A 54,045-nucleotide genomic window follows, 5' to 3' on the forward strand; every position below is an offset into this window, starting at 1 on the left:
ACTACCGCCTCGCGGACGATGCCGTCATCACCGAGCTCGGCCGCAGCTCCGGCCCCGACACGGTTCCGGTCGTCTGGGCGCGCTAGCGGGCGGCGGCGGGCCAGCCGCCGGGCATGCCCGGCGGCTGGCCCGCCGCCGCCCGGTCGGGGACGGTCAGGAAGCGCCCTTGGGTGTGAAGCGGAGGGCGCCGTCCAGGCGGATCGTCTCGCCGTTGAGGAGACGTTCTCGGCGATCTGCTGGGCGAGTTGGGCGTACTCCTCCGCGCGTCCCATGCGCTTCGGGAAGGGCACGGCCGCGCCCCAGTAGGCGTCGAGCTGCTCCGGGTCGGCGTTGCGGAAGGCCGGGGTCAGGAAGGTGCCGGGCGCGATGGTGACGACCCGGATCCCGGCGGGGGCGAGGTCGCGCGCGAGCGGCAGCGTCATCGCGACGATGCCGCCCTTGGCCGCGCTGTACCCCGCCTGGCCGATGGTGCCGTCGAACGCCGCGATCGAGGCGGTGTTGATGATGACGCCCCGCTCGCCGTGCTCGAGCGGCTCCGAGCGGGCGATCGCCGCCGCCGCCAGCCGGTCGATGTTGTAGGTGGCCGCCAGGAAGATGTCGAGCACGCGGGTGAACGACCCCTGTGGCGCCGGGGCGTTCGACCGGTCGAGGGTGCGCTGGCCGCCCGGCCCGCCGTGGGCGACCACGGCGATGCGCAGCGGGCCGAGCCCGGTGGTCTGGTCGAGGGCCGCCTGCACGGAGGCCTCGTCGGTCACGTCGGTGCGCGCGAAGGCGGCGCCCTCACCGAGCTCCTCGACGACCGCCCGGCCCCTGTCCTCGTCGAGGTCGGCGACGAGGACCTTCGCGCCCGCCGCGTGCAGCCGCCGTGACGTGGCGGCCCCGAAACCGCCTCCGCCGCCGGCCACGAAAGCCACTGCGCCCTTGATCTCCATCGCCGTACCGCCCTCTTCCGTTGTCCGTCGAGCCCCGCGATCGAAGCTTACAGTTGAACAATTAAACTGAAATAGTTATATTGCGCCAGAGGGTAGAGGGGAGGGCGGCTCATGAGGCTCAGCTTCACCGCCGAGCACGAGCAGTTGCGGCGGGCCGTGCGCGATTTCCTGGCGGAGCGGTCGCCGGCAGCCGCGGTCCGGCGCCTGATGGACTCGACCGCCAACCGCGACGAAGACGTCTGGACCCGGCTGTCCGAGGAGCTCGGCCTGGTGGGCCTCGGCCTGCCCGAGCAGTACGGCGGCTCCGGCTTCGGCGAGATCGAGGTCGGCATCGTGCTGGAGGAGATGGGCCGGGCGCTGCTCGTGGCCCCCTACCTGAGCACCGCCGTGCTGGCGGGTCAGACCCTGGCGACGTCCGAGGACCAGGAGGCGCAGCAGCGGTGGCTGCCCGGGATCGCGGCCGGCTCGCTGACCGCGACGCTGGCGGTCGCCGACGAGTCGGGTTCGTGGGAGCTGGCCGACCCGGCGGCGAGCGCCGAGCCGCGCGGCGGGCAGTGGCTGGTCTCCGGCCCGAAGTACTACGTCCTCGACGGCCACAGCGCCGACCTGCTCCTGGTCGTGGCGCGGGCCGCGGACGGGACAGGGGTGTTCGCGGTCGAGGGGGCGGGCCCCGGGGTCGTGCGCGCCCGGCTCGACAGCCTCGACCCCACCCGGGACCTCGCCTCGGTCCTCCTGCGGGAGGCGCCCGCGGTCCGGGTCGGCGCGGGCCGGGACACGACGGCGTGGCTGGGCGAGGTCCACGACCGGGCACTCGCGGCCCTGGCGTCGGAACAGATCGGCGGCGCGGCGCGCTGCCTCGAGCTCGCCGTCGACTACGCGAAGGTACGGGAGCAGTTCGGCCGGCCGATCGGCTCGTTCCAGGCGATCAAGCACAAGTGCGCCGCCCTGCTCGTCGAGGTCGAGAGCGCCCGCTCGGCGGTCTACCACGCCAACGCCGCACTGGCCGCCGACGACCCGGAGGAGACGGTCGCCGCGGCGGTCGCGTCGGCGTACGCGTCGCGGGCGTTCACCCTCGCCGCCAAGGAGTGCATCCAGATCCACGGCGGCATCGGGTTCACCTGGGAGCACGACGCGCACCTCTTCCTGCGGCGGGCGAAGTCCTCCGAACTGTTCTTCGGGGCACCGCGCGCCCAGCGCAGCCGGCTCGCGGACCTGGTCGGGATCTGACGATGACCATGACGCCAGGAGGCTCCGACCGATCCGCCGCCGAGACCACCAGCGAAACGACCGGCGAGACGACCACCGACACCACCACCGAGACCAGCACCGAGACCGTCATCGGACCGGACAGCGACGAGGAGTTCCGCACCCGACTGCGGGACTTCCTGGTGACCCGGCATCCGGGGCGCCCGCCGAAGAAGCCGGACGAGCGGATCGCCTGGACGAAGGCCTGGCTCGCGACCCTGTTCGACCACGGCTACGCCGGCCCCGGCTGGCCGCGTGAGTTCGGCGGGATGGATCTGCCGTTCGGGCGGCAGGTGATCTACCAGGAGGAGCTGGCCCGCGCGCGGGTGCCCGGCCCGCTCGGCACCGGCCTCGGCATCGCCGCCCCGACGATCATCCGGTACGGCACGCGGGAGCAGAAGGAACGCTGGCTCGCGCCGATGCTGCGCGGTGACCGGATCTGGGTGCAGGGGTACTCCGAACCCGGCGCCGGCTCGGACCTCCCGAGCCTGCGCACCACCGCCCGCCGGCAGGGCGACGAGTACGTCGTCAACGGCCAGAAGGTCTGGACGTCGCACGCGACGAGCGCCGACATCATCTTCACGCTGGTCCGGACCGGCACGCAGCAGAGCCGCCAGCGCGGCATCAGCTATCTGATCGTGGACGCGCACGGGCCCGGCGTGGAGGTGCGGCCGCTGCGCGACCTGACCGGCGGGTACCTGTTCGCCGAGGTGTTCTTCGACGACGTCCGGGTGCCGGTCGCCGACCGGATCGGCGCCGAGAACGAGGGCTGGGCGCTCGCCCGGACGAGCCTCGGGCATGAACGGGCCGCCGGGGCGATGAACCAGGCCGCGCTCTACCGGCGGGTGCTCACCGAGCTCGAGCAGCTCGCGCGGGAGCGGGGCCTGCTGGGGGACGCGGTCGTCCGGGACCGGTTCGCGGACCTGGAGATCCGGGTGCGGGTCATGCGTTACAACGCCCAGCGGGTCATCTCCGACATCCTGGCCAAGGGCGAGCCGGGCCCGACGTCGTCGGTGTCCCGGCTGCTGATCACGGAGTTCGAGCAGGAGATCCACGAGCTCGCGGTCGACCTGCTCGGGCCCGCCGGCCTGTTGCTCAAGACCGAGGCCGGGTCGGTGCAGGGTGGGCGCTGGCTGCACGGATTCCTGCGGACCAGGGCGTCGACGATCGGTGCCGGCACCCGCGAGATCCAGCTCAACACGCTCGCCGAGCAGGTGCTCGGACTTCCGCACGACCCGGCGATGCCGCCGCGCTGACCGACGTTTGAGGAGACTCCATGCGTTTGGAGACCAGTCCGGACCTGGTGGAGTTCCGGGCCGAGGTTCGCGCGTTCATCGCCGAACACGGCCCGGGACCGCGCGGGCGCACGGGGGTCCGCGCACCCGAGCCGGAGGAGATGCCCGGCCTGCGGGCCTGGATCGGAAAGCTTTACGCCGCCGGCTACCTCGGCCAGGCCTGGCCCGTCGAGTACGGCGGCCGGCCGGGCGCCCGCCCGGAGCACGGGTTCATCGTCGCGGAGGAGCTCGCGCGGGCCCGCACCTGGGGCGAGGTCGGCGCCGCGGCGCTCGCGGCCGGAGCGCTGATCGGGTTCGGCAGCGAGGAGCAGAAGCGGCGCTTCCTGCCGCGGATCCGGACCGCCGAGGACCTGTGGTGCCAGCTGTTCAGCGAGCCGGGCGCGGGCAGTGACCTGGCCGCCCTGTCCACCCGGGCGCGCCTGGACGGCGACCACTACGTCGTCGACGGGCAGAAGGTGTGGACGACGAACGGCCACCACGCCGACCTGGGCTACCTGCTGGCGCGCACGAGCACGGACGGCCCCAGGCAGGCCGGCATCACGGCGTTCGCGATGGACATGCGCAGCCCGGGCGTCGACATCCGCCCGCTGCGCGAGATCACCGGCACCAACGACTTCAACGAGGTGTTCCTCGACGGCGTGCGGATCCCGGTCGAGCGGGTGATCGGCCGGGTCGACGACGGCTGGCGGGTCGCCAACCTGAGTCTCGGCCATGAACGCAGCGGTGTGGGCGCCCGGGGGGTCGAGCTGTTCGGCCAGCTCGACGACCTGTTCGCGCTCGCTGGGCAGGCCACCGTCGGCGGCGGGCCCGCCCTGGCGGACGGCGCTACCCGCCAGCGGCTCGGCCGGCTCGCGACCCGCGTCCACGTGGCCGACAAGATGAGCAAGGCGGTGCAGTCGCGCATGGTCAACCGCACCGAGGACCCCGCGGACGCGCCGCTGGCCAAGGTGTTCTACAGCGAGGTCAACCTGGAGGCGGCCGAGACCGGCGTCGCCCTGCAGGGCATCGGCGGCATCGGCGTGGACGAGGACGCCCCCTGGGCGGACGGCTGGTGGCAGGACGCCTTCCTCTACGCCCGCGCCTACACGATCGCGGGCGGCGCGAACGAGGTGCTGAAGACGATCGTCGCCGAGCGGGCGCTGGGACTGCCGAGGGACAAGCGTTGACCACGAGCGAGATCGGTGCCGCGGTCGAACCGGCGGGCCGGCGCTACGGCATGCCGTGGCGCGGGGCGGACGCCGCGCGGGCGGCCGAGCAGGCCGGCATGACGGCGTTCTGCAGCGGCGAGTTCGTGGACCACGAGGCCTACGCGACGCTGACCGAGATGGTGCTCGGCACCGAGCAGGCGCTGGTCGGCCCGGCCATCGCGTACGCGTTCGCGCGCACGCCGTACGCCCACGCGGCGGGGATCCGCAGCGCGTGGGCGCATGCCGCCGGGCGGGTGTTCCTCGGCCTCGGCTCGGGGGCCTACCGCATCAACCGGGACTGGTTCGGCGTGGAGGCCGACCGCCCGGTGGCGCGGATGGCGGACCTGGTCGGGGCGATCCGGGCGTGGCTGCACGCCGAGAACGGCCAGCCGGTGACCTACGACGGCGAGTTCTACCGGGTCAACGCGTCGGTCGGCGCCCCCGTCCTCGGCCGGATCGACGCCCCGATCCTGCTCGCCGGGTTCAACCGGCTGATGGCGGCGACCGCCGCGCGGGTGGCCGACGGGGTCGTCGGGCACGGGCTGTTCACCCGTACCTGGTGGGACGACGTGGTGCGGCCGGCGATGGCGCGGGGCGCGGCCGACGCCGCGCGGGACACTCCGGCGCTCGAGCACGGCTGGGTGATCACCGCGATCGACGACGACGACCCCGGGCGCGCGGTCACCGACGCCCGGCGGATGATCGCGTTCTATCTCACCGTCAAGACCTACGACCCGTACGTCGCCCATCACGGCTGGACCCGGCAGGTCGAGGCGATCCGCGAGGCCTTCGCGCGCCGTGACAGCGACGCCATGGGTGCGGCGGTCACGGACGACATGGTCGAGCAGATCGCGATCTGCGGGACGACGTCCGACGGTCGCGCGGCACTCGCCCGTCGCGGTGACTCGCTGCCGCGCGACGTCGCCTACCTCGCGCCACCGTCGTACCTGGTCAGCGGCCGTCGCGGCCGGCGCTACGCGCTCGCGAGCCTCGGCCTGCTCGACGGTTCCTCCCCGGCACAGCGGTGAGTGCGCACCCGCGGGTGTCGGTCAGCGGCCTGTGCTTCCCGGAGTTGTCCGCACTCGACACCCTGGAGGTCGTCGCGGCGCTCGGGGTCACGAACGCCTCGCTGACCGGGGCGAAGGTGCGCGCCGCCGGCGCCGAGGCCGTCGCCGCGGCGAGCCGTCGGCACGGCGTGCGCGTGGTGACCACGACGGCGGCGCTGGGCCTTGATCTGCGGCCCGGCGCCGGCGCCGTCGCGGCGCAGCTGCGCGAGGCGCGGGTGGACGTCGACAACGCCGCCGCCGTCGGGGCGGGCACGGTGTACGGGCTCACCGGCCCCCGTCCGGGCGCGGACTGGGACGCGGGGGCCGCGGCCTACGCGGACGCCGTCACCGAGCTCGTCGACCACGCCGCCGGGCGCGGGGTGACCCTCGCGGTCGAGCCGGCGAACTGGCTCTACGCCGACCTCACCTTCGTCCACTCGTTCCACGACGCGCTGCGGCTCGCCCGCCGGGCCGGGCTGGGCGTGTGCCTCGACCTGTTCCACGTCTGGACCGAAGGCGGACTGCGGGCGGAGATCGCTGCCAACGCCGACGCTGTCGTGCACGTGCAGCTCAGCGACATGGTCCTCGGCGACCGGACGCTGCCGTGCCGGGCCGTGCCCGGCGACGGCGACGTACCCCTGGCGAGCATCGTGGGCTGGCTGCTCGAGGCCGGCTACCAGGGCGTCTTCGACTGCGAGCTGAGCGGGCCGCGGATCGACGCGCTCGGGACCCGGACGGCGGCGGCCCGCTCGGCAGCCTGGCTGACGGGCCTGCTCGCAGACCTCGGCGCCTGACAGGCCCAGCGTCCGAATCAGATCGTCAGAGGATCAGAGGATCAGAGGAGAGGTACAGCCATGGCCCAGGCCGTGATCGTCAGTGCGGTGCGCACGCCCATCGCGACGTCGTTCAAGGGGACGCTGCGGGACACCTCGGCCGAGGAGCTGGCCACGGCGGTCGTCCGGGCCGCGGTGGACCGTTCGGGGCTGGCGCCCGAGGACGTCGACGACGTCATTCTCGCCGAGGAGCTGGCCGGCGGCGGCGACATCGCCAGGTACGCCGCCTTCGCGGCCGGGCTGACGGCGGCGCCGGGCCAGGCCGTCAACCGCCACTGCGCGGCGAGCCTCGCGGCGGTGGGCAACGCGGCGGCGACGATCCGGGCCGGGATGGACCGCGCGGTCGTCGCCGGCGGCACCCACTCCTCGTCGATGAACCCGAAACTGTCGTGGCGGGTGCCCGGATCGGACGAGCCGCGCGCCGGGTTCAACCCCACGTTCCCCTACTACGAGGGCGCCACCGACGACGTGACCCTCGCCGTCGGCTGGAACACCGCGCTGGAGGTGGGCATCACCCGCGCGGAGATGGACGCCTGGGCCAAGCGGTCCCACGACCGGGCGATCGCCGCGATCGACGCCGGCGTCTTCGATGACGAGATCGTCCCGATCGACGTCGTCGCGGCGGGGGAGAAGATCCGCTTTGCTGTCGACGAGCACCCGCGGCGGGGCTCGACGCTGGAGAAGCTGGCCACGCTGAAGCCGCTGCACCCCGAGATCGAGGGCTTCGGCATCACCGCGGGGAACGCGAGCGGTGTGAACGACGCCGCCGCGGCCCTGATGCTGGTCACCGACGACCTCGCCCGGGAGCGGGGCCTCACCCCGCTGGCCCGGGTGCGGGCCTGGGCGGCACTCGGCGTAGCCCCGCACCGCACCGGGATGGGCGGGGTGGAGGTCATCCCGCGGGTGCTGGAGCGGGCCGGGATCGGGGTGGCCGACGTCGACGCCTGGGAGATCAACGAGGCCTTCGCGCCGGTCCCGATCGCCGCCTGCCGCCTCCTGGGGATCCCGGACGACCTGGTCAACCAGTACGGCAGCGGCTGCAGTCTCGGGCATCCGGTGGCGGCCTCCGGAGCGCGGATGCTGACCACCCTGACCCACCACCTGCGCCGGCGCGGCGGCGGGATCGCCGTGGCGGCGATGTGCGCCGCGGGCGGCCAGGGCGGCGCAGTGGTCATCGAGGCGCTGTGAGGGTCGGGATGCCGCTGAAGTACTCCGGCGGCTTCACCGAGACCGTCGCGGACCTTCGCGACTTCGAGGCGGCCGGGCTCGACCTGGTCATGCTCCCGGAGGCCTACAGCTTCGACTCGGTGAGCCAGCTGGGCTACCTGGCGGCCCGGACCTCGACGGTGCTGCTGGCCACGAGCATCCTGAACATCTACTCGCGCACCCCGGCGCTGCTGGCCATGACGGCGGCCGGGCTGGACTACGTGTCCGACGGCCGCTTCGTGCTCGGTCTGGGCGCGTCGGGTCCGCAGGTGATCGAGGGGTTCCACGGCGTGCGCTACGACGCCCCGCTCGGGCGCACCCGCGAGGTCGTCGAGATCTGCCGGGCGGTCTGGCGGCGCGAGCCGCTCAGCTACGACGGCCGCCACTACCACCTGCCACTGGATGCCGCGCACGGCGGCAGCGGCCTGGGGAAGCCGCTGAAGCTGATCAACCACCCGGTCCGGTCCGTGGTGCCGATCGTGCTCGCCGCGCTGGGACCCGGGAACGTCGAGCTGGCCGCCGAGATCGGCGACGGGTGGGAGCCGATCTTCTACCTCCCCGAGGCCGCGCCGGCCGCCTTCGGCGCGTCGCTGGCGGCCGGTCGGGCCCGGCGGGCGAGCACGTTGGGGCCGCTCGACGTCGTGGTGCCCACCCAGCTGCTGATCAGCGAGGACGCCGAGGAGATCGAGGCCGCCGTCCAGGCCGTGCGTGAGCACCTCGCGCTCTACGTCGGCGGCATGGGCGCCCGGGGCCGGAACTTCTACAACGAGCTCGCCGGCCGCTACGGGTTCGCGGCGGCGGCCGCCGAGGTGCAGGACCACTACCTCGCCGGGCGCAAGGCGCAGGCCGCGGCGGCGGTGCCGGAGCGGTTGGTGCGCGGTGTCTCGCTGATCGGACCGCCCGGGTATGTGCGGGAGCGGGTCGCGGCGTTCGCCGAGAGCGGGGTGACGACGCTGAACGGGCTGCCGCTGGCGGGCACCCACCGCGGGCGGCTCGCCGACGTCGAGCGGCTCAAGGAGTACGCGTCGTCGACGCTTCCCGGAACTTATCGTGATAGGTATAATGAGCTAACTAATTAATGGCTATTGCGTGGGGTGAATGATGTCGACGGTTCTCCTCGGTGACGAGGAACGCGCCTTGCGCGACTCGGTCCGGTCGTTCCTCGACAAGGTGGTCGCGCCGGAGGTCGGGGATCACGAGCGGGCGCGCACGTTCCCGTGGGAGCTACTGCCGCAGCTCTACGACTTCGGCTACGTCCGCGGCGGGGTGCCCGAGGCGCTCGGCGGCGACGAGCTGCCGATGATGATGCAGGCGATCCTCATGGAGGAGGCCGGCCGCTGCTGGGGTTCACTGCGCACGACCGTGAACGTCCAGGGCATGGTGGCCCGGACGCTGGCCGCCGCGGCCAGCGAGGACCAGCGGGCGCGGTTCCTGCAGCCGCTGCTGGCCGGGAGCCGCTTCGGCTGGTTCGGGCTCACCGAGCCCGGCGCCGGGTCCGACGCCGGGGCGCTGCGCACGACCGCGCGCGCCAGCGGCGACGGCTACCTGGTGAACGGCAGCAAGCTCTACATCACCAACGCGCTGGGCTGCGACTTCGGCATCCTGTTCGCCCGGGTGGTCGATCACGACGGGACCGATCACGGGGTGACCGCGCTGCTGGTCGACGCCGCTGAGTCCGAGTTCGGCGTGCACGACATCCCGCACATGCCGCTTCGCTCGACGACCAGCTGCGAGCTGTCCTTTCACGACACCTACGTTCCCGCGGCCAACGTGCTCGGCACGCTGGGCGGCGGGTTGTCGCTGGGCATGAAGGCGGTGAACGCGGGGCGGCTGAACATGGCGATGGGCGCGGTCGGCCTGTCGCAGGCGTGCCTCGAGGCGTCGATCGCGTTCTGCCGGCAGCGGGAGCAGTTCGGCAAGCCCATCGCCGCCTTCCAACTGGTCCAGCAGATGGTGGTGGAGATCGCCACGCTCACCGAGACCTCACGGCTGTTGGGGTACAACGCCGCGCGGGCCATCGACGCGGGCGAGCCGGGTCGTTACGAGTGCTCAATGGCGAAGTACTACTGCGGGGAGTCGGCGGGCCGGGCGGCCACGCTGGCCCTTCAGGTGCACGGCGGCGCCGGGCTGATGGAGGAGTCGCCGGTGGAGCGCTACTTCCGCGACGCGCGCGAGGCGACGATCCCGGAGGGCACCAGCCAGATCCAGATCCTGCACCTGGGCAAGGCGCTGCTCGGCCACTCAGCTCTGCGGTGAGCGGACCTCGTCGAGGTCGTGGACCTCGTCGGCCGGGTCGAGCGGGTCCCGCTGATCGGGCCGGTCGGTCTGATCGACCGGGCCGGTGGTGGCGGTGACCGCCGCGAAGGGGCGGCCGATCCGGTCGCAGGCCAGCCGCAGTCGGGCGCCGATGTCCGCGGTCAGCTCGTCGGTGAAGCGGCTGGTGAAGCCGACGGCCGCCGCTACCAGCGACACCGAGCCGTCGGTGTCGAACACGGGTGCCGCCACCGTGCTCACGCCGAGCGCGAAGCCCTGATGATCGACCGCCCAGCCGCGCTCGCGGACGACGTCGAGCTCGCGGGCGAACTCGGCCAGGTCGGTGGTGCTGCGTTCGGTGAACCGGACCAGCCCGCCGGCCAGCGCCTCGGCCGCGGCCGCCGGCGGGTCGAACGCGAGGAACGCGCGCCCGAACGAGCCGCCCTGGATCGGCAGCCGCGCGCCCGGCTCGACGGTGATGTGTACGCCGTGATCGCGTTCGAACCGGTCGATGATGGACACCTCGCCGGTGCCGATCCGGCGGTAGAGCACGACCGTGGCCTCGAACTGGGCGACCAGCCCGGCCAGGTCACGCCGGGCCACCGCGACCAGGTCGAACTGGCGGCTGGCGGCGTTGCCGAGCTCCACGAGCGCCGGGCCGAGGGAGTAGGTGCGGGCGCGCTGGTCGTAGCGGACCGCGTCGAGCTCGACGAGCGAACGCAGGATGTAGAAGGCCGTGCTCTTGTTGAGTCGGGTGGCCGCCACGATCTCGGTCAGTGGCGCCGGCCCGGACCGGGTCAGCGAGAGCAGCACGCCGAAGGCCCGCTCGATCGCCGGCACCCGGGAGGCGGGGGCGTGGAGTTCGTGGCCGGTCCGGCTGTCTCGGTGCGGCATACGTCCTCCTCGAAGGCGCGGTCTTGACGCCGCGCGGCGCACCTGGTGATGCTAATGCCAGAACAACGTTCTCTATAGAGAACCTGAGCAAGGAGCCTCCGCTGCCCGCATCAGCCCTCTCGGACGACGTCCTGGTACGCCCTGAGGAGGGGGTCCTCGCGATTACGATCAACCGTCCCGACCAGCGCAACGCCGTGAACGGCGAGGTCTCCCGCGGCATCGCGGCCGCGCTCGACCTGCTCGACTCGACTCCCGAGCTGCGGGTCGCGGTGCTGCACGGCGCCGGCCCGAGCTTCTGCGCGGGCATGGACCTCAAGGCGTTCGCCGCCGGGGAGAAGACCTCGGACCCGGTGCGAGGCTTCGCCGGGTTGGTCGAACGGCCGCCCGCGAAGCCGTTGATCGCGGCGGTCGAGGGGTGGGCGTTGGGCGGCGGGTTCGAGATCGTCCTCGCGTGCGACCTGGTGGTGGCGGGCCGTGGGGCGCGGTTCGGGCTGCCGGAGGTCCGTCGCGGGCTGGCCGCGCGCGGCGGCGGCGCCTTCCGCCTGCCGCGCCGGCTGCCCCACATGCTCGCCATGGAGCTGCTCCTCACCGGCGCCCCGCTGGAGGCCGAGCGCGCGGCCCGGTTCGGCCTGGTGAACCGGCTGGTCGACGACGGCGGGGCGCTGGCGGGCGCCCTCGACCTCGCGGCCGTGGTCGCCGGCAGCGCGCCGATGTCGGTGCGGGCGTCCAAGCAGGTCGCGGTGGAGTCCGCGGACTGGCCGGTCGGCGAGGGTTTCGAGCGGCAGCGGGCGCTGTTCGAGCCGGTGTTCGCCTCCCGCGACGCGGCCGAGGGCGTGGCCGCCTTCCGGGAGCGGCGCGCTCCGGTCTGGCGAGACGCATGACGCAGGCGCTGGGCGGCGTCACGGTCGTGTGCCTGAGCGCGCTCGGGCCGGTCCCGTTCGCGACCATGCTGCTCGCCGACCTGGGCGCCCGGGTGATCCGGGTCGACCGGGCCGACCGGCCCGGCGGCGTCACCGGCCTGCGGCTCGAGGACGATCCGCGTACCCGGGGGCAGCGCGGCATCGGGGTCGACGTCCGGCATCCGTCGGGCCGGTCCGTGGTGCTGCGGCTGGTCGAGACGGCGGACGTGTTCCTGGAGGGAATGCGCCCAGGCGTCGCCGAGCGGCTCGGGCTCGGCCCGGACGAGCTGCTGGCCGTCAACCCCGGTCTGGTTTACGGGCGGGCGACGGGCTGGGGGCAGTCGGGCCCGCGCGCGCAGCAGGCCGGGCACGACATCAACTACGCCGGTCTGGCCGGCGGCCTGTACCCGACCGGACCGGCCGAGCTGCCGCCGCTGCCGCCGCTCAACCTGCTGGCCGACTTCGCCGGCGGCGGTTCCTACCTCGCCCTCGGTGTGCTCGCGGCCCTGTACCACCGCACGGGGACCGGACGCGGCCAGGTGGTCGACGCGGCCATGGTCGACGGCGTCGCCAACCTCACGGCGATGATGCACGGGATGCTCGCGGCCGGCCTGTGGAGCGATCGCCGCGGCGACAACCTGCTCGACGGCGGCGCGCCGTTCTACCGCACCTACCGCACCTCTGACGACGGCTTCGTTGCCGTGGGCGCGCTGGAGCCGCAGTTCTACCGGCTGCTGCTGGAGAATCTCGGGCTCGACCCCGCGCGGTGGCCGCAGCACGACCGGTCGACGTGGCCCGAGCAGGAGCGCGTCCTGGGGGATCTGTTCGCCGCGCGCACCCGGGACGAGTGGGCGAAGCTGTTCGACGGCGTCGACGCCTGTGTGACGCCCGTGCTGAGCCTGGCGGAGGCGGCGGCCTCGGCCGAGCTGCGCGAGCGCGCGACCTTCGTCGAGTGGGGCGGTGTGGCACAGCCGGCGCCGGCGCCCCGGCTGTCGGCGTCCCCGGCCGTCGAACGTCCCCGGTCGGGCTGGTGCAGTCACTCGGCCGAGATCCTGACCGAGCTCGGGCTGACCGAGACGGAGCGGGCGGCGCTGCGCGACGCGGGTGTGATCGCTTAGGGCTCCGGCGACGGCGCCGCCGCCCGCGGCCGTTCCCGCCGCGGACCCGCCGGCCGCCACACGACGACGATCGAAGGAGATCCATGCCCGACGAGATGCCGGTCAACGAGACGCCGGAAGACGAGACGCCGGCCAAGGAGCACGCTGGCAAGGTCGCGCTGATAACGGGGGGCGGCCGCGGTTTCGGCAAGGCGTTCGGTGCCGCGCTGACCGAGCGCGGGGCGCACGTCGTGCTGGCCGACATCGACGGTGACGTCGCCTCGGCCGCCGCGGCCGAGCTCACCGCGCTCGGCGGCAGCGCGACCGGGGTCGCCTGCGACGTGACGGACGAGGCCCGCGTCGGTGAGGTGGTGGCCGACATCGTCCGCGCGCACGGCGGGCTCGACATCCTGGTCAACAACGCGGGGCTGCACTCGGCCGCCTTCAACAAGCCGACCGCCGAGCTCGGCGCCGGCCGGATCCGCCGGCTGTTCGAGGTCAACGTGCTGGGTGTCGTCATCTGCACGCTGGCCGCGAAGGACGCGATGAGCGGGCGGCCGGGCGCCGCCGTCGTCAACATCTCCTCCTCGGCGGCCTACGCCAACCGGACCGCCTACGGCGTCTCCAAGCTCGCGGTCCGCGGCTTCACCGCGCAGTTCGCCCGCGAGCTGGCCTCGGTCGGTGTCCGGGTCAACGCGATCGCCCCCGGGCTGATCCTCACCGACACCGTGCGGGCCGAGCTGCCCGCGACCGAGGTCGCGCGCGTCCTCGCGCAGCAGGTCCTGGCGCGCGAGGGCGCGGAGCGGGACGTGGTGAACGCGCTGCTCTACCTGGTCTCGGACGCAGCCGCCTTCATCACCGGGGAGACGCTGCGGGTCACCGGTGGGTTCGCGCTCTCGGTCTAGCCCGACCCGAGCTGAGGAAATGAGACACGCATGGCAGATCACCAGGCCGGCACGGCTCACCCGGCTGACGTCGCCCGCCAGGCCGACGTCGCTCACCCGGCCGAATCAGCCCTGACCGCCGACCTGGCGAGGCGGCTGGCGGACCGGCTGCCGCGGTGGCGTGGCGGGGCGCGGGTTGGCGAGGTCCGCCCGCTGACCGGCGGCACGTCGAGTCTGACGTTCCTCGTCGACGTGGCCGGCGTGCCGGCGGCGGAGTCCCCGATCGTGGTCAAGCTCGCGCCGCCCGGCCTGGCGCCGGTCCGCAACCGCGACGTTCTGCGGCAGGCTCGCGTGCAGGCGGCGCTGCAGGGCGGGCGGCGGCAGCTGGCGCCCGACGTCCTGTTCTCCGATCCCGGAGCACCGCCCGGGATCCCGCCGTACATGGCGATGAACCTGGTTCCCGGGGAGTGCGTCGAGCCGGTGCTCAGGTCGGTCGCGGACCGGCCCACCCCCGAGCTGGTGCGCACCCGTTTTCTCGGCGCGGCCGGCGTCCTGGCCGACCTGCACGACGTCACTCCCGCGGCGGTCGGCCTCGCCGACGAGCCGGTGGTGGACCTGGCGGCGGAGATCGGTCGCTGGCGCCGTGCCTTCGAGACCCTCCCCGACGGGATGCGCGGCGACTACGAACGTGCCGCCGGCGCGCTGGTGTCGACGATCCCCGTGGCGCTGCCGGCCGTGATCAACCACGGTGACTACCGGCTGGGTAACACGCTGTGCGACGGTGCCCGGCTCGCGGCGGTCATCGACTGGGAGATCTGGACCGTCGGCGACCCGCGGGTGGACCTCGCCTGGCTGACGTTCTTCACCGACGATGCCGGGCACCCCGCGGCTGAACCGGGGCCGCCGGCCGGCACACCCACGCCCGACGAGGTCATCCGGGCCTACGAGCGCCGGCGCGGGGTGCCGATCGCCGACCTGGACTGGTTCCACGCCCTCACGCGCTACAAGGAGGCGGCGGCGACCGGGCTGCTGCTGAAGCGGGCGGCCAAGTCCGGCCGGGAGGTGAACGGCACGCTGGCCCGGATGGTGACCGCGCTGCCGGGACTGGTCCAGGAGACGCTGAAGATCGTTGGGGATTGACCCCACGGCAGACGATCCGAGGTCTGTGGACGCTGGCGCCCGCCGACCGCTGTGGCGAACGGGAGAATTCTGTGGACGACGATGTCATGGGGAGCACGCCCCGCCCGCCCGACGGTGACTGGCTCGGCACGCCGTACCTGAGACTTGAGCGGCGCGAGCCGTTCGGGCATCTGGTCGTCGACCGTCCCGAGGCCCGCAACGCGCTCACTCCCGCGATGTACTTTGGCGTGCGTTACGCCGTCCGGCGGGTCGACGCGGACCCGGCCCTCGCTGGCCTGCTGATCACCGGGGTCGGCGACGTGTTCATCCCCGGCGGCGATCTGGGTAAGAACGCCGGCGACCACTGGCTGCACCTCGGCGGGGTTCCCGGCGCCATCGACGTACTTCCCTTCGATGTCCTGCGGCAGAGCGTCAAGCCGGTGGTGGCGGCGGTGAACGGGATCTGCCAGGGCGGCGGCCTCATGATCGCGCTGTGCTCGGACGTCGCCGTGGTGAGCGAGCGGGCGACCTTCCGGGTGCCGGAGCTGCTCCGCGGGATCTCGGACACCTATTTCGCCTCGGTCCTGGTCCGCGTCATCGGGCCGGTGCGCACGCGCGACCTGATGCTCACCGGTCGTACCTTCACCGCCCAGGAGGCGGTCGAGTGGGGCCTGGTGAGCCGGGTCGTCTCCCATGACGAGCTCCTGGACGCGGCCACCGCGGCGCTTGCCCAGTGCTGCCAGACCGCTCCGGGCGCCCGCCGCGACGTCAAGCGCGTGCTGGACCAGTACGTCGGGCTGCACGACCGCATCGCGTTCTTCGACAGCCTGCACCGGGACGAGTCGCGCGAGGGCTTCTCCGCCTTCATCGAGAAGCGTTCGCCCAACTGGGTACCCGAGTCGCTGCGCCGCGACGCCCGCGCCTGACCAGGGAGGCGGCGGAGGGCGGTCGTGCCGGTAGCGGTCGCTTGCTGGCTGCTGCGATCTAATATAACTTAGTTATACAATAGCGGGTCGGTCCGGCGGGTGTGGTGTCCCGGCCCGGCTTCGGCCACGTACGGAGGTTCGATCATCAAGCGACCCGCTGAGAACCCAGGCAGGATCCGAGCCCGAGCCGCCTGCGGGCCCCGCCGCACGGGCCGGGAGACGCGGTGAGGGCCGCCCGCGTCGAGGCGTACGGCGGTCCGGCCGACGTCGTCATCCGCGACGTACCCGCTCCGGAGGCGACGCCGGGCCACGTCGTCGTCGACGTGGCCGCGGCCGCGCTGAACTTCCCCGACCTGCTGTTGATCGCGGACCGCTACCAGGTGTCGGCGCCGCTGCCCTTCACCCCCGGGTCCGAGTTCGCCGGCCGGGTGGCGATGGTCGGTGACGGGGTCACCGGTCTCGCCGTCGGTGACCCCGTCCACGGCTCGGTCTTCTCCGGCGCGATGGCCGAGCAGGTGCTGGCGCCCGCGACCGCGGTCTCGCCGATCCCGGCCGGGCTGTCGATGGTCGAGGCCGCGGCGTTCCGGGTGACGTACCTGACGGCGTACCACTGCCTGGTCACGATCGGAGAGCTGGCGCCGGACCAGTGGGTCGTCGTCCTGGGGGCTGCCGGAGGCGTCGGCTCCGCGGCGGTCGACATCGCCGTCAGGCTCGGTGCGCGCGTCATCGCCGCGGCCTCGTCACCCGAGCGGCTGGCGGTCTGCAAGGAGCTCGGTGCCGAGGCGTGCATCGACTACACGACGGAAGACCTCAAGCTCCGAATCAAGGAGATCACGGGCGGCGGCGCCGACCTCGTCGTCGACCCGGTCGGCGACCGGTGGGCCGAGCCGGCGCTGCGCGCGATCCGCTGGGGTGGCCGCTTCGTCGTCGTGGGCTTCGCGGGCGGCGAGATTCCGCGGATCCCGCTGAACCTCGTGCTGCTGAAGAACATCACGGTGCGCGGGATCGAGCTGCGCACATGGTCCCTGCGGCTGCCCGAGGAGACGGCGCGGGCGCGTGAGGGGCTGGCGACACTGGTGGCGCAGGGGATGCGGCCGCTCGTGTCCGAGGTACACGACCTCGACGACGTGGCCGTCGCCCTGCAGCGCGTCGCCGACCGGGCGCCGACCGCCAAGGTCGTCATCCGCGTCGCGGACTGACGGCGCCGCCCGCACCGCGAGAACCGCGACCGCGACCGCTTCGATCGCGAGAACTGCGACCGCGAGAACTTGGACCGCGAGAACTTGGACCGCGAGAACGAGGAGACGGCATGGCAGACTCGGTGCTGGTCGAGCGGCATGGCGCCGTCCTGGTCATCACGATCAACCGCCCGGAAGCCAGGAACGCGCTCGACGCCGAGGCCGCGCGCGGCATCGCGGCGGCAGCGGACGAGCTGGACGGCGACCCGGAGCTGCGGGTCGGTGTGCTGACCGGGGCCGGCGGCTCGTTCTGCGCCGGCATGGACCTGAAGGCCTTCCTGCGCGGTGAGACCCCCAACATCAAGGGCCGCGGTTTCGGCGGCATCACCGTCACGCCGCCGCGCAAGCCGCTGATCGCCGCGGTGGAGGGCTGGGCGCTGGCCGGTGGCTTCGAGCTGCTGCTGGCGTGCGACCTGGTCGTGGCCGCGGCGACGAGCAGGTTCGGCGTGCCGGAGGTCAAGCGCGCGCTGGTGGCCGGCGGCGGCGCCGCGATGCTGCTGCCGCGCCGGATCGCCTTCTCGGTCGCGCTGGAACTCCTGCTGACCGGTGAGCCCGTGACGGCGGAGCGGGCGGCAGCCCTGGGGCTGGTCAACCGGGTCGTGCCGGAGGGTGGCGCGCTGGCCGGGGCGCTCGAACTCGCGGCCAAGATCGCCGCCAACGGGCCGTTGGCCGTGGCAACGACCAAGCAGATCGCCCGGGCGCAGGCCGACTGGACGGTCGAGGAGGGCTGGCAGCGGCAGGCCGAGCTGTGCGCCCCGGTCTTCGCCTCCGAGGATGCCCGCGAGGGCGCGACCGCCTTCGCCGAGAAGCGCCCCCCGGTGTGGCTCGGCCGGTGACGGCGCGCTCCGTCGGGTGACCCGCGGTGCCGCGCCGCTCGAGGCCGGCCGCCGGGCCGGCACCGGGCGACACCGGGCAGGGGTACCGGCAGGGGCACCACAGGAACGCCATCCCTACGAGAAGCGGGAGCCGTTATGGCCGACGTCAGCCAGACCCGTCGGTCCGAGACCGACGGGATCCTGACCCTCACCTTCACCCGCGACGAGAAGCTCAACGCCGTCAGCCCCGAGATGATCGAGGCGCTGCGCCAGGCCGCGACCGATCTGGGTGATCGCGACGACCTCAAGGTGCTCGTGATCGCGGCGGAGGGCCGCTACTTCACGGCCGGCATCGACATCCGCCAGAGCGGCGCCGGTGGCAAGCGCGGGTACGCCGCGGACGGCAGCTTCAGCCCGCGGCGGCTGCGCCGTGAGTACCGGCGGCTGCACCTGGTCTTCGACGAGCTGGAGGCGGTCGAGAAGCCCGTCGTCCTGGCCGCGCACGCGCCGTGCCTGGGGGTCGGCCTCGAGCTGGCCGCGTCCTGCGACTTCCGGCTGGCGTCCACCGCCGCGGTGTTCTCCCTGCCCGAACTGCCCGCGCTCGCCGTCATCCCGGGCTCCGGGGGCATCAGCCGAGTGACCAGGCTGGTCGGCCCGCACTGGGGCAAGTGGCTCGCGTTCGGGGAGGAGGTCGACGCCCACCACGCCCGGGACATCGGGCTCGTGCACGCCGTCTACCCGGCCGAGGAGTTCTCCGAGCGGGTGAGCGCCTTCGCCCGCAAGCTGGCCCGGCTGCCCTCGGAGGCGGCGGGCGTGGCGAAGGCGGCCGTCGACATCGCCGCGAGCGTCGACCGGCAGACGGCGCGCGACTTCGACCGCTTCGCCAACACCATCCTGTTGACGTCGGACGAGCACCGGGCGCTGACCCGGGCCTTCGAGACACGCAAGAAGTCCGCTGAGTAGATCTGACGTCCAGTGGCTCTGGCGTCGAGCAGATCTTCGAGAGACCTGACGTCGAGGGGACCTGACGCCAGGGGATCTGATGCCGAGGGGTGCTGACGATGCCTGCGTCAGCACCCCTCGGTGTCGCCTGTGCGTTCCGGGTCAGCCGGCCTGGCCCAGGTAGGCGCGCTCGATCCGGCTCTCGTCGGCCGCGAGCTCCTTGGCGTCCCCCCGGAGCACGACGTCGCCGTGCGAGAGGACGATCGCCGTGTCGGAGACGCCGAGGGCGAGCGCCACGTGCTGCTCCACGAGGATGCAGGCGACGCCGGACTCGTCCGCGACCCACCGGATGACCGGCAGGAGAGACTCGACGATCACCGGCGCGAGGCCCATGCTGAGCTCGTCGATGAGAAGTACCTTCGGGTCCTGCATCAGCGCCCGGCCGATCGCCAGCATCTGCTGCTCGCCGCCGGAGAGGTTCCCGGCCGCCACCTTCATCCGGGGCCGCAGGCCGGGGAAGTGGTCGAGAACCTGGTCGACCGTCGTGCCGCCGCGACGGGCGGCCAGCTTCAGGTTCTCGTGGGTGGTGAGGCTCTTGAACAGCGAGCGGTCGTCCGGCACGAGCACCAGCCCCGCGCTCACCGCGGAGCGCGCCGAGCCGGGCTTCACCGCCACCCCGCCGATCTCGACGTGCCCCGCCAGCGGCGGCAGCAGGCCGGCGATCGTCATCAGCAGGGTGGTCTTGCCCGCCCCGTTCGGTCCGATCAGCGCGAGCACCTCACCGGCCTTCAGGGTGAGGTCGGCGCCGCGCACGACCGGCCGGCCGGCCGTGTAGCCGGCGTCCATCCCGGCGCACCGCAATGCGGCGGTCATCGCACCTCCTCCGCATGCACGCGCTCCGTGTGCCCGTGCTCCGCGTGCCCGTGGGTCGTGCCCAGGTAGGCGCGGGTGACCTCCGGGTTGCGCTGGATCTCTGCCGGTGTGCCGACCACGACTACCTCCCCGAGGTTGAGCACCACGATCCGGTCGCACACGTCCAGGACGAGGCCCATGTCGTGGTCGACCATGACGATGGTGATGCCGGCGTCGCGGATGGCCCGCAGCCGCTCGCCCAGCCAGCGGCTCTCGGTCGTGTCCAGCCCGGCGGCCGGTTCGTCCAGCAGGACGATCGCCGGACGCCCGGCCAGCGCGCGGGCGACGGAGACCAGCTGACGCTGCCCGACGGACAGCTCCCGCACCGGGGCTTCGGACACCGCCTCGAGATGCAGGATGGTGAACAACCGGTCGATGTCTACGGGCGACGGCGTGGCGCGGTCGCCCGACGAGCGGACCGCCATCGTGCCGGTCTGGACGTTCTCCCGGACGCTGAGATCGTCGTACAGCTCGATGCCCTGGAAGGTCCGGCCGAGGCCGCGCCGGCTCCGCTGATGGGGTTTGAGCCCGTCGAGCCTGCGGCCGAGGAACTCGATCGACCCGGTCGCGTCGGCATAGCCGCTGATCGCGTCGATCAGGGTCGTCTTGCCGGCGCCGTTCGGGCCGATGAGGCCGACGATCTCGCCGCGGTTGACGTCGAAGCTCACGTCCTGGTTCGCGACGACGGCGCCGTAGCGCACGCCGACGCCGCTGACCCGTAGCAGCGGGCCCGCCGTGACCTCGTGGGTGTCGTGGGGTACCGCCCGCTCGGAGGCTGTGGTCGCCGCGACCGCGTCCCCGGACGGCGCGTCCCCGGCCTGTGCGTTCCCGGACGGCCGGGCGAGGGAGGCCGGCGATCGGCGTCCGAGCCTGGTGCGCAGCGCGCCCAGATGTTCGTGCACCGGCCCGACGATGCCCTCCGGGTTGAGGATGACGGTGAGCACCAACAGGACACCGCTGACGGTCGTGTAGTAGTTGCCCAGGGCCACCGCGTCACGGTGGAGGAGGAAGGCCGCCAGGGTCAGCACCCCGACCACGCCGGACAGCGCCGGGATCAGCTTCGGCCGGATCTCGGCGACGATCGCGAGGACGGGCAGCCCGACCAGCAGAACGTAGACGCCCAGCGGCAGGCCCTTGTCGACCAGGGTGAAGATGATGCCGCCCGCGCCGATGAGCCCGGCGTTGATGCCGCCGGACACCGACGTGACGCCGGCCAGGTACGCGGTGGCGAACAGCGCGACGCAGCCCATCGCGGTGTACGAACTCGAGTCCGCCACGGTCTGCTGGTAGGCCAGCATGGCGCCGCCCAGCCCGGCGAGGAACCCGCCGATGGCGAAGGCGACGAGCTTCACCTGCGACACGGAGATGCCCGAGGCGGCGGCCGACCGTTCGTTGGCGCGCACCGCCAGCATCGCCGCCCCCAGCCGGCTGCGGCGCAACAGCACCACGCCACCGGCCACCAGCAGCAGGACGACCAGGCAGAACAGGCCGAACGTGAGGCGTGGGTAGCCGGCGCCGGCGCCGATCCCGAGATTGACGCCGAAGAGGGTCGGGTCGTCGATCGGCGAGCCGTTGAACCCGCCGTTGAGGTCCTTGTTGGTGAACCACAGCTTCTCGAGCACCACCGCCAGCGCGAGCGTGGTGACCGCCACCGGCAGGCCGCGGATCCGCAGCGCCGGCAGGCCGACCACCACCCCCACGATCGTCGCGAGGACGGCGGCGAGCAGCGGCGCGATCGGGAACGGCACGTGCAGCTGGTGCTGGATCCGGGTCAGCGCGAACGCGCCGACGCCGGCCAGGGTCAGCTGCGCCAGGGAGATCTGGCCGCTGAAGCCGGTGACGACCACCTGGGACAACGCGATGATCGCCAGGACGATCGTGGTGATGATCGCTGCCCGGTGGGAGCCGTGCGTCGCCGCCAGCGCGGCGAACCCGGCGGCGGCGATGACCACACCGGGCAGCACCATCGACTTCGGCCGCGGCGCCCGGCCGAGGGTCTGCTGCACGATCGAGCCGCGCGAGGGCAGGGTCTGCCCCCGGAAGACCAGGAAGATCAGGATGACGGCGAGCGGGACGAGCTCGGCGAGGCCGGACGACGGCAGCCAGCTTTTGGTCTGCAGGTTCGTGGCCTCCGACTGCAGCATGCCGATGACGAGCCCGGCGGAGACCGCCGTACCGATCCTGGTGAAGTTCCCGACGAGCGCCGTCGCCAGCGCCGGGACGATGAACAGGGTGTAGGACACCGGGGTGAGCGGAACGATGGGCGCGATGAGGATGCCGCCGACACCGGCGATCATGGTGCTCAGGGCCCAGTTGACCAGCGCGATGCGCTGCGGCGACAGCCCGGTGACCAGAGCGCCCTTCTCGGACTCGGCCGCCGCGCGGGTGGCCAGGCCGAACCGGGTGAGCCGGAACCACAGGGTCAGGACGACCGCCATCACGATGATGATGCCGGCGAACCAGAGCCGGTCGCCGGGAACCCGCTGCCCGGCGACGGTGTAGATACGCGTCGGCAGGATGGCCGCCACCGAGACCGCGGTCGTGCCGACCTGGACCGCGAGCAGCGCCTGCATGACGATCATCACGCCGATCGACGCGACGGCCTTCGCGGCGGTGGGCGCCGTCCGCATCGGGCGGAAGACGGCCGCGTAGAGCAGCGCTCCCAGCGCCGCGGCGACCACCAGCGAGAGTGCGAACGCCGCCGGGAAGCCCACCCCGTCGATCCCGAGATCGACGGTCCCGGTTAAACCGGGGATCGGGTTGAGCAGTTTCCCCTGCCGAAGGAAGGCATAGGTGTAGGCGGTGTAGAGGGCGACCGCACCGGTGGCGAAATTGACCACACCCGAGCTGCGGTAGGTGAGGACCAGGCCGAGTCCGAGCGCCGCGTAGACGGCGCCATTACCGAGGCCGAGGATCAGGAAGATGAGGTCGGTGCTACCCATGCCGGTGCGGCCGCCCTTCTAGATGAGGCCCGGACTCAGTTGTCGATGGTTTCGGGCTGCGTGCCCACGCCGTCCTTCACCGTCAGGACGATCTCTCCCGCGGAGCACACCGTGGTCAGGCCGGGAAGCTGCTTGCCGTCGCAGGTGAAGGTGACCCCTGCACCGGCCGGCAGCGGGACGTCCTTGGCCTGCGCGATGGCGGCGAGGATCGAGCTGCTGGTGACGGGGCCGGTCAGCTTGGCGGTGGCCCGGATCAGGCCGAGCATTCCCTGGTAGCCGACCGGCGTGTAGCCCGAGATCGACGCGTCGGGCGCGTACTTGGCCATCACGGTCCGGTAGAGCTGTGCCTCGGGATCGTCGGTCGCGATCGAGGAGACGCCGAAGACCTTGGCGCCCTCTATCGCGCCGCCCACGGCATCGACCGTCGCCGGGTCGAGGCAGCCGGTGATGCCCAGCTTGGGAATGGTCGGGTCGACCACACTGAGCGCCTTCAGCGCCGTCGTGCAGCCGGTGGAGTTGAAGATCAGGATCGCGGCGTCCGGCTTGCCGGCGAGGCCACTGGTCACCTGGGGCGTCGCGTCCGCCGTGCCGGGCGTGACCGGCACGACGGTGAACTCGATACCGGCCGCCTTGAACGCGGGGACGCCGATCTTGGCCGCCCCGCCGGTCGCGGCCGGCACGTCGGTCACGAAGGCGGTGACCTTCTTGTATCCCTGCTCGGCCGAATACGTGGCCATCGCGGAAAGGGTCGCGGCGAAGCCGCCCGTCCACATGTAAGCGTTCTTGCTCGTGAACTCGCCGCTGCTCGCCCCGGCCACCGAGACGTACGGGATGCCGGCCTTGGTGATGATCGGCACGATGGACTCACCGAAGCCGGTCGTGGTGACCACGACGGCCGCGACCTTGTCCTCGACCATCTGGTTCGCGCACTTCACCGACGAGGCGACGTCCTCGAGGATGCCGCAGCGGTCGATCTCGATCGGGTGGCCGCCGATGCCACCCAGATGGGCGTTGGCGTATTCGGCCGCCGCGACGGCGGCGTCGCCGATCTCAGGGTCGGACAACGCGGGACCACCCTCGGTGTTCAGTAACCCGATCTTCACCGGGTCGCCGCTGGCGGCCTGGCCGGGGAAGTAGGTTGCGAGGGCGGCGGGAATGGCAGTGCTGGCGGTGGTCGGGGCGGAGCCACCGCCGTCCGACCCGCTGTCGCTGCCGCAGGCTGCCACCCCGATCAGCGTTGCCGCGGCGATGGCCGCCACCGCCCCGCGGCGTGTCGCCCGGGTCGCGAGTCTGTGTTCCGTCTGGATCATGTGTCGTCCCGCTCGTGTAAGGCGGGCGGCCGTGCACCCGCGTCAGTGATCAGCCCGCCCGAAAAGCAAGCAGGTAGATGATTGAACTAGATTAGTAGGCCACCAGCTAGATTTTGTCAATGATCTAACTAGGTGACCTGTTGCTGGTCGTTCCGCCCGTGACCGGCGCGTTCGGGTGCGATCGGTGCTCAGGCCGGGTGGGTGAGTGCGCTCCGGGAGGTCCTGGTCCGCAGGTGGGCGGCAGCACGGGGGAGCCCGGTGAGCGTCCGGCAGGCGGCCCGCGGCGGGAGCGGGGCCGGAGCCCGGCGAAGGGCGAGGCACGGACGATGGGCGGGGCACGAGCGCGGGGCAGGGCACAGGTGACGCGGGGCAGGGCACAGGTGAGAGGTACGGCTCGGGTGAGGCGTCGGGGTCAGTGCAGTCCGCCGTCGACCCGGATGAGTGATCCGGTGGTGTAGCTCGAGGCCGGGGAGGCCAGGTAGAGCGCGGTGGTGGCGATCTCCTCCGGATTCCCGGCGCGGCCGGCCGCGTTCTTCCACGTCCGCTTGCTCTCGTCGGGCCAGCGCTTGGAGATGTCGGTGAGGAACGGCCCCGCGGAGATGGTGTTCACCCGGACGTTGGGCGCGAACTCCAGGGCGAGCACGGTGGTCAGCGCGTTGAGCGCCGCCTTCGCGCCGGCGTACGGCCCGAACCGGGGGGACGGGAACAGCGCGCCGCTGGACGAGATGTTGATGATGGAGCCGCCGTCGCCGTCGTGCATCCGCTGCCCGATCAGCGAGCTCAGCCGGAACGGGCCCTTGAAGTTGACCCCGATCACCTTGTCGAAGAGGTCCTCGGAGGTCAGCGCCGAGGACGGCGCCAGCGGCGACATGCCGGCGTTGTTGACGAGGACGTCGACCCGGCCGAAATGGCTGTAGGCCCGGTCGACGAGGTGATCGCACTCGTCCCAGCGCCCGACATGGGCCGCGACCGGCAGGGCTTTCCGGCCGAGCGCCTCGACCTGCGCCGCCAGCTGCTCGCAGCTGTCGAGCTTGCGGCTGGCGATCACCACGTCGGCGCCGGCGCGGGCGAAGGCCAGCACCATCTCCCGGCCGAGGCCCCGGCTGCCGCCGGTGACCAGGACGATCTTGCCGGTGAGGTCGAACAGTCCGGCAGGTTGGCCGTCGGCGCTGGTCACAGCCCGAATTCCTGCAGGACGTCCGCGTACCGCTCGCGGGCGGCGGCGCGCCGGGTCGGAAGGTGCTCGGTGGGGAAGAGGCCGGGCGCCGGCCGGTAGCCCTTCAGGACCTGCTTGGCGACGGTGGCCTTGTGCACCTCGGTGGGCCCGTCGGCGAGGGCGAGCTGCGGCACGCCGGCCCACCAGGCACCGAGCGGGGTCTCGTGGGTGGTTCCCAGCGAGCCGTGCAGGTGCAGTGCCCGCTGGATGATGTCGTGCTGCACCTGCGCCAGGGCGACCTTGCACATCGCGATGTGGGTGCGGGCCGCCCCGTGCGGCTGGGTGTCGATGATCCACGCCGTCTGCAGGACGAGCAGCCGGAACTGCTGGAGCTGGATCGCCGAGTCGGCGACGAAGCCCTGCACGAACTGGTGCTCGGCGAGGACCTTGCCCTGCGTGTGACGCGACAGCGCCCGCTCACACAGCATGTCGAAAGCCCGCTGGCACTTGCCCACGACCCGCATGGCGTGGTGGACGCGGCCGCCGCCGAGCCGGGCCTGGGCGACCTTGAAGCCTTCGCCCGGCGCGCCGAGCATGGCGTCCAGCGGGACCCGCACCCGGTTGTAGCGGATGTAGCCGTGGATGCCCTCGTCGAAGTCGTCCCGCTCGTTGATGGTGCCGACGTTGCGCAGGATCTCGATGCCGGGCGTCTCGGCGGGCACCACGAGCATGGACATCCGCCGGTGCGGGGCGGCGTCGAGGTCGGTGACCGCCATGACGATCAGGAAGGCCGCGTAGCGGGCGTTCGAGGAGAACCACTTCTCGCCCTCGATGACCCATTCGTCGCCGTCCCGGATCGCCGTGCAGGCGAACTCCTTCGGGTCGGCGCCGCCCTGCGGCTCGGTCATCGAGAAGCACGAGACGATCTCGCCGTCGAGCAGCGGCTGCAGGTAGCGCTGCTTCTGCTCCGGGGTGCCGAACATCGCGAGGATCTCGGCGTTGCCGGTGTCGGGAGCCGCCGTGCCGAAGACGGTGGGCGCCCAGTAGGAGCGGCCGAGGATCTCGTTCATCAGCGCGAGCTTCATCTGGCCGAAGCCGTGGCCGCCCAGCTCCGGTCCCAGGTGACAGGCCCACAGCCCCTGCTCGCGGACCTGCGCCTGCAGCGGCTTCAGGATGGCTCGCGACGCCTTGTTGTGGACGTCGTACGGATCGCCCCCGTGCGGGAAGAGCAGGTCGAGGGGTTCGCACTCCTCGCGGACGAATCGTGCCATCCAGTCCAGCTTCTCCTGGAACTCAGGCTCGGTCGAGAAATCCCACATGCGTCGCTCCGCGGTCGGTCGAGGCCGTCGAGGCCGTCGATATCGAGGCCCCGGAATGTAGAGGCCCTGGAATTCGGATTCAGGTGTCGAGGTGGGCCCGGTCGTCGCCCGGCCGCCGGTCGTGGGCGGATCCGACCTCGACGCCGCGGGCCTGCGCCAGCAGCGCGACCACCCGTTCGTAGTGCTCGGCGGGTGCGCCGAACAACACCTCGTCGACCTTCACCCGGCGCAGGTACAGGTGCAGGTCGTGCTCCCAGGTGAAGCCGATGCCGCCGTGCGCCTGGAGCGCCTCGCCGGCGAGTGCGCTCATCCCCTCGGCGGTGAACGCCTTGGCCGCGCTCGCTGCCAGATCACCGTCGTCGGCCCCGGCGTCCAGCGTCATCGCGGCGTAGTAGGTCGCGGCGCGGGCGCCCTTGACGAGCGTGAGCATGTCCGTGACCTTGTGCTTGACCGACTGGAAGCTGCCGAGTGGCCGGCCGAACTGCTCGCGCACCAGAACGTGCTCGACGGTCATCTCGAGCAGCCGTTCCCCGGCGCCGAGGGCGTCCGCGGCGGTGAGGACGCCTGCCGCGGCCACCAGCCACCGCACCTGCGCGGGCCCGCTCGCGGCGACGTGGGTCGCGGGTACCCGGATGCCGGTGAGAGCCACGTCGTACCAGCCGCGCGTCTCGTCGAGCGTGCGGCGGCGGCGGGTGCCGCCGGGCGGCGTCGGCACCAGGACGGCGGCGGGACCGTCGTCCGTCGAGGCGGTCACGAGCAGCCAGTCGACGGCCGCGGCGGCCTGGACCGCCGTCACATGGCCGTCGAGAACCAGCGCGTCGCCGTCGCGTGCCGCGCGCACCGTGCCGTGGTGGGCGAGGCTGGCCCGCGCCTGGCCGTCGGCCAGCGCGGCCGCCACCGGGCCGAGCTCGGGGTGTCCGGACCGGGCCGCGGCGAGCGCCACCAGCGCGGTCTCGACGACCGGGCCGGGGGCGACCACGCGGCCGATCTCCTCGGCGACCAGGCTCAGCTCGACCAGCCCCTGGGCGGAGCCGCCCAGCTGCTCGGGCGCCGCGAGGCCGGTCCACCCGAGTTCCACGCCGTGCTGCCACAGTTTGTCGTCGATGTCGCCGCCGGAGCCGACGAGCGAGCGCACGCGGGCGGGAGGGCAGTGGGTGGACAGCATCGTTCGAGACACCTCGCGGAGCATCGCCTGCTCCTCGGTGAGTTCGAAGTCCACTGGGCAGTCGCCCTCCTCGTCGCTGGACCCGCGGACCGTGACGGCCGGCGGCGATCCGCATGATATAGACCAATAATCTAATTATTTGCGGTGGTTGGCAAGGAACTCTGGCGGAGGAAACCCACGGGAGGGATCCGGTCGCTCACGCGAGCCGGGCGATCTCGACCTTGAGGAGTTCGTCGAGCGTGTCGGCCGGAGGTGCGGGGAGCGTGACCGGGGCCTCGCGGGTCGGCAGCAGCACGACGGCCGTCCCGGGGGTCGTCGTCTCACCGCGCTGGTTCTGGCAGCTCAGCTCGAGGTGCACCTCGTTGCGGCCGTCCACCTGCACCTTGTCGACGACCCGCCCACGCACCCAGGTGGTGTCGCCGACGTAGTTGAACCGGCGGTGCTCGCAGCGCAGCCGGAACAGCCAGCCGTCGTCGCCCATCCAGTCGGTCAGCGCGTGGGTCAGCCAGGTCTCCCGCATGGCGCCGTAGTCGTAGCTCATCGGCAGCCCGAGCTCGGCGGCGCGCTCGGGCTCCCAGTGCAGGCGCTGCACGGTGTCGGGGATGTTGCGGGAGTTCGGCGGGTACAGCCCCGGCGCCTTCCTGCGGATCCTGCGTGAGATCCCGTACGCGCCGGGCGGGGTGAGCTGCATGCCCCAGCCGACGTGCCAGACGACGATGTCGGTGACGACGAGCGGGCCCTTGACCCGCGGCTGGATCTCCTCGCCGATCTCGACGTCCTCGAAATAGCGGGTCACGGCGCCGCGACGGGTCTCGCGGTCGTAGGCCGCGTCGATCTCGGCGAGCTGGGAGTCGGAGTAGGGCGAGAAGTCGACCGGCGGCTTGGCCGACGACCGCTGCCGGCTGGTGTGGCGTTCGGCGTTGATCCAGGTGCCCCGCTGGACGGCCACGATCTCACCCGCGCCGTTGGCGAACAGGAAGTCGTTGGTCACGTGCGCCGACCGGCCCCCGAAGCTGCTCCGCTTGTCCTGGACGCCGACCTGCGCCCGGATCATCCGGCACCGGTCGCCGGCCCGCAGCGGCCGGTAGTACTCGAACTCCATGGCCGCCTGGTACGAGCCCAGGCCGGCGAAGGGGTCGCCCTTCAGTAGCTGCTTCTGCTCCGGCGTCGGGTCCGGTGCGGCGTTCTCGCCCATGCAGTAGAGGAAGTTCGGGGGAGCGATCAGCCCGCCCCAGCGGGTGGTGCGGCCGTAGTCGCGCTCGCAGTAGAGCGGGTTGTCGTCGCCGTAGCCGTAGGCGAAATGGCGGGTGGCGTCGACGTGCACCTCGGTGATGTGCGGCGGGCGCAGGCGCTGCGGAACCCCGGTCCGTCGCCGCGCCCGTTCGAACGCCTCGTCGGTGAGGACGCCGTAGGTCGAGGTCTGCTGTGTGGTCATACCCGTTCTCCTCTTCTCCCGTCGCGTCGGTCGAGTCCTCGAGCTCCCGCGCCCGTCGAGCCCGTCGAGGTGCGCGGCGTCGTCGCGGCCGCCGTGGTGTCCCCGGCGCGTGTGTCAGGTCGCGGTGGGCCGGCGGGCGAAGATCTGTTCCCGGACGAGGGCGCGGCTCACCTTCAGCGACGGGGTACGCGGCAGCGCGTCGACGATCGCGAGGTCGACCGGCCGCTGGTAGCGCGTCAACCGGGCCGAGAGGAACTCCATCAGCTCCGCCTCCGTCGCGGGCGCGCTCAGCGTGACCGCGACCACCGGGACCTCGCCCAGCCGCGGGTCGGCGATCCCCACTGCCGAGGCCTCGTCGACCGCCGGATGCTGGGCCAGGGCCTCCTCGATCACGCTCGGTGGGATCTTGAAGCCGCCGCGGCTGATCGCGTCGTCGGCCCGGCCGTGGATGAACAGGAAGCCGTCGTCGTCGATCGAGGCCAGGTCGGTGGTGCGGATCCAGGCACCACCGTCGTCGGACAGCTGTCCCCCGCGTGCCTCGAGCAGCCCGACCGCGCCCGGCGCGAGAACCGTCGCGCTGTCGCGATCCACCACCCGCAGGTCGATGCCGTCGTACGCGCGCCCGACGCTGCCTCGCTTGCGAGTGCCCCATTCCCGCTTGTCGTCGATGGTCCAGCCGGCGATCGCGCCGGCGAACTCGGTGGCGCCGTAGGTGCCGAGGACCGGGACCCCGTAGCGGTCTTCGAAGGCGTCGGCGAGTTCGGCGGGCAGGGGCGCGGTCCCCGAACCGACGGCGAAGACGTTCTCGAAGACGTCCCGAGGCAGGTCGGCGTTGAGCACCATGCGCATCGCGGTCGGGGCGAGGCGGACATAGCCCGGCCGGTGGCGGCGGACGAGCTCGGCCCAGGCCTGGACCTCGAACTTCTCGAGCAGGGCGATGCTCCTGCCCTCCATCGCGTGGGCGATCGCGAAGTAGAGGCCGCTGATGTGGGCGAGCGAAGCCCAGAGGATGGCGGTCCGCCGGTGCAGGCGAAGCTCCCGGCCCTCGTCGACGGGGGTTCCCGCGGCGCGGAACGCCGCGGCCATCCGCTGGTAGGTGAGCTCGACGCGCTTGGGCCGGCCGGTGGTGCCGCTGGTCATCATGAGGACGGCGACGTCGGCGGCGGGCTTGTACGCGGGGGACGACGGGGCCGGCATCGGGTGCCGGACGAACGCCCGGCCGGGGCCGGTGCACAGCGCGATCGCGCCGACAGCCGCCGTGGCCTCGACCATCGCGGCGCGGGTCCAGTCCTCCTTGTCGGCGACCACCACGTCGGGTGCCAGATCGACGATGTCCTCGGCCAGGCCGGTGTCCCCGAGATGCGGGCTCAACGTCACGACCGTCCGGCCGGTGGCGATGGTGGCGATCACGGAGCACAGCTGGCCGGGACGGTTGCGCAGCACGATCCCGATCTGCCGGGCCCGCGGGTACTCGGCCAGCAGCGCGTCCAGATCGGTGATGGCGTCGGCGTAGTAGGACCAGGGAAAGGTGCGGTCACCGAAGGTCAGCGCGGTCGCGGCGGGGTCGAGCGCCAGCACGCCGAAGATCCGCCGGGCGATCAGGCTGCGGGCGCTGTCTCCGACGGACGACGCCGAGTCATGCGTGCTCATGCGGGCCTTTCCGGATGGTCGATTCCGTGGCGAGCGGGCGGTACCGCGCCATGACCGAGGCGGTCCAATCCGTTCACCGTGCACTATAGGTGCAATAAGATAACTGATAGGTCGGTTGCCGGCGAGCGTCCGCCGTCGCTCGGCCGCCCTCTGCGATCTTGTGGTGGCGGTGCGGGCCTCGAGTGCGGCCACGTTGACAGGCGGAGAGTCGCCTCCTAGCTTGTTCTCTCAGCAGAATTATGTTCAAGGTAGTGAACTCGATGAAGGGGGTTGCCGTGCGGGACGCCGTCATCGTCGAAGCGGTACGGACGCCGATCGGTCGGCGCAACGGCACGCTGCGAGGCGTTCACCCGGTCGATCTGGCCTCGGACGTGCTCCGGACGCTCACCGAGCGCGCACAGGTCGCACCCGAGCTCGTCGACGACGTCATCTTCGGGTGCGTCACCCAGATCGGTGATCAGTCGACGAACGTCGCCCGCCTGGCCGTGCTGGCCGCCGGCTGGCCGGAAGGCATTCCCGGCGTGACGCTGGACCGGGCCTGCGGCTCGAGTCAGCAGGCGCTCCACTTCGCCGCGGCCGGGGTGATGGCGGGCCAGTACGACCTCGTCGTCGCCGGCGGCGTCGAGTCGATGAGCCGGGTGCCGCTGGGCTCGGCCCGGGCCGTCGGCGAGCCGTTCGGCCCCCGGGTGCGCGCGCGCTACCAGCGGGACAGCTTCAGCCAGGGTCTCGGCGCCGAGGAGATCGCGCACCGGTGGGGCCTGTCCCGGACCCGGCTCGACGAGTTCGCCCTGGAGTCGCACCACCGCGCGATGGCGGCCGCCGACTCGGGCGCGTTCGACGCGCAGCTCGTCCCTGTCGAGGGACCGGACGGCGTCCTCACCGCCGACGAGGGGGTGCGGCGGGAGACGACGCTCGAGAAGCTCGGTGCGCTGAAGCCCGCGTTCCGCGAGGACGGGGTGATCCACGCGGGCAACAGTTCCCAGATCTCCGACGGCAGCGCGGCACTACTGATCACGACCAGCGAACGGGCGGCCGAGCTGGGCCTGCGACCGCTCGCGCGCTTCCACGCCGGTACGGTCGCCGGTGACGATCCGGTGATCATGTTGACCGCTCCGATCCCCGCGACGGAGAAGGTCCTGAAGCGGGCGGGGCTCACGATCGCCGACATCGGCGTGTACGAGGTGAACGAGGCGTTCGCGAGCGTCCCGCTCGCCTGGGAGATCGAGACGGGCGCCGACCACGCCCGGCTGAACCCGCTCGGCGGCGCGATCGCGGTCGGCCACCCGCTCGGTGCCTCGGGCGCGATCCTGATGACCCGGATGATCCATCACATGCGCGACCACGGCATCCGCTACGGCCTGCAGACCATGTGCGAGGCCGGTGGCATGGCCAACGCGACCGTCATCGAGCTGATCGATGCCTGACGCCGGGCCAGACCCGGCCGCGGCATCGACGGTTTCTCCCGCCCGTCGCCCCGAGGAGCGTCATGAACCTGAAGTCCGTCCCGGCATTCGTCACCGGCGGCTCGTCCGGCCTGGGCCTCGCGACCGCGCGACGCCTGGCCGCCGCGGGAGCGGAGGTCGCGATCGCCGATCTCAACCCGCCGGGAGAGGATGTCCTCGCCGCGCTCGGTGACCGGGCCGTGTACATCGAGACCGACGTCGCCGACGAGGCCTCGGTGAACCACGCCCTGGACATGGCCCAGCAGGTGCACGGCACGCTGCGCGCTGTCGTGCACTGCGCCGGCCGCGGCGGAGACCGTGTCCGCATCCTCGACCGGGACGACCGGCCGGGTGCCCTGGACACCTTCGCCGAGGTCGTGCGGGTGAACCTGATCGGCACCTACAACGTGCTGCGCCTGGCGGCCGCGCGGATCGCCGCGGGCGAGCTCGTCGACGGCGAGCGTGGCGCCGTCGTGCTGACGGCCTCGGTCGCCGCGTTCGACGGCCAGATCGGGCAGACGTCCTACACCGCGTCGAAGGCGGGTGTGCACGGGATCACGCTCGTGGCCGCGCGCGACCTGGCCAGCCGGCAGATCCGCGTCAACACGATCGCGCCCGGCGTCTTCGACACCCCGATGCTGGCCCGGCTGCGCCCGGACATCCGCGAGGCGCTCGAGCGCACCGTGCCCCATCCCAGTCGGCTCGGCTCACCCGAGGACTACGCCCACATGGCGATCAGCCTGCTCGAGAACCCGTATGTGAACGGCGAGACCGTCCGGCTGGACGGGGCCATCCGGATGGCCCCTCGCTGAACCATCCCGTCCGCCGGCCGCCGGCGAAACCCGCCTGAACGTCCGTCCGAAACGGGTCCGGCGGCCGGCGCGCCGGCCGGGTCAGGAGAACAGTTCGACGACGGACTTGTTCCTGAGGTCGTCCTTGAGCAGGTACTGGGCCGCGGCCTCCATGTGCGAGCGCCAGTGCCGCTCCGCCATGTCGGCGTTCCGGTTCCGGATCAGGCTGATGAACCTCTCGTACGAGCGGATCACCCGCTGGAAGCGCTCCGGCGTGTCGTTCTCGTCGTAGCGCTGGACCCGCGTGCGGATGTGCGTCGCCACGATGTCCTGCAGGACCGCGCCCTGGACCGCCAGGGTTCTGTTGCCCGAGCGCTGCAGGATCAGTTCGTGGAAGCGGTAGGTCAGAGACGACCAGACGTCGGGGTCCGGCACGAACGTCCCGTGCTTGGCGACCTCGGCCTTCAGCGCCTCGACCACCTCGGTCAGATCGGCGATGTCCTGGTCCTCGCGCCGCTGCGCGAGCAGCCGCGCACAGGCCGGCTCGGAGACCATCCGGGCCTGGTAGACGTCGTCGATCGTCGTCCCCTGGATCTGCAGCTGCAGCCCGACGGCTCGGGCGGCGACCGAGAGGTCCGGCGTGGTCACCTGCGCCCCGCCGCGGCTGCCCCGGCGGACACTGATGAGCGACTCGGCCTCGAGGATGCGGAACGCCTCGCGCAAGGTTGGCCGCGACACACCGAACTGCTCCATCAGCTGGGTCTCGGGTGGCAGGGTCTGCCCGGTCCGCAACTCGCCCCGCACCACCTGACCTCGCAGGTGAGTTGCGATGATCTCAGCGGTCTTCGGGGCGCGCACGATCATGCCGACCTGCGCAGTCGAGCTTCTCAAGCCGCTCACGCACGCTCCAAATCGTCAGCTAGGTGTGAATAGAGTAGCTGGTGCTCTGATTGGCGTCAGATTCGTAGAGTACCGCTCTCCCTGCAGATGGTGATGTAGTAAAATTGTTAAGCTAAGTTAGCGTTAATGATAGCGTGGGTAGCGCCCGAGCCCCACGCGGGGGCGTGGTGGCCGCCTCGGAGCCGGGACACCCGGATCTCCCGCCCCTCGTCGAGCATCCGCCGGTGAGGCTGCGGGTGCTGAAGGTCACCTCCGCGAGCGTGTCGGGATCGCGTCCGCAGATCCCCACTCGGCAGCCTTCGGTCGACAGGTGGGCGGCGGTCGCGTGCCCGATGCCGCGCTGCTTCACCGGCTGCTTCGCGCGCTGACCAGATCCTCGCCGAGGCGGCTGCGGGTCTCGGATCCGCGGGCGGTGTCCGATCCGGCGGTAATGTCGGGCCCGCCCACACGGTCCGACCTGGTGCGGAGGTCGTCCCGCAGCCGGGCGAGCGTGCGCGCCATCGCCTTCGGAGTGCTGGTGGTGCGGCCGCTCAGCCGCTCGAACACCATGACGGGCGCCGCGCCGGAGAGCTCGAACGTCTGGCGGAGCCGGGTGCCGGCAGCGGTCGGGGTCAGCTCGAAGCGCCACAGCGTGCTGTCCGGCCTGGTACCGGTACGCACGGTGCGGTAGGCGAAGGCCACGCCCGGCTCGGCGGTGACGATCTCGCACTCCCGGCTCCAGCGGGCGCCCCGGAAACGGTTCCAGCCGCGGAAGCGGGCGCCCGGCAGCGGCGCGGCCGCGCCGTCGAGCCACGCGCAGCGGTAGCACTCCGGGCTGTGGCGCGCCATCCGGATGACGTCCGCGATCGCCTCGTACACCTGCTCCGGGGTGGCCTCGATGACGATCTCGGCCTGTCCTCGCAGGGTGACCGGTCCTGGGCTCGCGGCGGTGACGCCGTAGGCGGCGCGGACGCGGCGCTGGTAGCCACGGCGGGTGAGGGTGAGCAGCACCGGGAACACCGGCCCGAGCTGGGCGGCGGTCTCGGCCATCCGGGTCGGGTCGGCCGCGTCGAGCCACGGCAGTGCGAAGCCGAGCCGGATCCTGCTCCCGCGCTGCATCCGCTTCTCCATGGCGGCCAGTTCGTCGTCCGGTACCCGCTCGCGCAGGATCGGCACGACGATGGACTCCTCGACGGCAAGGTGCTCGTCCATCAGGGTGAACAGCGCAGTCGCGGCCGCGGCGAACTCGGCGGCGGCACCGGCCGAGCCCTCGGTCGGGCCCCCGGCTGCGGCCCGGTCGGAGGTGTCGTCCGACGCGCCGGTGGTGGCGGTCGCTGCCAGCCGGGCGAGTGCCGTGCGGACCCGTTCCATCAGCGGGTCCAGTACATCGTGGTCACCGGCGAGCCCGTCCAGGACGTCGAGCCCGTCCACGCGGTCGAAGGGGTCGGCGAACCGTCGCAGCAGCGGCCACAGGTGCGTGTCCTCGCCGACATGGTGGTGATGGATCACGTTGACGACCTCGTCGAGGTGCGTCCGCAGCGCGGTGAGCTGGGCCGGTCCGGCGTAGCGGCGGCCGGCGGCCAGCTGCGCGGCGAAGTCGGCCAGGCGGCGCGTCTCCGCGTGGATGCCCTCGTGAATCAGCAGGTAGGCGGTGGCGCTGGCCATCGGGGGTGCTCCCTTCCCTATGATCGATGCAGCGTGACAGTATTGGACCCAGTAGGGCTGGAGTTAAATTGGTCGGCAAGGCGACCCGCGCCTACCACTCGCCGCTGCGGGCCGCCCAGGCCCAGGCCACCCGCGCGGCGATCCTGGACGCCGCGGTCGTGGTCTTCGGTGAGCACGGCTACGCCGGGACCACGATGCGCGCCATCGCGGCTGAGGCCGGCGTCGCGGTCGAGTCGGTCTACGCACTGGCGGGCAAGGCACACCTGCTGGAGCTGGCGTTGGAACGCGCGGTGACCGGGGAAGGAGACGCCGACCGCGCGGACCTTCCCCTCGCCGAGCAGACCGGCTTCCGGGCGGCGCTGGACGCGCCCGACCAGCGTGAACAACTACGCCTGTTCGGACTGATGAGCATCGGCCCAGCCCGCCGTGTGGCGGCGATCAGCCGGGCGTTCATGCAGGCCAGCGTGGTCGACGAGGCTCTCGGGAAGCGTTGGCGGGAGCAGGAGGAACGGCGCTGCGCCGACATGCGGACGTTCGTCGCCGCGGTGGCGGCCCGGGGGCCGCTGCGGCCCGGGCTGACCGTCGACACCGCCACCCGCGACGTCTGGTCGACTCTCAACTGGTACACCACCTGGCTCCTGCTGGAGGAACGCCGCCTCGACGACCGTGCCTTCGCCCACTGGGTCGAGCACACCCTCGCGGCGCTGCTCCTGCCCGGCTGACGCGACCTGCCCGGCCACGATCTGACGTGGCGCTCGCCGTCGTGATCGCTGTGCTCGCGTCGCGGACATCTACCAGCGGGTCGGCCCTCGGCGGCGGCGGCGGTACCGGCGCGGGCCGTGGGCCAGCGGCTCGTTGCTTCGCCCATGATTGCGGGCAGGCTAGGGAAGTGAACTGTTTGTGGCGTGGCACGGGGGTGCGGGCATGGTGGCCAGACAGATGACCCCAGGCCGGGATCCTCCGATGACAGCGGCGTCACAAGTGGTGCTGCACGCGACGGATCAGACCCGGATCAGCCGGCTGGTGCTGCCGAGCGGTTGTGTGATCCGGAAGGAGCCGCTGGGCCCGGACGCGCAGCGCCGGGTGCGCCATGAGGTCGAAATCCTCGAACGGCTGGCGGGAGTCGAGGGCGTCGTGCACCTGGCCGCCGGGGCGGCGCAGTGCGCGGGATCGATCCTGCTGGCCGATGTCGGCGGCACGGCGCTGTCCCGGCGGGAGACCCCGCTGGAGCCGGTCGAGCTGATCGATCTTGCCGTGTCGCTGGCGCACGCGGTCGCGGGGATGCACCACCGGGGGGTGGTGCACCGGGACCTCTGCCCGGCGAACATCGTGGTGAGCGAGGACAGCGGGGCGCCGTACCTGATCGACTTCGCGCTCGCCACGACCTTCTCGGTGGTCCAGCCGGAGTTCGCCCATCACGGGGCCGCGGTCGGGACCGTGCCGTACCTGGCACCGGAGCAGACCGGACGGACCGGTCGTCCGGTCGACCAGCGGGCCGACCTGTACGCGCTGGGAGCCAGCCTGTACGAGCTGGCCACCGGCGCGCCGCCGTTCGGCACGGAGGACCCGATCAGGATCATTCATGATCATCTAGCTCGGGTTCCGGACCCGCCAGGGGCGGTCGAGCCGTCCGTGCCCCCCGCACTGTCCGAGATCATCATGCATCTGCTGGAGAAGGAGCCTGATGATCGCTACCAGACCGCCGAGGGGCTGGCGCATGACCTCGCGCTGGTGCGCCGCGGCGTGGTGGCGGTGCGCACCGGCGAGCACGATCTCCCGACACAGCCACTGGCGCCCTCCCGGCTGTGCGGGCGGGACCGGGACATCGACCAGCTTGACGCGGCGTTCGCCGAGGCCGTCACCGGGAAATCCCGCGGGGTCCTCGTCGCGGGCGCGCCGGGTGTGGGCAAGACATCCCTGGTCAACGCGCTGCGGCCGATCGCGGCTGGCGTCGACGGCTGGTTCGTGGCGGGCAAGTTCGACCAGTACCGCCGCGACCAGGAGTATGACGGAGTCCGACAGGGGCTGCGGGCGTTGGGCCGGCTGTTGCTGGCCGAGCCCGAGGACTACCTGGCCGAGGTGCGGGAGCGGATGCTGCAGGGCCTGGGTCCCAACGCCGGCCTGGTGACGGCCACCGTGCCGGAGCTGGCGGCGCTGCTGAAGGTTCCGCCGGAGCCGGGCGATCCGATGACCGCCCAGGCGCGGCTGTCGCGCACACCGGTCGAGGTGCTGCGCGCGGTGGTCTCCCCGGCGCGGCCGGTGGTGTTCTTCGTCGACGATCTGCAGTGGGCCGGGCGTACTCCCCTGGGCTTCGTCGATCTGGTCTTCACCGGCGAGGAGCAGATCGCCGGGCTGTTGCTGGTCGCCGCCTACCGCGAGGGTGACGTCGACGCCGCGCATCCGCTGGCCCCGATGCTGGCCCGCTGGTCCGACCAGACGGACGGCCCGCACCAGCTGCGCCTGGGCAGCCTGTCGCCCGTGGGACAGGCGGCCATGGTCGCCGACATGCTTCATCTGGCTCCGGAGCCCGCCGCCCGGCTGGCGCGGGCGATCACGCCCTCCACCGGCGGCAATCCGTACGACGTCGTGGAGCTGCTCAACTCGCTGCGGCGCGAGGGCGTCCTGACACCGGGCGCGGGAGGCTGGCGATGGGACGGGAAGGTGCTGCGCCGCCGGCTCGACCGGGTGGAGGTGACCGCGCTCCTGGCCGCCCGGATGTCCGCGCTGCCGTCCGAGAGCGCCGAGCTGCTGGCGGTGATGGCGAGCCTGGCGGGCCAGGTAGATCTTGATCTTCTCGCGGCCGCGACAGGCCTGCCGCCGAGCGAGGTCGAGCGGCGGCTCACGCCCGCCTTCAGCGACGGCCTGCTGGTGCTGCAGTGCGACGGGCGACCCGGTGTCCGGTTCAACCACGACCGGACGCGCGAGACCGTGTTGGATGGCAGCCCGGCGGGGGAGCAGCGCGCACGCCGGCTGCGGCTGGCGCGGCGGCTGGCCGACCGGCCGGAGTTCTTCGCCGTGGCTGCCGAGCAGTACCTGCACGTCGTGGACATGGTGCGCAGCACCGGCGAACGGCGCAGCGTGGTCGCGCTCTTTCGTCGCGCCACCGAAGAAGCGAGAGTACTGAGTAACTATCCGCTGGTGGAGAGGTTGCTGAGCGCAGCGGTCAGGCTTGTCGACCCGACCGACACCGACATGTTGATCGCCGTCCACACCGACCGGCATGCCGCTCTGTACTGCCTCGGCCAGCTGGACGACGCGGACGACACCTACCGGACCATCGACCGGTTGTGCACCCGGCCGACCCAGCTCACGTCCGCCACGATGGTTCAGGTCATCAGTCTCACCAACCGGGGCCGCGCCGGCGAGGCGATGCGGCTCGGCCTCGGCCAGCTGCGGCGTCTCGGCATGTCGGTTCCGGAGGAGAACGCGCTCGACGAGGAGATCGACCGCGGACTCGACGAACTTCGTCGGTGGATCGACACCACCGGCGAGTCGGATGATCTGCGCAAGCCGGAGATCACCGACCAGTCCCGCCTCAGCACCATCAGGCTCGTCAACCGGGTCATGGTCGCGGCGTTCTTCTACGACCACACGGTGATGGCCTGGCTGGCCATCAGGACTCTGCAGATGTGGGAACGCTACGGCCCGGATCGTGCCCTGGTGGGCCCGGCCAGCCACATCCCGATCGTGACCATTGTGCGCAGGGGTGACTACCACACCGGGGCACGCGTCCTGCGACGGATCCTCGCGGTTGCGCGGGCTCGCAGCTATGAGCCTGACGTGTGGCAGGCACTCTTCATCTACGTGATCACCTGTGGCCACTGGTTCGAGCCTCTGGAGGACAACCTCCCCGACGGCCGTCGTGCGCTGGAGGGCCTTCTGCTGGGCGGCGACCTGCAGAACGCGTGCTGGACCCACTACGCACTGGTGTGCGACCTGTTGGACTGCGCTCCGTCGCTCGACGTCTTCGCCACGGCGGTCGAGGAGGCACTCGCCTTCGCCCTGCGCACCGGAAACGGGCACGCCGAAGCAACCTTCCGGTCCTACCTCTGGATGGTGCGGGCGCTACGGGAACCCGTCGAGCTGGCCGGTGGCGACGCGGCCGAGCTGAGCCTGCTGGCGGCCGACCCGTTCTCCCTCGCCAACCAGCATGTGGCCCGGGCTCTCGCCGCGGCGGTTCTCGACCAACCGGTCGATGCGGCGCGGCATGCCGCGGCCGTGATGCCCTGCGGGGCCGCGATCGGGACTAACTATCCCATGGCGGTGGCGCGGGTGCTGCTCGCGATGACGCTGGCGGCACGGGCGCGGGCCGCGGGAGCGGATCAGCGCGACGCCGTGCTGGACGAGCTCGACGAACTGATCGAGTGGCTGGCCGCGCGCGCGGCAGACGCACCGAGCAACTTCCTGCATCTGCTGCGCCTGGTGGAGGCGGAACGGGCGTGGGCCGTCGGGGACTTCCACGAGGCGGCGTACACGTTCGACGTGGCGCTGCGCGAGGCGTCAGCCCGGATGCGCCCATGGCACCGGGCGTTCACTCTGGAACGCGCCGCACGCTTCTACCTGTCACACAGCATGGAGGCGGCCGGCCTCGCGTTCCTGCGGGCCGCCCGGGGCCAGTACCTGGAATGGGGCGCGACGGCGAAGGTCAGCCAACTCGACTGGGCCTACCCGGCGCTGCGGACCGCCGCCATGGCCGCGCCCGCGGGGCCGATCGTCCTCCCGCAGGCGGAGCAGTCCGGGCGTCGCTCGACCGTGGCGACCGGCACTGTCGACCTGCTCGCCGTGGTCGCCGCATCCCAGGCGCTCAGCTCCGAGACCAGCGTGGACGGCCTGCAGGCGAAAGTGGTGGGAATACTCTCCGAGATGACCGGCGCCACCAGCGTCCACCTCCTGCTGCGAGAAAAGGAGCAGGACCGATGGCTGGTACTCACCGGAGCCGGCGGCACCGTCTCGCTCCAGGAAGCCGGCCGGCGGCGCCTGCTGCCGGTCTCGGTCATCCGCTACGCCACCCGCACCCACGAACCCGTCGTCGTCGCCAACGCCACCCGGGACGACCGCTTTCACCGCGACCCCTACTTCGCCGGACTCAACCGCTGCTCGCTGCTCGCCGTCCCCGTCATGACCCGGGGCAGCCTGCGGGCGATGCTCCTGCTGGAGAACCGGATGATCCGCGGCGCGTTCTCCACCGAACGCCTCGAAGGCATGATGATCATTACGGGGCAGCTCGCGGTCTCGCTCGACAACGCCCTGATCTACGCGTCGCTGGAACGCAAGGTCGCCGAGCGAACCAGGCAGCTGGCCGCCACGAACAGGCAGCTTGCCGCGGCGAACCACCAGCTCGAACAGCTTTCGATCACCGACCCGCTCACCGGGCTGGCCAACCGGCGGCGTCTTGAGGAGGTACTGGCCGTCGAGTGGGAACGGGCCCGGCAGCACGCCGGGCCGATTGCGCTCGCCATGGTCGACATCGACCACTTCAAGCTCTACAACGACCACTTCGGGCACGCCGCCGGTGACCGGTGTCTGCAGCGGGTCGCCGCATGCCTCGCCGGGAACATCGGCGACACCCTGCTCGCCGCCCGCTACGGGGGAGAGGAGTTCACCGTCGTGATGCCCGACACCGACCTGGCCACCGGTGCCCAGGTCGCCCGGCATCTGTGCCGTGCCGTCGAGGACCTGGCCGAACCGCACCCGCTGACGGCCGAGCGCATCATCACCGTCAGCATCGGCGTCACCGCGACAGTCCCCGCCGCCGCGGCCTCCGACGCGGCAACAGGCGACGGCATGGTCGCCTTTGTCAAGGCCGCGGACACCGCGTTGTACCGGGCGAAACACAGTGGACGTAACCAGGTGGAGACCGCAGTGCGGTAACGCTCGCCGCGGCCGGTGTCGCCGCCCTCCTCGCGAACCACGGCCTCTCGGCCTCCCGGGCCGCCCGGACTTCCCGCATCTCGGAGGACACCCGGATCTCTGAGGAGACCTCCGAGGACATCCGGACCTCGGGCGAACTCGAGCCCACCACCAGGTGACCGCCGTCGTATTAACCGGATTTGTGTCCAGCAATGTGGAAATACCGTGGAGGGGCGGGTCCGTCATCGGCTGAGCGCTCACGACGGTCGCGCCGAATCCCTCGCGTTCAGTCCGGACGGCCGGCACCTCGTCACCGGTGGCGACGACCACAAAGTCCGGATCTGGGATGTCGAGAGGGGGTCGCGGACCGAAGCCCACACCCCGGACGAGCACCACCGTAAGGTGACACACGTCGCGTACCATCCCGACGGCCGCAGGGTGGCAAGCACCAGCCATGACGGGAAGGTACGGATCTGGAACGTCGAGACCGGCCGGTGCCTACGGGGGTCGTGCGCAACAACCCGACCTACGCGACCGCCGTGGCGTACAGCCCGACCGGGGAGTACCTGGCAGCCGGCTCCGACCGTGGCGTCGACGACCCGGGCGGGATCGCGTCCATGGCCCTGTCGGCGGACGGCCGACGTCTGGCCACCGGCGACATCGAAGGGTTCGTGACGGTACGCGACCTGACGACAGGCGAGATTGTCCAGACGCTCCCGCCACGGGCCGGCTGAATCGGCCGTCCGCGCGCGACACCGGCCCGGCTTCCGTCATCCGGTTCACCGTCGGGTCCGCATATTCTGACCGTGTCGCCTCCAGGAGGAGTGGTCGGATGGCAGACCAGTCCGCGCGCCGCGTGGGGCGCCCGCCGTCCACGGTCGACGGGCGGACGGTGCCCGAGCGGCTGCTCGGCGTTGCGCTCAAGCTGTTCGCCGAAAAGGGCTTCGAAGGGACCTCGGTCCAGGACGTGGTGGCGGCGGCCGGAGTGACCAAGGGCGCGATGTATCACTACTTCGGCTCCAAGGACGACCTGCTCTACGAGATCTACGGGCGGGTACTGCGCATGCAGACAGACCGGCTCGAGAAGGCCGCCGCCCACGAGGGGCTGGTCGAGGAACGTCTTCACGCGGCGGCCGCCGACGTGGTGGTCACGACGATCGAGAACCTCGAAAGCACTACGATCTTCTTCCGTTCGCTGCACCAGCTGAGCGAGGAGAAGCAGAAGGCGGTGCGCCGCGAACGCCGGCGTTACCACCAGACCTTCCGTGCCATGATCGAAGAGGGGCAGGCCTCCGGCGTCTTCCGTGACGACCTGGACGCGGACCTGATCGTCGACTACTTTTTCGGCTCCGTGCACCACCTGCCGATGTGGTGGAAGCCCCACGGCCGGCTCTCCGAGCGCGAGATCGGCCGGTCATTCGCCGACCTCCTGCTGGCCAGCCTGACCTCGCACTGACCTCACGCTAACCACGCGCTAACCACGCGCGCCGGCCTCGCGTCGGCCACGGCCGACCAGGCTCCACGTCATCGGCGATGTAACCGTTGACAGGCCTGGTCGCTCCCGGCATCCTCAATACCGACCAGACGGTATGTACCTCGGGTGGTGACAACCCCGTGGAGGTTCCGCGGCGGAGTGGATCAGGCGGATTTGAACAACGCCTGGTTCGCAGGGAAGGAATCTCGATGCCGGAAGTCGTGATCGTCGCCACCGCCCGCTCGCCGATCGGCCGTGCGGTGAAGGGCTCCCTGAAGGACATGCGTCCGGACGACCTCACCGTCCAGATGGTGCGGGCGGCGCTGGCCAAGGTGCCCGAGCTCGACTCGGCCGAGATCGACGACCTGGTGCTCGGCTGCGGTCAGCCGGCGGGGGAGTCGGGCAACAACCTGGGCCGTGCCGTCGCCGTGATGGCCGGTCTGGACCACGTGCCCGGCACCACCGTGAACCGCTACTGCTCCTCGAGCCTGCAGAGCACCCGGATGGCGATGCACGCGATCAGGGCGAGGGAGGGCGAGGTGTTCCTCTCCGCCGGGGTCGAGACCGTGAGCCGGTACTTCAAGGGCAACGCCGACAACCTGCCCGACACCCGGAACCCGGTGTTCGCCGAAGCGCAGGCCCGTACCGAGAGGTTCGCCGCCGGTGGCCAGACCTGGGCCGACCCCCGCGGCGAGGGCCGGCTGCCTGACCTCTACATCGCGATGGGACAGACCGCTGAGAACGTCGCCCAGCTCAAAGGGGTCACCCGGGCGGATCAGGACGCGTTCGGCGTGCGCAGCCAGAACCTCGCGGAGAAGGCGATCGCGGACGGCTTCTGGGCCCGTGACATCACCCCGGTGACCCTTCCCGACGGCACCCGGGTCACCGGGGACGACGGGCCGCGGGCCGGCGTCACGCTGGAGGCGGTCGCGGCGCTGAAACCGGTGTTCCGCCCCGACGGCACGGTCACGGTCGGCAACTGCTGCCCGCTCAACGACGGTGCCGCCGCGGTGGTGATCATGTCTGACGCGAAGGCGAGGTCGCTGGGCGTCACGCCGCTGGCCCGGATCGTCTCCACCGGCGTCACCGGTCTCTCGCCGGAGATCATGGGGCTCGGCCCGGTCGAGGCCTCGAGGCAGGCGCTGGCCCGGGCCGGTCTCACCATCGACGACATCGACCTGGTCGAGATCAACGAGGCCTTCGCCGCCCAGGTGATCGCGTCGGCCCGTGAGCTCGGCATCGACGAGGACAGGCTGAACGTGAACGGCGGCGCGATCGCGGTCGGCCACCCGTTCGGCATGACCGGGGCCCGGATCACCAGCACGCTGATCAACTCTCTGCGGTACCACGACAAGCAGTTCGGGCTGGAGACCGTGTGCGTCGGCGGCGGCCAGGGCATGGCGATGGTCATCGAGCGGCTGAGCTGAACGGAAGGGCCAAGTGATGACCACGAGGTTCTCAGGGCAGACCGCGATTGTCACCGGAGCCAGCCGGGGGATCGGCCTGGCCATCGCCGAGCGGCTGGTCGCCGACGGCGCGAAGGTCGTCGTCACCGCCCGCAGGCGGGAGGCGCTCGACGAGGCCGTCGCCCACCTCGGTGGACGTGAGCACGCGCTCGGCGTGGCCGGCCACGCCGACGACCTCGACCATCAGGCCGAGGTGGTCAAGAGGGCGATCGACACCTTCGGAAGCGCCGACCTGCTGGTCAACAACACCGGCATCAATCCCACCTTCGGCCCGATGACCGAGCTGGAGCCGGCCGCCGCGCGGAAGATCGTCGAGGTCAACTGCATCGCCGCGCTGTCCTGGGTGCGGCAGGTGCACCAGGCCTGGATGAAGGAACACGGTGGCGCGGTCGTCAACGTCTCCTCGGTCGCCGGCCTCAGGCCCGCGCCCGGGATCGGCTTCTACGGCGCCAGCAAGGCGATGCTCACCCACATCACCCGGCAGCTCGCCGTCGAGCTCGGCCCGGACATCCGGGTCAACGCCGTCGCCCCCGCGGTGGTGAAGACGGCGTTCGCCACCGCGCTTTACGCGGGCCGCGAGGAGGAGGTCGCCGCCGCATACCCGCTGAAACGACTCGGGACGCCCGCGGACGTCGGCGGCGTGGTCGCGTTCCTGCTCTCCGACGACGCCGCGTGGATGACCGGTCAGCTGCTCGTCGTGGACGGCGGCGTCGCCCTCACCAGTGGCTTCTGACATGGCCGCGAGCGACCAGGGCATGGTTGTCACCGGCGCCGGGCACGGCATCGGCCGGGCGATCGCCACCCGGCTGGCCGCCGAGGGCGCGCGTGTCGTGGTCAACGACCTCGACGCAGAGGCAGCCGAGCGGGTAGCCGCTGAGATTGGCGGACACGCCCTCCCAGGGGACGCCGCCACCGAGGACGGGCTCGCGACGCTCGTCGACTCCGCCCGCGGACATCTCGGCGAGATCGACATCTGGTTCGCCAACGCCGGCATCGACCGGGGCAAGGGCCTGGCCGCCACCGAGGCGGACTGGACGGCCAGCCTCGAGGTCAACGTGCTCGCGCATGTGCGCGCCGCGCGCCTGCTGCTGCCAGGCTGGGTGGAGCGCGGGGCGGGCAGGTTCGTGGTCACCGCGTCCGCGGCCGGACTGCTCACCATGCTCGGCAGTCCGACGTACTCGGTCAGCAAGCACGCCGCGGTGGCCTTCGCCGAGTGGCTGTCAGCGACCTACCGGCACAGGGGCGTGATCGTCCAGGTGGTCTGCCCCCAGGGGGTGAAGACCCGGATGTTCGACGAGGCCGGCGAGCTCCAGGATCTCCTCAGCCTGGACACCGTGCTCGCCACGGAGGACGTGGCCGAGGCGGTGTGGCAGGGCCTGCGGGACGGCCGGTTCCTGGTGCTGCCGCATCCGGGCGTGGGCGACTACTACGCCGCCCGGGCCGCGGACCCGGACCGGTGGCTGACCGGGATGAACAGGCTTCAGCAACGCCTGGAGAGCCGAAGGGCCGTTTGACGATGCCGCAGAGCCTGCCCGGCCTCGACCTGCCCCGGCTCACCGCCTGGTTCACCACCTCGGTGCCCGGAACGGAGGGGAACCTGTCCGCGCGCCTGATCGCCGGCGGCAAATCCAACCTCACCTACGAGGTGACCGACGGGAAGAACACCTGGATCGTCCGCCGCCCGCCGCTTGGGCACGTGCTCGCGACCGCGCACGACATGGCGCGGGAGTTCCGGCTGATGTCGGCGCTGCAGGACACCGGGGTGCCGGTTCCGAGGACATACGCGCTGTGCCGGGACGAGTCGGTACTGGGTGCGCCGTTCTACGTCATGGAGCGGGTGGCGGGCACACCGTACCGCCACGCCGCCGAACTGGAAGCGCTCGGCCCGGAACGCACCCGGCTGATCTCGGGCAGCCTCGTGGACACCCTTGCCGCGCTGCACGAGGTCGACCCGGCGGCGGTCGGGCTGGCCGACTTCGGCCGCACCGAGGGGTTCCTGGCCCGCCAGGTGGGCCGGTGGAAGAAACAGCTCGACGCGTCGCGCAGCCGCGACCTGCCCGCCGCCGACGAGCTGCACGCCCGCCTCGCGGCTGATGTTCCCTCGGACTCGGCGCCGGGCATCGTGCACGGTGACTATCGGCTTGACAACGTCCTCATCGACGAGTCCGACCGGCTGGTCGCGGTCATCGACTGGGAGATGGCCACGCTGGGAGACACGCTGACCGACCTGGCGTTGCTCGTGTTGTACCAGCGGTTGGGCACGATGCTCGGTGGCACCTTCGTCGACGCCTCCTCAGCCCCCGGTTTTCTCAACGAGGCCGAGATCCTCACCCGGTACACCGCCCACAGCGCCCGTGACCTGTCCCGCTTCGGGTTCTACCTCGGGCTCGCGTCCTTCAAGCTGGCCGCGATCCTTGAGGGCATCCACTACCGCGGCCTCCACGGTCAGACCGTCGGCCCGGGTTTCGAGCACATCGGCGAGGCCATCCATCCCCTGCTTGACGCCGGCCTGACCGTACTCAGGGAGCGCACCTGATGGACTTCGCCCTCGACGCGAAGACCGAGGAGCTGCGTGACAGCCTCCTCGACTTCATGGACACCCAGGTGAACCCGGCCGAGCCGGTATTCCATGAACAGCTCGGCCAACTGCGGAACAAGTGGGCCTGGGACTCCGCGCCCGCATTCGCCGGGCTGCGCGCGCAGGCGCGGCCTGTGGAACCTCTTCCTCCCGGGCGAACACGGCGGCGGGCTCACCAATCTGCAGTACGCCCCGCTCGCCGAGATCACCGGCCGCATCCCGCACCTCGCACCAGCCGCCCTGAACTGCGCAGCCCCCGACACCGGGAACATGGAGGTGCTCTCGATCTTCGGCACCGCCGAGCAGAAGAAGGAGTGGCTGGAGCCACTCCTCGAGGGCGAGATCCGCTCGTCGTTCGCGATGACCGAGCCCGACGTGGCATCCTCCGACGCCACCAACATCACCACCTCGATCGTGCGGGACGGCGACGAGTACGTCATCAACGGCCGCAAGTGGTGGATCACCGGCGCGATGAACCCCAACGCCCGGATCCTCATCGTGATGGGCAAGACCGACCCCGCCGCGGACCGGCACCGCCAGCAGTCGATGATCCTCGTCCCGCGTGACGCCCCCGGGGTCGAGATCAGGCGCGGCATGGAGGTGTTCGGGTACGACGACCACGAGCACGGCGGCCACGCGGAGATCGTGTTCGCCGACGTCCGGGTTCCGGTGAGCAACCTGATCGGCGAGGAAGGCCAGGGCTTCGCGATCGCGCAGGCCCGGCTCGGCCCCGGCCGGATCCATCACTGCATGCGCTCCATCGGCATGGCCGAGCGGGCCATCGAGCTCATGTGCGAGCGGGCCGGTGACCGGGTCGCGTTCGGCAAGCCGCTAGCCGAGCAGGGAGTGGTCCGGGAGTGGATCGCCGAGTCCCGGGTCCGGGTCGAACAGCTGCGGCTGCTGGTACTCAAGACCGCCTGGCTGATGGACACCGTCGGTAACAAGGGTGCCCACACCGAGATCCAGGCGATCAAGATCGCCATCCCCGCCGCCGTCGAGTGGATCCTCGACAAGGCCATCCAGGTGCACGGTGCCGCCGGCCTCAGCCAGGATCTGCCGCTGGCACGTTGCCAGGCCCAGATCCGCACCCTGCGGTTCGCCGACGGCCCCGACGAGGTGCACAGGAACGCCTTGGCGCGCACCGAGATCCGACGCCAGGCCGAGGCGAGGAAGTCGCCATGACGATCAGCCAGATCCGGCCCTCCCGGGCCGCCCGGCACCGTACGGAGGCCCGATGAACCGTGATCTTCCCGAGGAACTCCACCAGCGCGTGGAACAGTTCCTCGCCGAGCACGACACGGCGACCACGGAGCGCGTGACCTGGCTCCGGGCGCGGTTCGACGCCGGGCTGGCCTGGGTGTCCTTCCCCGAGGGCCTGGGCGGGCTGGGTCTGCCGCAGGCACTGCAGGCCGAGGTGGACCGTCTCCTCGACGAAGCCGGGGCGCCTGACAACAACCGGCAGGCCAATGGCATCGGCCTGGGCATGGCCGCGCCGACGATCCTCAGGTTCGGGACCGACGAGCAGAAGCGGCGTTTCCTGCGGCCGCTGTGGACCGGTGAGGAGATCTGGTGCCAGCTTTTCAGCGAGCCCGGCGCCGGCTCCGACCTTGCCGGTGTCGCCACCCGCGCGGTTCGTGACGGCGACACCTGGCTGGTCAACGGGCAGAAGGTGTGGACCTCGGGCGCCCACCAGGCCCGGTTCGCGATCCTGCTCGCCCGCACGAACCCCGACGTGCCGAAGCACGGTGGGCTGACCTACTTCCTGTGCGACATGACCGACCCCGGCGTCGACGTCCGGCCGCTGCGCCAGATCACCGGCGAAGCGGAGTTCAACGAGGTCTTCCTCACCGACGTGTCGATTCCCGACAGCCAGCGGCTCGGTGCCGAGGGGGAGGGCTGGAAGGTCGCCAACGCCACGTTGAACAACGAGCGGGTGGCGATCGGCGGCAGAGCCGCACCTCGCGAGGGCGGCATGATCGGGGTGGTGGCCGACACCTGGCGAGCCCACCCGGAGCGCCGTACTCCCGGGTTTCATCACCGGCTGCTCGGGCTGTGGGTCGAGGCCGAGGTCGCCCGGCTCACCGGCCAGCGGCTGCGGCAGAAGCTCGCACTCGGTCAACCCGGCCCGGAGGGCGCGGCGATGAAGCTCACCTTCGCTCGGCTCACCCAACAGCTCAGTGGGCTGGAACTGGAGCTGCTCGGTGAGGACGGCCTGCGCTACTCCGACTGGACCATGGTCCGGCCTGACAAGGTCGACATGACCGGCCACGACGCCGGCTACCGCTACCTACGCGCCAAGGGCAACTCCATCGAGGGCGGCACCTCGGAGATCCTGCGCAACATCATCGCCGAACGGATCCTCGGCCTGCCCGCCGAGCCGCGCGTCGACAAGGACATCCCCTGGAAGGAGCTGCCCCGGTGAGCGAGCTCGATCTGCTCTACACCGACGTCGAGGACGACCTGCGCTCCTCCGTGCGTGATCTGCTTGCCGACCACTGCGACCCGGCCGCGGTGATCGCGGTCTACGACGGCGACCGGTCCCTCGTGGGCGGGCTGTGGAAGGCCCTGGCCGTCGACCTCGGCCTCGCCGGCCTGCTGGTGCCCGAACACCGCGGCGGTGCGGGTGCGTCGGCCCGTGAGGCCGCCGTAGTGCTGGAGGAGCTCGGCCGCGCGGCGGCACCGGTGCCGTTCCTCACCAGCGCCGTCGTCGCGACCGCCGTCCTGCTGGAGGCGGAGACGGACCTCCTGCCCCTGCTGGCCGAGGGGAAGCGGACCGCCTGCCTCGTCGTGCCACTCTCGATCGGCCCCGCCGACGGAGAACTGCCGTCGGTCCGGGCCGAGGCCGGGGGTCGGCTCACCGGCACCATCACCAGCGTGGCGGGGGCCCTGGAGGCCGACGTACTGCTGGTGCCGGCCCGGACGACCGACGGCCTGGCCGTATTCGCCGTCGACACCACCGCGGCTGGCGTGACGCCGGTGGTCTCGCTGGATATGACACGCCAGCTCGCGGACGTCACCCTCGCCGGCGTGGCCGGCGAGCTCGTGGTCCGGGACGCCGAGCCCGCGATCCGTCGTGCTTTGGAGGCCGGGGCCGCCCTGCTCGCCTCCGAACAGCTGGGCGTGGCCTGTTGGTGCCTCGACACGACGGTGGCCTTCCTCAAGGAACGCCGGCAGTTCGGCCGTGCGCTTGGTGGCTTCCAGGCCCTCAAGCATCGTCTCGCGGACCTCTACACCGGCGTCGAGTCCATGAACGCCGCTGCCCGCCATGCCGCCGCAGCGCTCGCGGCCGGCGATCCGGACGTTCCCGTGGCGACCGCGGTGGCGCAGGTCTACTGCGGCGACCTCGCGGTCACCGCCGCCGAGGAGGCGGTGCAACTGCACGGCGGCATTGGGATGACCTGGGAGTACCCGGCGCACCTGTACCTCAAGCGGGCCAAGGCCGACCAGATCGCGTTCGGCGCGCCGGGCGCCCACCGTGTCCGGCTCGCGGGACTCGTCGGACTGGAGACGTGGTGATCGGGACTGGAGACGTGATGATCGAGATCGGGGCGTTCCGCTCGCCGGGTGTTCTGTGTTTCGAGACGTAGGGCTGGCTCAGTACCCGCTGGCGCTCGGTCGACCCTGAGCGCCGTCCACGGCGATGGTGGCTCCGTTCACCCAGCTGGCCCGCTCTGAGAGCAGGAAGGTCACCACGTCCGCGACCTCGTCGACGGTGCCCAGTCGCCGGGCGGGGAAGTCCCGCTGGACGAACTCGTCGAACTCGTTCGGGTGGCGCCGGGAGTACCTCTCCCACCCGCCGCCGGGGAAGAGGACGGACCCCGGGCTCACGGCGTTGACGCGGATGTCGAGCGGGCCCAGTTCTCGGGCGAAGGCCGACGCCAGGTAGTTCTCCGCGGCTTTGGCCGCCCCGTACTGCGCCCGTGGCGACGGCTTCGACGCGGAGATCGACGAGACGATGACGACTGCCCCGCCGCCGTTCATCTGCATGTGCGGCACGGCGGTGCGGATCGCCCGGACGGCGTGTCCGGTGTTGAGCTCGAACGTCTGCGCCCAGTCCTCGGGGGTGGAGTCGAGCAGGCCGCCTCCGACGGTGCCGCCGACGTTCGCGACCAGCAGGTCGACGCCGCCGAGGGCCTCGGCGGCGGCATCGACGAAGCGTTCGACCTCGCCCGGTCTGGTCACGTCGGCGATGACGCCGACGACGTCGGACTCGGCGCGTCCAAGGCCCGCTGTCGCTTCCGCGAGCGTGTCGGGATCGCGTCCGCAGATCCCTACCCGGCAGCCTTCGGTCGACAGGCGGGCGGCGATCGCGTGCCCGATGCCGCGCGAGCCTCCGGTGACGAGCGCGACCTTACCGTTCAGATGAAGATCCACTAGAGTGCGTCCGCCCGCCGATCGTGCGTCGAACCTGCCCCGGTACTGTTCCGCGCCGCATGACCGGTTCCAGGTGGCATCTGGACGCTCGGGAACGACGGGCTCGGCCGGGCCCGGACCGAGCGGACCGCGTGCCAGGCCCGCCCGGGACCACCTCGGTGATGCCCTCACCGCGCGATCGGAGGTAGCACGGCACGACGGTCACCCCGGACTGGTGCTCAGTGAGCCTTGTCGAAAGCCTCGACGATGTTCGACGCGATACGACCCCGGTCGCTCACCGTGTAGCCGTTGCTGCGCGCCCACTCGCGGATGTCGGCGGTGCGGTCGGTTCCCGCGGAACGCGGCGAGGCGGCGCGCGGGCCGCGCCGTCCGCTGCCGGCGCGGCCACCGGACCGGCGTGCCGCCGTCACGAACGAGGCCAGTGACTCCCGCAGTTTTGTGGCGTTCGTCTCTGACAGGTCGATCTCGTAGTGTGCGCCGTCCAGCCCGAACCGGACGGTCTCCTCGGCCGTCTCTCCGCTGAGGTCGTCGATCAGCGAAACGATGGTCTTCTGCGCCATGAGTATTCCTCGTTCATACGTGCGGACCGTGTATCCGCGATGTATTGCATACCGTATCGCGTAATCGCACGGATGGGCCTGTCGCATCCGCCGAAATCGGCTAATCATGACCGGATGGCTTCCGGATGGGAGCATCACATCGGGCTTGTGGAGCACTCTTGGGTGGCTCATGGGCCGGCGGGTCAGGAGCCGCGGGCGGAGTCCCGTGCGCTGACGCGATACCGGCCCGGTGGCTGCGAGCGGGCGCGGGTGAAGGCGCGGTTGAAGGCGTAGACCGAGGTGTACCCGACCGACCTGGCGATGCTTTCCAGCGTGTCGTCGGTGTCCCGCAGCCGGCGGGCCGCGAGGTCCATCCGCCAGCGGGTGAGGTAGGCCCCGGGCGTCTCGCCGACTACCGCGGGGAACCGCCGCGACAGCGTGGCACGGGACACGGAGATCTCACCGGCCAGGGCCTCGGTGGTCCAGGCGCGCGCGGGATCCTCATGGAGCTTCGCGACCGCGGCGCCGACAACCGGATCGTCGAGGACACCCAGCCAGGAGGCCGCGGGCCGGGCCTGGCCGGTCGCAAGCCACACCCGCAGCAGCTGGATGAGGAGGATGTCGACGAGCCTGTCCAGGACGACGGCTGTCCCGAGCCGCGGATGGGCGAGTTCACGCCCGAGCAGCCGAACGGTGTCCTCGAGGCACCCCCCGGCGTTGTCCGCACGGATGTGGACCAGGTCGGGAAGCAGGGTGAGGACCTGGGTCGTGACGGCGGGGTCATGCGAGTAGTGCGCGCACAGGATGTGGGTGCGGACCGGGCCGGAGCCGATCCTCACCGCGCCGGAGTCGGCCCACTCCCAGCTGTCGAAGGCGTGCGCACCGGTTCGAGCCAGGGTGTCGGTGTCGCTCGCCAGGACGTGTTCGGTGCCGCTCGGCAGGAGAACGACGTCACCGGGCATGAGCTGGCGGGCGGACTGGCCCGGGCCCGCCAGCCAGGCTGTTCCCGCGGTGACCGCGTGGAAGGCGGCGCCGCGCGAGGCCGCCGCCCACCAGCCCCAGTTCTCCCCGGCCTCGATCCTCGCCCCGAGGGCGCCGCGAACCCCCGAGACCGCCAGCACGTCGGCGAGGACATCCACGGACGCAGCGTACCGGGAAGCCGCGTGTGGTGAGGCAGACGGATATCAGAATGAGAACCTCAGGCATCCACACGCTCATGGTCGCGCCCTACGGTTCATCCATGGACCTCTCCGGAAGCATCGCCCTCGTCACCGGCGCGAACCGCGGCATCGGCCGCCACTTCGTCGAACAGCTCCACGACCGGGGGGCGTCGAAGATCTACGCCACGGCGCGCAGCCCCCGGTCGGCCGACCTCCCCGGTGTCGAGACGCTGCCGCTCGACATCACCGACCCGGACTCGGTCGCCGCGGCCGCCGTCGCGGCATCCGACGTCACGCTGCTGGTCAACAACGCCGGCGTGTCCACCGCGCAGAATCTCGTCACCGGCGATCTGACGAAGATCCGTCTTGAGATGGACACCCACTTCTACGGAACCCTCGCGATGGTGCGCGCGTTCGCCCCGGTGCTCGCCGGCAACGGCGGCGGCGCGGTCCTCAACGTCCTTTCCAGGCTGTCCTGGCTGTCCTATCTCGGGGCCAACGCCTACAGCGCGGCCAAGGCCGCCGAGTGGAGCCTGACCAACGGAATCCGCCTGGAGCTGCGTGAGCAGGGCACCCTCGTCACGGGTCTGGTCCTGAGCAGCACCGACACCGACATGATGGCCGGCTGGGACATCCCGAAGAACGATCCGGCCGATGTCGTACGTGCGGCGTTGGACGGCCTGGAGGCCGGGCGGTTCGAGATCCTCGCCGACCGGGACAGTGCCGAGGCCAAGGCGGCGCTCAGCACCGACCCGGGTGTCCTGTACGCCCAGACCGGATGCAATGCCGTGAAGCTTAAGTCGATCTTGGATGGCTGATCTTCTGCTGTTCTTGGCTGGTGGGTTGGTACGGCGTGGCGGCGTGGCATCTGTGCTGGTGGGTGGTTTGGTCACGGTTCGTGGCTTCGATGGTGACCCCGGACCAGGTGTCGGTCGGGGTGTTGGTGACGGCGGTGCCGCGTGACGCGGTGGACGAGGCGGTCGCGGCCTGTGGGGTCGGCGAGCGGCGCAGGGGCGGGAAGCTCCCGCCGCATGTGACGGTCTATCTGACGTTGGGGATGTGCCTGTTCCCGGACGACGACTACGCCGAGGTCGCGGCGAAGGTCACCGGGTCGCTGGACCGGTTCG

Annotated in this window: 44 protein-coding genes and 3 pseudogenes; 32 read left to right on the top strand and 15 right to left on the bottom strand. The window is 71.7% G+C overall.

All coding sequences use genetic code 11. The features are described from left to right. Positions 1 to 153: 153 nt before the first annotated feature. Positions 154 to 932, bottom strand: a pseudogene (locus FMEAI12_RS12490) (SDR family NAD(P)-dependent oxidoreductase). A gap of 111 nt (positions 933 to 1,043) precedes the next feature. Between FMEAI12_RS12490 and FMEAI12_RS12495 the strand changes: the two are divergent. Genes FMEAI12_RS12495 through FMEAI12_RS12530 form a run of 8 tightly spaced genes read left to right on the top strand, consistent with a single transcriptional unit; the run spans position 1,044 to position 10,000 of the window. Then, positions 1,044 to 2,159: an acyl-CoA dehydrogenase family protein gene (locus tag FMEAI12_RS12495; protein ID WP_112106153.1), complete on the top strand. Its 1,116-nt coding sequence runs from the start codon at positions 1,044 to 1,046 to the stop codon at positions 2,157 to 2,159. Positions 2,160 to 2,161: 2 nt separating this feature from the next. Next, positions 2,162 to 3,433 (top strand): acyl-CoA dehydrogenase family protein, encoded by a 1,272-nt coding sequence (locus tag FMEAI12_RS12500; protein WP_112106154.1) that lies wholly within the window; start codon positions 2,162 to 2,164, stop codon positions 3,431 to 3,433. Between the two features lie 20 nt (positions 3,434 to 3,453). After that, on the top strand, positions 3,454 to 4,638 hold the full coding sequence (locus FMEAI12_RS12505; protein ID WP_112106155.1) for an acyl-CoA dehydrogenase family protein: 1,185 nt from the start codon (positions 3,454 to 3,456) through the stop codon (positions 4,636 to 4,638). 50 nt (positions 4,639 to 4,688) lie between these two features. Then, complete coding sequence (locus FMEAI12_RS12510; RefSeq protein WP_112106189.1) at positions 4,689 to 5,687, top strand: LLM class flavin-dependent oxidoreductase; 999 nt, start codon at positions 4,689 to 4,691, stop codon at positions 5,685 to 5,687. A gap of 14 nt (positions 5,688 to 5,701) precedes the next feature. Further along, positions 5,702 to 6,499: a sugar phosphate isomerase/epimerase family protein gene (locus FMEAI12_RS12515; protein ID WP_160144266.1), complete on the top strand. Its 798-nt coding sequence runs from the start codon at positions 5,702 to 5,704 to the stop codon at positions 6,497 to 6,499. Between the two features lie 60 nt (positions 6,500 to 6,559). After that, on the top strand, positions 6,560 to 7,726 hold the full coding sequence (locus FMEAI12_RS12520; RefSeq protein WP_112106157.1) for a thiolase family protein: 1,167 nt from the start codon (positions 6,560 to 6,562) through the stop codon (positions 7,724 to 7,726). A gap of 8 nt (positions 7,727 to 7,734) precedes the next feature. Then, positions 7,735 to 8,823: an LLM class F420-dependent oxidoreductase gene (locus tag FMEAI12_RS12525; protein ID WP_200835268.1), complete on the top strand. Its 1,089-nt coding sequence runs from the start codon at positions 7,735 to 7,737 to the stop codon at positions 8,821 to 8,823. A 22-nt stretch (positions 8,824 to 8,845) separates the two neighbouring features. Then, a complete protein-coding gene (locus FMEAI12_RS12530; RefSeq protein WP_112106190.1) occupies positions 8,846 to 10,000 on the top strand; it encodes an acyl-CoA dehydrogenase family protein in 1,155 nt (384 codons plus the stop codon). Here the strand turns inward: FMEAI12_RS12530 and FMEAI12_RS12535 are convergent. Beyond that, the gene (locus tag FMEAI12_RS12535; protein ID WP_112106159.1) at positions 9,986 to 10,891 is read right to left on the bottom strand and encodes an IclR family transcriptional regulator; all 906 of its coding nucleotides are present in this window, start codon (positions 10,889 to 10,891) and stop codon (positions 9,986 to 9,988) included. The two genes, FMEAI12_RS12530 and FMEAI12_RS12535, sit on opposite strands and share 15 nt — an antisense overlap. An 83-nt stretch (positions 10,892 to 10,974) precedes the next feature. Between FMEAI12_RS12535 and FMEAI12_RS12540 the strand changes: the two genes are divergently transcribed. The 8 genes from FMEAI12_RS12540 (at position 10,975) to FMEAI12_RS12575 (ending at position 18,832) form a co-directional block, all read left to right on the top strand. Then, a complete protein-coding gene (locus FMEAI12_RS12540) occupies positions 10,975 to 11,772 on the top strand; it encodes a crotonase/enoyl-CoA hydratase family protein (protein ID WP_112106191.1) in 798 nt (265 codons plus the stop codon). Continuing rightward, positions 11,769 to 12,908 carry a CaiB/BaiF CoA-transferase family protein gene (locus FMEAI12_RS12545; protein WP_112106160.1) on the top strand — a complete coding sequence of 380 codons (1,140 nt, stop codon included), beginning with the start codon at positions 11,769 to 11,771 and terminating at the stop codon, positions 12,906 to 12,908. The genes FMEAI12_RS12540 and FMEAI12_RS12545 overlap by 4 nt, the downstream gene beginning before the upstream one ends. A gap of 83 nt (positions 12,909 to 12,991) precedes the next feature. Next, positions 12,992 to 13,792: an SDR family NAD(P)-dependent oxidoreductase gene (locus tag FMEAI12_RS12550; protein ID WP_112106161.1), complete on the top strand. Its 801-nt coding sequence runs from the start codon at positions 12,992 to 12,994 to the stop codon at positions 13,790 to 13,792. A 30-nt stretch (positions 13,793 to 13,822) separates the two neighbouring features. After that, positions 13,823 to 14,911 carry a phosphotransferase family protein gene (locus tag FMEAI12_RS12555; protein WP_112106162.1) on the top strand — a complete coding sequence of 363 codons (1,089 nt, stop codon included), beginning with the start codon at positions 13,823 to 13,825 and terminating at the stop codon, positions 14,909 to 14,911. A gap of 86 nt (positions 14,912 to 14,997) precedes the next feature. After that, complete coding sequence (locus tag FMEAI12_RS12560) at positions 14,998 to 15,816, top strand: enoyl-CoA hydratase/isomerase family protein (RefSeq protein WP_112106192.1); 819 nt, start codon at positions 14,998 to 15,000, stop codon at positions 15,814 to 15,816. A 224-nt stretch (positions 15,817 to 16,040) separates the two neighbouring features. After that, positions 16,041 to 17,015 carry an NADPH:quinone oxidoreductase family protein gene (locus tag FMEAI12_RS12565; RefSeq protein ID WP_112106163.1) on the top strand — a complete coding sequence of 325 codons (975 nt, stop codon included), beginning with the start codon at positions 16,041 to 16,043 and terminating at the stop codon, positions 17,013 to 17,015. Between the two features lie 110 nt (positions 17,016 to 17,125). Continuing rightward, positions 17,126 to 17,890 (top strand): crotonase/enoyl-CoA hydratase family protein, encoded by a 765-nt coding sequence (locus FMEAI12_RS12570; RefSeq protein WP_112106164.1) that lies wholly within the window; start codon positions 17,126 to 17,128, stop codon positions 17,888 to 17,890. 135 nt (positions 17,891 to 18,025) lie between these two features. After that, positions 18,026 to 18,832 (top strand): enoyl-CoA hydratase/isomerase family protein, encoded by an 807-nt coding sequence (locus FMEAI12_RS12575; RefSeq protein ID WP_112106165.1) that lies wholly within the window; start codon positions 18,026 to 18,028, stop codon positions 18,830 to 18,832. Positions 18,833 to 18,973: 141 nt separating this feature from the next. Here FMEAI12_RS12575 and FMEAI12_RS12580 read toward each other — a convergent pair whose 3' ends face one another. From FMEAI12_RS12580 to FMEAI12_RS12615, 8 genes are all read right to left on the bottom strand, one after another. Then, positions 18,974 to 19,684, bottom strand: a complete 711-nt coding sequence (locus FMEAI12_RS12580) for an ABC transporter ATP-binding protein (RefSeq protein ID WP_112106166.1) — start codon at positions 19,682 to 19,684, stop codon at positions 18,974 to 18,976. Then, positions 19,681 to 22,665: a branched-chain amino acid ABC transporter permease/ATP-binding protein gene (locus FMEAI12_RS12585; protein ID WP_112106167.1), complete on the bottom strand. Its 2,985-nt coding sequence runs from the start codon at positions 22,663 to 22,665 to the stop codon at positions 19,681 to 19,683. Before FMEAI12_RS12585 ends, FMEAI12_RS12580 begins: the two co-directional genes overlap by 4 nt. Before the next feature lie 35 nt (positions 22,666 to 22,700). Further along, positions 22,701 to 23,975, bottom strand: a complete 1,275-nt coding sequence (locus FMEAI12_RS12590) for an ABC transporter substrate-binding protein (RefSeq protein WP_112106168.1) — start codon at positions 23,973 to 23,975, stop codon at positions 22,701 to 22,703. Positions 23,976 to 24,387: 412 nt separating this feature from the next. After that, positions 24,388 to 25,152, bottom strand: a complete 765-nt coding sequence (locus FMEAI12_RS12595) for an SDR family NAD(P)-dependent oxidoreductase (RefSeq protein ID WP_165938430.1) — start codon at positions 25,150 to 25,152, stop codon at positions 24,388 to 24,390. Further along, entirely contained in the window at positions 25,149 to 26,450 is a 1,302-nt protein-coding gene (locus FMEAI12_RS12600) for an acyl-CoA dehydrogenase family protein (protein WP_112106169.1), read from the bottom strand. The genes FMEAI12_RS12595 and FMEAI12_RS12600 overlap by 4 nt, the downstream gene beginning before the upstream one ends. A 79-nt stretch (positions 26,451 to 26,529) precedes the next feature. Next, positions 26,530 to 27,669, bottom strand: a complete 1,140-nt coding sequence (locus FMEAI12_RS12605; RefSeq protein WP_112106170.1) for an acyl-CoA dehydrogenase family protein — start codon at positions 27,667 to 27,669, stop codon at positions 26,530 to 26,532. Between the two features lie 142 nt (positions 27,670 to 27,811). Further along, positions 27,812 to 29,050, bottom strand: a complete 1,239-nt coding sequence (locus tag FMEAI12_RS12610) for a MaoC family dehydratase N-terminal domain-containing protein (protein ID WP_112106171.1) — start codon at positions 29,048 to 29,050, stop codon at positions 27,812 to 27,814. 114 nt (positions 29,051 to 29,164) lie between these two features. Then, positions 29,165 to 30,700: a class I adenylate-forming enzyme family protein gene (locus tag FMEAI12_RS12615; protein ID WP_112106172.1), complete on the bottom strand. Its 1,536-nt coding sequence runs from the start codon at positions 30,698 to 30,700 to the stop codon at positions 29,165 to 29,167. Positions 30,701 to 30,975: 275 nt separating this feature from the next. Between FMEAI12_RS12615 and FMEAI12_RS12620 the strand changes: the two genes are divergently transcribed. Beyond that, positions 30,976 to 32,124, top strand: a complete 1,149-nt coding sequence (locus FMEAI12_RS12620; protein ID WP_112106173.1) for a thiolase family protein — start codon at positions 30,976 to 30,978, stop codon at positions 32,122 to 32,124. 62 nt (positions 32,125 to 32,186) lie between these two features. Continuing rightward, positions 32,187 to 32,954 carry an SDR family NAD(P)-dependent oxidoreductase gene (locus FMEAI12_RS12625; protein ID WP_112106174.1) on the top strand — a complete coding sequence of 256 codons (768 nt, stop codon included), beginning with the start codon at positions 32,187 to 32,189 and terminating at the stop codon, positions 32,952 to 32,954. Between the two features lie 81 nt (positions 32,955 to 33,035). On the opposite strand, the gene FMEAI12_RS12630 is transcribed toward FMEAI12_RS12625, so the two are convergent. Then, on the bottom strand, positions 33,036 to 33,833 hold the full coding sequence (locus tag FMEAI12_RS12630; RefSeq protein WP_112106175.1) for a FadR/GntR family transcriptional regulator: 798 nt from the start codon (positions 33,831 to 33,833) through the stop codon (positions 33,036 to 33,038). A gap of 345 nt (positions 33,834 to 34,178) precedes the next feature. Beyond that, entirely contained in the window at positions 34,179 to 35,477 is a 1,299-nt protein-coding gene (locus FMEAI12_RS12640) for an SRPBCC family protein (RefSeq protein ID WP_112106176.1), read from the bottom strand. A gap of 68 nt (positions 35,478 to 35,545) precedes the next feature. Between FMEAI12_RS12640 and FMEAI12_RS12645 the strand changes: the two genes are divergently transcribed. The 12 genes and pseudogenes from FMEAI12_RS12645 to FMEAI12_RS12695 all read left to right on the top strand — a co-directional run bounded on the left by FMEAI12_RS12645 (position 35,546) and on the right by FMEAI12_RS12695 (position 50,361). Beyond that, entirely contained in the window at positions 35,546 to 36,199 is a 654-nt protein-coding gene (locus tag FMEAI12_RS12645; protein WP_112106177.1) for a TetR/AcrR family transcriptional regulator, read from the top strand. Positions 36,200 to 36,401: 202 nt separating this feature from the next. After that, on the top strand, positions 36,402 to 41,348 hold the full coding sequence (locus FMEAI12_RS12650) for a diguanylate cyclase (RefSeq protein WP_112106178.1): 4,947 nt from the start codon (positions 36,402 to 36,404) through the stop codon (positions 41,346 to 41,348). Positions 41,349 to 41,552: 204 nt separating this feature from the next. Beyond that, a pseudogene (locus FMEAI12_RS39865) lies at positions 41,553 to 41,795 on the top strand (WD40 repeat domain-containing protein); the annotation flags it as partial. 26 nt (positions 41,796 to 41,821) lie between these two features. Then, entirely contained in the window at positions 41,822 to 42,061 is a 240-nt protein-coding gene (locus tag FMEAI12_RS38065; protein WP_235013936.1) for a WD40 repeat domain-containing protein, read from the top strand. 98 nt (positions 42,062 to 42,159) lie between these two features. After that, the gene (locus FMEAI12_RS12660; RefSeq protein WP_112106180.1) at positions 42,160 to 42,783 is read left to right on the top strand and encodes a TetR/AcrR family transcriptional regulator; all 624 of its coding nucleotides are present in this window, start codon (positions 42,160 to 42,162) and stop codon (positions 42,781 to 42,783) included. 227 nt (positions 42,784 to 43,010) lie between these two features. Then, positions 43,011 to 44,228 (top strand): acetyl-CoA C-acetyltransferase, encoded by a 1,218-nt coding sequence (locus FMEAI12_RS12665; protein WP_112106181.1) that lies wholly within the window; start codon positions 43,011 to 43,013, stop codon positions 44,226 to 44,228. A gap of 16 nt (positions 44,229 to 44,244) precedes the next feature. Then, positions 44,245 to 45,000 carry an SDR family oxidoreductase gene (locus FMEAI12_RS12670; RefSeq protein ID WP_112106182.1) on the top strand — a complete coding sequence of 252 codons (756 nt, stop codon included), beginning with the start codon at positions 44,245 to 44,247 and terminating at the stop codon, positions 44,998 to 45,000. A 1-nt stretch (position 45,001) separates the two neighbouring features. Further along, positions 45,002 to 45,781 (top strand): SDR family oxidoreductase, encoded by a 780-nt coding sequence (locus FMEAI12_RS12675; protein WP_112106183.1) that lies wholly within the window; start codon positions 45,002 to 45,004, stop codon positions 45,779 to 45,781. Between the two features lie 2 nt (positions 45,782 to 45,783). After that, positions 45,784 to 46,803, top strand: a complete 1,020-nt coding sequence (locus tag FMEAI12_RS12680; RefSeq protein WP_112106184.1) for a phosphotransferase family protein — start codon at positions 45,784 to 45,786, stop codon at positions 46,801 to 46,803. Next, a pseudogene (locus tag FMEAI12_RS12685) lies at positions 46,803 to 48,027 on the top strand (acyl-CoA dehydrogenase family protein). Before FMEAI12_RS12680 ends, FMEAI12_RS12685 begins: the two are co-directional and overlap by 1 nt. 52 nt (positions 48,028 to 48,079) lie before the next feature. Beyond that, complete coding sequence (locus tag FMEAI12_RS12690; RefSeq protein ID WP_112106185.1) at positions 48,080 to 49,267, top strand: acyl-CoA dehydrogenase family protein; 1,188 nt, start codon at positions 48,080 to 48,082, stop codon at positions 49,265 to 49,267. Continuing rightward, a complete protein-coding gene (locus FMEAI12_RS12695; RefSeq protein WP_112106186.1) occupies positions 49,264 to 50,361 on the top strand; it encodes an acyl-CoA dehydrogenase family protein in 1,098 nt (365 codons plus the stop codon). Before FMEAI12_RS12690 ends, FMEAI12_RS12695 begins: the two co-directional genes overlap by 4 nt. 78 nt (positions 50,362 to 50,439) lie before the next feature. Here FMEAI12_RS12695 and FMEAI12_RS12700 read toward each other — a convergent pair whose 3' ends face one another. From FMEAI12_RS12700 to FMEAI12_RS12710, 3 genes are all read right to left on the bottom strand, one after another. Continuing rightward, positions 50,440 to 51,219, bottom strand: coding sequence for an SDR family NAD(P)-dependent oxidoreductase (locus tag FMEAI12_RS12700; RefSeq protein ID WP_112106187.1), 780 nt, complete (start codon positions 51,217 to 51,219; stop codon positions 50,440 to 50,442). A 218-nt stretch (positions 51,220 to 51,437) separates the two neighbouring features. Continuing rightward, positions 51,438 to 51,779, bottom strand: a complete 342-nt coding sequence (locus FMEAI12_RS12705) for an Lsr2 family protein (RefSeq protein ID WP_020462046.1) — start codon at positions 51,777 to 51,779, stop codon at positions 51,438 to 51,440. A gap of 182 nt (positions 51,780 to 51,961) precedes the next feature. Beyond that, positions 51,962 to 52,897: an AraC family transcriptional regulator gene (locus tag FMEAI12_RS12710; RefSeq protein ID WP_112106188.1), complete on the bottom strand. Its 936-nt coding sequence runs from the start codon at positions 52,895 to 52,897 to the stop codon at positions 51,962 to 51,964. Positions 52,898 to 52,998: 101 nt separating this feature from the next. Here FMEAI12_RS12710 and FMEAI12_RS12715 point away from each other — a divergent pair, with 101 nt between their 5' ends. Further along, positions 52,999 to 53,736, top strand: a complete 738-nt coding sequence (locus FMEAI12_RS12715; protein ID WP_112106194.1) for an SDR family oxidoreductase — start codon at positions 52,999 to 53,001, stop codon at positions 53,734 to 53,736. 89 nt (positions 53,737 to 53,825) lie between these two features. Beyond that, a partial coding sequence (locus FMEAI12_RS12720) for a transposase domain-containing protein (protein WP_200835271.1) occupies positions 53,826 to 54,045 on the top strand: 220 nt, incomplete at its 3' end.

It is taken from the genome of Parafrankia sp. Ea1.12, assembly GCF_900465275.1.
In the GTDB taxonomy this organism is placed as follows: domain Bacteria; phylum Actinomycetota; class Actinomycetes; order Frankiales; family Frankiaceae; genus Parafrankia; species Parafrankia soli.

What these genes read in the sequence shown, in the direction of transcription:
- FMEAI12_RS12495 (WP_112106153.1), top strand. Translation starts at nt 1,044, where the DNA reads ATGAGGCTCAGCTTCACCGCCGAGCACGAGCAGTTGCGGCGGGCCGTG.
- FMEAI12_RS12500 (WP_112106154.1), top strand. Translation starts at nt 2,162, where the DNA reads ATGACCATGACGCCAGGAGGCTCCGACCGATCCGCCGCCGAGACCACC.
- FMEAI12_RS12505 (WP_112106155.1), top strand. Translation starts at nt 3,454, where the DNA reads ATGCGTTTGGAGACCAGTCCGGACCTGGTGGAGTTCCGGGCCGAGGTT.
- FMEAI12_RS12510 (WP_112106189.1), top strand. Translation starts at nt 4,689, where the DNA reads ATGCCGTGGCGCGGGGCGGACGCCGCGCGGGCGGCCGAGCAGGCCGGC.
- FMEAI12_RS12520 (WP_112106157.1), top strand. Translation starts at nt 6,560, where the DNA reads ATGGCCCAGGCCGTGATCGTCAGTGCGGTGCGCACGCCCATCGCGACG.
- FMEAI12_RS12525 (WP_200835268.1), top strand. Translation starts at nt 7,735, where the DNA reads ATGCCGCTGAAGTACTCCGGCGGCTTCACCGAGACCGTCGCGGACCTT.
- FMEAI12_RS12530 (WP_112106190.1), top strand. Translation starts at nt 8,846, where the DNA reads ATGTCGACGGTTCTCCTCGGTGACGAGGAACGCGCCTTGCGCGACTCG.
- FMEAI12_RS12535 (WP_112106159.1), bottom strand. Translation starts at nt 10,891, where the DNA reads ATGCCGCACCGAGACAGCCGGACCGGCCACGAACTCCACGCCCCCGCC.
- FMEAI12_RS12545 (WP_112106160.1), top strand. Translation starts at nt 11,769, where the DNA reads ATGACGCAGGCGCTGGGCGGCGTCACGGTCGTGTGCCTGAGCGCGCTC.
- FMEAI12_RS12550 (WP_112106161.1), top strand. Translation starts at nt 12,992, where the DNA reads ATGCCCGACGAGATGCCGGTCAACGAGACGCCGGAAGACGAGACGCCG.
- FMEAI12_RS12555 (WP_112106162.1), top strand. Translation starts at nt 13,823, where the DNA reads ATGGCAGATCACCAGGCCGGCACGGCTCACCCGGCTGACGTCGCCCGC.
- FMEAI12_RS12560 (WP_112106192.1), top strand. Translation starts at nt 14,998, where the DNA reads ATGGGGAGCACGCCCCGCCCGCCCGACGGTGACTGGCTCGGCACGCCG.
- FMEAI12_RS12570 (WP_112106164.1), top strand. Translation starts at nt 17,126, where the DNA reads ATGGCAGACTCGGTGCTGGTCGAGCGGCATGGCGCCGTCCTGGTCATC.
- FMEAI12_RS12575 (WP_112106165.1), top strand. Translation starts at nt 18,026, where the DNA reads ATGGCCGACGTCAGCCAGACCCGTCGGTCCGAGACCGACGGGATCCTG.
- FMEAI12_RS12580 (WP_112106166.1), bottom strand. Translation starts at nt 19,684, where the DNA reads ATGACCGCCGCATTGCGGTGCGCCGGGATGGACGCCGGCTACACGGCC.
- FMEAI12_RS12585 (WP_112106167.1), bottom strand. Translation starts at nt 22,665, where the DNA reads ATGGGTAGCACCGACCTCATCTTCCTGATCCTCGGCCTCGGTAATGGC.
- FMEAI12_RS12590 (WP_112106168.1), bottom strand. Translation starts at nt 23,975, where the DNA reads ATGATCCAGACGGAACACAGACTCGCGACCCGGGCGACACGCCGCGGG.
- FMEAI12_RS12600 (WP_112106169.1), bottom strand. Translation starts at nt 26,450, where the DNA reads ATGTGGGATTTCTCGACCGAGCCTGAGTTCCAGGAGAAGCTGGACTGG.
- FMEAI12_RS12610 (WP_112106171.1), bottom strand. Translation starts at nt 29,050, where the DNA reads ATGACCACACAGCAGACCTCGACCTACGGCGTCCTCACCGACGAGGCG.
- FMEAI12_RS12615 (WP_112106172.1), bottom strand. Translation starts at nt 30,700, where the DNA reads ATGAGCACGCATGACTCGGCGTCGTCCGTCGGAGACAGCGCCCGCAGC.
- FMEAI12_RS12625 (WP_112106174.1), top strand. Translation starts at nt 32,187, where the DNA reads ATGAACCTGAAGTCCGTCCCGGCATTCGTCACCGGCGGCTCGTCCGGC.
- FMEAI12_RS12640 (WP_112106176.1), bottom strand. Translation starts at nt 35,477, where the DNA reads ATGGCCAGCGCCACCGCCTACCTGCTGATTCACGAGGGCATCCACGCG.
- FMEAI12_RS12650 (WP_112106178.1), top strand. Translation starts at nt 36,402, where the DNA reads ATGGTGGCCAGACAGATGACCCCAGGCCGGGATCCTCCGATGACAGCG.
- FMEAI12_RS12660 (WP_112106180.1), top strand. Translation starts at nt 42,160, where the DNA reads ATGGCAGACCAGTCCGCGCGCCGCGTGGGGCGCCCGCCGTCCACGGTC.
- FMEAI12_RS12665 (WP_112106181.1), top strand. Translation starts at nt 43,011, where the DNA reads ATGCCGGAAGTCGTGATCGTCGCCACCGCCCGCTCGCCGATCGGCCGT.
- FMEAI12_RS12670 (WP_112106182.1), top strand. Translation starts at nt 44,245, where the DNA reads ATGACCACGAGGTTCTCAGGGCAGACCGCGATTGTCACCGGAGCCAGC.
- FMEAI12_RS12675 (WP_112106183.1), top strand. Translation starts at nt 45,002, where the DNA reads ATGGCCGCGAGCGACCAGGGCATGGTTGTCACCGGCGCCGGGCACGGC.
- FMEAI12_RS12680 (WP_112106184.1), top strand. Translation starts at nt 45,784, where the DNA reads ATGCCGCAGAGCCTGCCCGGCCTCGACCTGCCCCGGCTCACCGCCTGG.
- FMEAI12_RS12690 (WP_112106185.1), top strand. Translation starts at nt 48,080, where the DNA reads ATGAACCGTGATCTTCCCGAGGAACTCCACCAGCGCGTGGAACAGTTC.
- FMEAI12_RS12705 (WP_020462046.1), bottom strand. Translation starts at nt 51,779, where the DNA reads ATGGCGCAGAAGACCATCGTTTCGCTGATCGACGACCTCAGCGGAGAG.
- FMEAI12_RS12715 (WP_112106194.1), top strand. Translation starts at nt 52,999, where the DNA reads ATGGACCTCTCCGGAAGCATCGCCCTCGTCACCGGCGCGAACCGCGGC.